Consider the following 57,671-nt stretch of genomic DNA (forward strand, 5'->3'; position numbering starts at 1 on the left):
TAGCAGTAGATTTAGATATGGCCATGCTTGAAGAGGCTATGCCGCCAGAAGCTGCGATCGCCGACGAAGCTGCTCTGATCGCCGACAGCGAGATTAGCCTAGATATGAATGAGTTCTCCTCAGCAGTGCCTTCACCGGCAGTAGATGAGGAAGACTCAAACCTGGCTGCAATGCCGGAGAGTGAGGCAGACAGTGGTCAGGTTGATGATTGGGGCCTAGATGGTGATATTGACAGCGACGATCTCAACGTAGATGCATTCAATACATCAGAGCCAGACACTATCTCTGATCTATCTGAGCTGAATTTTGACGACGCTGCCGAATCTTTCCCAGAACCGACCTCGCCAGGGTTCGCCGCAGGCGAATTTGGCTTAGCTGGCCCCGTAGAGAGTGAACCAGAGAGCGTTCAAATTGACGACTTTGGCCTAGAGCCTGACGTTGACGCTGACAGTCTTGAACTCGGTGCCCTCCTCAACGAACCTGCCTCAGAACCCAGTTCTGAGTTTGCTGTGGATGAGTTTGCTTTTGAGGCAGCACCGGCATCGGATGAAAGCGATTTCGGCCTGGCTGGCCTGCTCGAAGATGAAACATCGAGTAGTCAAGCCAACGCCCTAGGGCCAGATACCGACTTCAACGCCGACAGTCTTGATCTCAATGCCCTGCTCAACGAACCTGCCTCAGAACCCAGTTCTGAGTTTGCTGTGGATGAGTTTGCTTTTGAGGCAGCACCGGCATCGGATGAAAGCGATTTCGGCCTGGCTGGCCTGCTCGAGGATGAAACATCCAGTAGTCAAGCCGATGATCTGGGTCTGGACACCGACTTTAACGCCGACAGTCTTGATCTCAATGCCCTGCTCAACGAACCTGCCTCAGAACCCAGTTCTGAGTTTGCTGTGGACGAGATTGCTCTTGAGGCGGCACCGGCATCGGATGAAAGCGATTTTGGCCTGGCTGGCCTGCTCGAAGATGAAACATCGAGTAGTCAAGCCGACGCTCTGGGGCCAGATACTAACTTCAACGCCGACAGTCTTGATCTCAATGCCTTGCTCAACGAACCTGTCTCAGAACCCAGTTCTGAGTTCGCTGTGGACGAGATTGCTTTTGAGGCAGCACCGGCATCAGATGAAAGCGATTTTGGCCTGGCTGGCCTGCTCGAAGATGAAACATTCAGTGGTCAAGTCGATGATCTGGGTCTAGACACCGATTTCAACGCCGACAGTCTCGATCTCAATGCCCTTCTCAACGAACCTGTCCCAGAACCCAGTTCCGAGTTTGCTGTGGACGAGTTTTCCCCGGAGACGGCTTCATCTGGGTTAGATGACCGGGACTTTGGTTTGGGTGCCTTATTGGAGGGCGAAGCAGACAGCGGTCAAGAGGATGAGTTTAGTCTGGATGCCGACTTTAACGCTGACAGCCTCGACCTCGACACCCTACTCAACACGCCTGCACCAGAACCTACCTCTGACGAACTATTAGACGATCTCGACGACCTTAGCAATCTAAGCTAATTGTCGCTCTATAACCGCCCGACATTCAGCCGTAAAAATCTTGGCTTTGGCCCAGGCGGGCTCTAAAGCACGTTCGGAGTATAGGGCTCAAATTCCTCACAGCTACCCTTTTTGACCGTAATCACTGTTTTGACCCCACCGCGGCGGGTATAATCGCCAATCACCCGCAACCCCTGGGGCTGGAGCTCGTTCCACAGGCGATCGGCAATCTGGTTGGCCACGTTTTCATGGCTGATGCGCTGATCGCGAAAGCTGTTGATGTAGAGCTTGAACGCCTTGAGTTCCACCACCCAAGGCCCTGGGCAATAGTCCACCACAATAGTGCCAAAGTCCGGGTAGCCCGATCGCGGGCACAGCGCCGTAAATTCTGGGTGCTCTAGGTGAATGGTATAGACATTTTCCGAAGGATTTGGCCATTTCTCCAGCGGGTCTACGCTGGCCTGGAGAATGGCGCGATCGCCGTATTGAGAGGTCGAAGCTGAGGCAATAGTCATGGGCAGCAGAAAATGGGGTAGACAGGATCAGTTCAGGCTGATACAGAGCGGTTGAGACCAGCTTTGCCAATGCTTAGCATTCCCAAAGAAAAATGCGGCTGCGGCGTAGATTGCCTCTTTTGGTAATGTAGCCTTTTTCAATGTTTCTTAACTAAAACGGCGATTGATCACCCCTAGATGACTGGGCTGCGGCAAAAGTTCCCGGCTAGAGCCTTGACTAAAGTTATTCCAATCGCTTAATCAAAACTTCATACTTCTTCCTTAACACCTTTGGCTGTGCCCCAAACCCTGTGATAAGTTCACCAAGCGTTGGGAGTAGTTTTTGTAGCACGTTTGTAGCACTGACTCCCCAGTCGCATTGGAAGACGCTTTTTCAGGAGAGACATTATGACGATTTACCGTAAGCTTGCCCTCGCTGCCGGTAGCCTCACCCTCGCTGGCTTTGCCCTAGGCCTGCCTGCCCATGCCGAAGATCCCAAGGCCGAAGCTGTAACCGAAGGCACCGAAGCCATTGCCCCTGAGACCGAAGCCGTCGCCCCCACGGTTGATGTCGAAGCAATTGAAGCTGAACTCGATGCCGAGCGGGAAGCTGGGATCGAAGCCGCCACCCCTGATGCAGCTCCCACGGTTGATGTCGAAGCGATCGAGGCTGAACTCGATGCTGAGCGGGAAGCTGGGATCGAAGCCGCCACCCCTGACATTCGGACTGAAGAAACTGACCCCGAAACGGTGACTGAAGAGACCACCGTTGAAGAAGCCGATTCTGAATCAGTGACCGAAGAAACCACTGGTGAAGAGGCCGATTCTGAATCAGTGACCGAAGAAACCACCGACACCGTTGGCGCTGAAGCAGAAGACCCTGCTGACGTCGAAGCCACCACCGATGAGGTTGACCCTGAGGCCGCCGTTGAAGAGGTTGCTCCCGAAGTAACCGTCGACGAGACCCCCGACGCAGTTGACGCCTCTGAAGCCGAAACCACCGGCGAAGAAGCAGCTAAGCCTGCCGCTGAAGCTACCTCGGGTAGCTAAACGTCTGGGGCTAGAGCTGCCGCTTGACCCACTCCAGGGCTTCTTCGCGGCAGCTCACTAGCCCCTCGGCTTGGGCCAGATGAACGGCCTCTAGCAGCTCACCAATTTGAGGACCTGGTTTGAGAGCAAGCCCTTGCACCAGGTCTTTGCCTGTAACGAGAGGCTGGGGATGGGCAACGGGGTCATTGGGGGTGAGGTATCGCTCCACCAGCGGCAGAATCAAGGCCTCGGGCGTACCGTAGGCCAAACTCAGCAGGGCAACGCCCCCAAAGCCCGCTCCGGCAGTTCTGAACAACTGGTACTGCTGGCCGGGGGGGAGCAATGTAGCGCTTTGGTGTTGATGTAGGTACTGCCAACCCTTAAGAATGCTCAGCACCGCCTGCTGCTCGGCACGGCTGTATTTGAGTTTTGCCAGGGTTGTCTCGGCGCTGGACAGGTCGGGGGGCAGCAGCTGACTGAGCTTGACCGCCTTAAGCCAGCTGCGGTGCAGGCCGGGGGTAGTCTGTTCTTTGACCCAGCTGTGCAGCAGGTAGGAAAAATTGGGCCAGCGCTTATGGTACTGGGCCGCCAGTTGGTCGATGGTGGCCAAACGGTCCAGATGGGGGCGATCGACCTCGGGTAGCCAGGTTTGCAGCAGGCCGTCCTGCCAGGCCAAGCTCAGCAGGGTAGACCCCTCGGGCTGGCTGAGGAGGCAGTCTAGCTCACCGCGCACCCGCTCAGCCGCCATGCGCCCCAGGGCTGGGGCCAGGCCGCGAATGGTTTGTTGAGTGGTGGGGTCGAGGCTAAAGCCCAGCTGGGCGGCCTGGCGGTAGGCCCGCAGCAGCCGCAAGGGGTCGTCTTTGAGGTTTTCAGCGGCGACCATGCAGAGGGTTTTGCGGGCCAGATCGGCGCAGCCATCGAGGGGGTCGAGCAGGGTTTCGCTGTGGGGGCTGTAGGCGATCGCGTTGATCGTAAAGTCGCGCCGGTGAAGGTCGGAGTAAATTGTTGGCCCCACCTGCTGGGCAAAGTCAACGGTGGCGCTAGGAAACACCACCCGCGCGATCTGGTGCTCGGTGTCGAGCACTACAAAGCCTGCGCTGTAGTGCTGGGCAATGGATTGTGCCGTGGCGATCGCCCGCTCAGGTAGCACAAAATCGAGGTCTAGATAGTCGGCCTGGCGATGCAGCAGGGCATCTCTGACACTTCCCCCCACCAAGTAGGCTTGCTGCGGCAGTAGCGACACGCTGAAGGGCCAGGTTTTTGGCGAAAGCGCCGATTTCTCAGTAGCCACTGCGAGGGAGAAGGGTGATAGCGTTGGATTCAATGAACCCTCATTTCTTTCATTACAACAGGGTTTTTTAGTCTTGACACCCTGGCCCCGCAGAGAACAGCCGAAAACCCAAGCTGGGTTTCCATTTTGCAACATCTGGGCTGGGCCGCCCGGGACATTCAAAAAACTTGAGCTAGACTACCAGAAAACGCATCCCCTTTACGGCAAAAGCCCTTTACTGCCTTAAGAATGACGGTCATTTAGCTGAGGGCTGGCTAGACTGGAGATGTCAGCTTTGACCTTGCTGTGTTCCTGCCGAGGGCGTGCTATGTGCATTTGTGTAAACTGCCACTACGTCGATCGCTGCACCACTTACCACGCGGTGGAAGAGCTGCACAGACAACCTCATCTGACCGATTCCCCCAGCTTTGAAGCCGTGAATCCTACGGTCAACGCCAACATTCGTATGCTCGATGACGGGGTTGAACAGGAGTTTGACGTAGTCGGCTGCGACAGCTTTGTTGCAGAACAGGGTAAGTGGGCCAAGCTGCGCCCCGGCGAATTGGTGCCGACTTAAGGAGTGGATGAGTAGTTGGGTAGATGGGTAGGTGGGTTGGTCTCTCCGTATCATTCCTAAGCAGGGTGGGGTTAGTGCTCACCAGCACAAAAATCTCTAACATCGCAGATTGCTGGATAGTGAATCGAGCCATCCTTTGACCACTCTTTGCGTCAACCCTGCTTGTCCACAGCCTGAGAATGAGGAAAGGGCTAGGGTCTGCACAGCCTGCGGTCAGTCGTTGCGGATGGCTGAGCGCTATTGCTGTCAGCAGTTCCTTGGCCAGGGCGGGTTTGGGCGCACGTACCTGGCAGTAGATGAGAGCAAAAACCCATCAGCCGTTTGTGTGGTCAAGCAGATGACCTTGGCAGTAGGAAGCGATCGCGGAGAAAGGCGCGATCGCTTTCACCGCGAGGCCGATCGCCTGGCTACCCTGGGCCAGCACCCTCAAATTCCTGCCCTACTGGATGTGATTGACAACGCTCAAGGGCAGTTTTTGGTGCAGGAATACATCCCTGGTCCCAACCTCGACCAGCTGATTCAACGATCCTCTAACCTGAGTGGTGAAGCCCTAGTGCAGCGAGTGCTCTACGAGCTGCTGCCCGTGTTGGCCTACATTCACGACCACAGCGTTATTCACCGCGACATTAAGCCCGCCAACATTATTGTGCCTCCATCACCGCAACCTCTGGCCCTGGTGGATTTTGGGGCGGCAAAGGCGATCGCAGACCCCGAACAACTCAAGCGTACCGCTACGGTAATCGGCAGTGCGGGGTACGCTGCCCCAGAGCAGGCCCTGGGCAAGGCGGTCTACGCCAGCGACATTTTCAGTCTGGGGGTGACCTGCCTGCACGTGCTTACCGGGCTGCACCCCTTCGACCTGTATTCTGTCAGCGATGATGCCTGGGTGTGGCGGCCCTACGTGACGGCACCCATTAGCCCGGCCCTGGGGCGTGTATTGGATCGCATGGTCAACCGCCGCCTGCAAGAGCGCTACAGCGATGCCCAAAAGGTGCTGGCCGACCTGCGCTGGAGCGGTCTGGCCTTGGATGCCAAAGACTCAAAATTACCTCTGGTCTCAACCAAGTCGCTGAATGCCGCCCCGACCTGGGAGCAGCGGTTTGCCCTCAGTCTGCCGGGGATTGTGGCCAACGGCCTGGCGATGAGTCCCCATGGAAGGGCGATCGCCGCTGCCTGTGCCGACGGCGCTGTGCGCCTGTGGGACTGCACCAACGGAGAGTTGATTCACACCTTTCGCCGATCGCTGGGCCTGCTAGGCGTGGGCCATCGTGGTGCCGTCAACGCGGTGGCGTTTACCCATGCTGGAGATGCGATCGTCAGCGGCGGCGAAGACAGTCAGCTGATCCGGTGGCAGCTGGATGATTACACTGGCCATAAATTGCCAGTGTCGAGCTGGCAGATTTCCTCACTGCTGATTGCTCCACCTGACGACACCCTGGCGGTGGGCAGCGGTGATGGGCGCATTCACCTGTGGGCGCTTGAGCGGGGAGATGGGCCAAAGATGCTGGTGCACCACCAAGACCAGGTGACGGCACTGGCGGTGGATATAGTGGGGAATCTGTTGGTGAGCGGGGGGCGCGATCGCACCCTGCGCCTCTGGTCACTGCCCTCGGGACGGCTAACTCGTACCCTTACGGCCCCCAAAGCCCCAATTATGGCCCTCGCCTGCCACCCCCAGGATGGCCGCATCACCAGCGGCGATGGCGAAGGCCACGTGCAGGTCTGGAGCGCCGAAAATCCTGACCAGGGGCTGGTAATCCACAAAGCTCCTAACCCGATTACGGCGTTAGCGATCAGCCCTAATGGGCATTGGCTGGCGATCGGGGCAGACGATGGTCACCTGACCCTAAAGAACCTGCAAGGGCTGGGCCAAACCATTCAGCTGCGCCACGCCTGGGGCGTACGGGCGATCGCCTTTACCCCCGACAGCCGTATGTTGGTCAGCACCAGCGCCGATCAAACCATTCGCTTTTGGTGCCTTGAGGCCGCCTAGCTGGGGCGATCGGAGTCGTCTTAGGAATTGGGGCAGCCAAACTCAGTTGAGAGACTGGGCGGAGACTACTGTCGTGCCGATGGGGTCTCAGAAAACTGGCGCACGGTGGCGCCGAACCCCGATGCTTTAAACTGCTTGAGTTTGAGGGGCTCGGGCTGGCTGGCGGCCACAGAAATCCGCAGTTCGAAGGGACTCTCGCCGGGGGGAACTTCTGGAATGCCGCCCAATCGCCCTCGGTTTTGCATGACGGGATTGTCGTCGGCGTCAAAAATGCGGCCAAAAATGTCGGCGTCAATTACAGACTTGCCGGTGCGGTTAATTGCTTTGCCGGTGATCAAAAAGCACTTCGCCTCCTGAATTGAGCCGGCGGCCACCATGCCCTCGGCGTAGTCGGGGGGGCAGGGGGCGTAGCTGAGGTCGCTAATTTCAATGGGAGTTAAGGCTTGGGCCGTTAGCCCCGCCCCACTAATCAGCCAAAGGCCTGCGATTAAAAGAGCGGTGAAGATCCCACGTAGTGCCATAGGTCGCCTGCTGGTAAGCAAAATCAAACCTTTATCAGCTTATCGCGATTTGCCCTGGCAGGAGGGCAAGGGTGTTTCGTCCCAGCGCTGGGTAAGGGTCAGCCCCAGCCTAGGGCAGCCGCTCCGCAACATAGGCTTTGGCGTCGCTCAGACTACAGCCGTTGACCTCTCTAACGCGTTTAACGGCATCGATCAGCCTGCCCTGGCCCAGCAGGTCGCGCACCTGGCGATCGAGGTCGGTGGCGGGCGGGTTTTGTAAGGCGGGAGAACTAGCCCCATTTTGCGGCGATCGCCCCTGTAAGCCAGCAGGAGCGTTTTGATCCCCGGCTGGGCGAGGGCGCTGAAGCCGTCGAGTCAGCCAGAACGACAGGCCAAAGGCCAGCAGACCCGCCCCAATAAAGACAACAACGACCATGGCAACGCCCAACGAAGTGCCTCTACTCTAGCCGCTGCATGGGCCAACCTCCCTCCCCTGCCCAGTAAAAAATCCTTCCAACCCCCGCCCCAGCGTGTATCCTTTAGCAGATCGTTTACTGACCTCTGGGTACCGCCATGAATCAGTTTCCTAAGCCGTCTCTGGCCATGCTAGCGCTGCTCAGCGCCCTGGCTGCGCTGCCGATCAATGCGCTCAGGTCTGAGCCTCGGCTGCTGGCTCAGGTGACTGAGAAACCCACACCCACCTTTACCCTGCAACCGAGCGTCCCCGCCGGCACTACCCTCTCGATTGAGGGGTCACCGTCGATGGTGGAGATCAACGAGAGCCTGGGTGAAGGCTTTGAGGCCCGCTACCCTGATACCGATGTGGTGGCGTCGATTAGTGGTGACGATCAGGCGCTCCAGGCACTGCGGGACGGTGACGTAGAGCTGGCGGCTCTGGGGCGATCGCTCAGTGACGCCGAGGAAGATCCGAGCCTGACGTCAATTCCAGTGGCGCGGGAAAAAATTGCCATCATTGTGGGGCGCGACAACCCGTTCCGAGGTGATTTGACCTTTGATGAGTTTGTTGCCATTTTTCGTGGTGAAATCACCAACTGGTCGCAGCTGGGTGGACCCAACGTGCCGCTGCGGTTTGTCGATCGCCCCGCCACCAGCTCTATCCGGTTGGCCCTAGCCGACTACGAAATCTTTCAAGCCCAGCCCTTTGAGACTGGCGACAACGCCGTGCAGGTAGAGGAGGATGACACCGCTGCGGTGGTGCGTGAGCTGGGCAGCGACGGCATTAGCTATGCGATCGCCTCTGAAGTGCTAGGGCAAGACGCCGTGCGCCCGGTGAGCCTAGACGGCACCCTGCCCGACGACCCCCGCTATCCCTACTCTCAACCCCGCAATTACATCTATCAGGGTGAGCCGAGCCTGCCCGTAGAGGCATTTTTGGGTTTTGCCACCAGTGACGAAGGCCAGGCCGCTGTGGCCGAGGCGCAGCAAACCGCCCGCGCCAACGTCACCGTGGGGGCCAGCAAGCTACCCGGCGGTGTGGCTTTGGCCCCGGATGGTCAGTTTATGGTGCGCGGCACTGAAGACGGTCAGCTGCAATGGCTGGATGCTGACGGCAATCTGACGAAAACGGTGGTAGCCGATGCCCATCAAGGGGCCGTATCGACTGTAGTGATTAGCCCCGATGGCCAAACCATCGTTTCTAGCGGAGCCGATGGCACCCTGCGCCGGTGGGATCGCAGCGGTAACCCGATTGGCGAGCCGATCGAAGGGCAGGGTGGCCCAATTTTGGCCCTGGCCGTCAGCCCTGACGGTCAAACCCTGGCCAGTGGCAGCGCTGACGGCACCGTAGAGCGCTGGTCGCTGGCCGATGGCACCCGCGTGGGTGAACCCATTGCCGCCCCCGGTGGGCCAGTGCAGGCGCTCCACTACCCGGTGGGTGGGCAAACGCTGATTACGGGCAGCCGCGACGGCAACTTGGGCGTTTGGAATGCGGATGGCACTGCTGCAGGCCAAAGCGCCAACGCCCACCCCGAGGGCGTGACCACCATTACCAGCAGCCCCGATGGCCAGGTCTTAACTACCACGGGCGGTGACGGCAGCCTGCGCAACTGGGATCGCTCCACTCTCCAACCCAGGGGAAATACCATTCAAGCCCATGGCGACAGGGTTAGCGCTGTGGCCTACAGCCCCGACGGCCGCACTCTGGCTACTGCCGGGGCCGACAGCACCCTCCAGCTGTGGTCGGCGGATGGCAGTAAGCAACTGGCAGAACCGGTGCAGCTCGATGAGCCTGCAGCCTCCCTGGGGTATACCCCCGAGGGACTGCTGGTGGTGGGAGGGAGCGATCGCCAGGTTGAACTGCGCAATGACCGGGGCGAGCTGGTGTCCAACAGTGAATCTGGGGCTGGCTCGGGAGACGCCAACGACCCGATCACGGGTTTGGGTGATTTCTGGCAGCGCCTGCGGGACTTGCCTCCCAGCGCTTGGTGGATGCTGGCCGTGATTCCGGCCCTGCTGCTGCTGTTTGGTATTGCGGGGTCGCTGTTTAGCAAAGACGACGACGATGAGGATGAGCTAGAGGCCGACGGCGATCGCGGCACGGCGGTGGGTCTCATCCCTGGTCCAGATATCGATTTTTCTAAGGTAAGTAGCCAGCCCCCGGCAGATAGGCCAGTGCTTCCCCCAACTCCTCTGCCCGAGGTAGAGGGGTTGCCCCCCGAGGCCGAACTCGTGCCCAGCGGTGAGTATCTAGGAGCAGTGCCGCCAGACAAACTAGAGCAGGCCCGCATTGACCTGGCTGAGGGTCGTCGCCTGATGCGCGAGGGCCGTTACGACAACGCTCTGATCTACTTTAACCAGGCTGTGGAAGCTACCGAAGTGGAGCGCCGCAAGACTGACGCTACCGCGACAGCGGCCGGAGGCATCAACGCCATTGCCGCCCAGGCCCAGGCCGAGCGAGGGAATGCCCTAGCGCTTTTGGGGCAGGCCAACGACGCTATGGATAGCTTTAATGCCGCGCTGCGCCTCGACGCCAGCGTTGTTGACGCCTGGATTGGCAAAGGCCGTTTGCTCAGCACCATGGCCCGCTACGAAGAATCTCTCTTCTGCTTTGACACCGCCCTAGAACTCGACCCCACGTCCGCCGCGGCTCTTTCGGGCAAGGGACAAGCGCTCATAGCGATGGGCCGCCAGAGCGAGGGACAAGCCTGCCTGGATCGGGCCGCTGCCATGGCTAACGGCGATTCTACCTGGGAGCTACCTGCGATCGATGCTCCCCCTGAAGCCGGAGCATCGATCGCAGGGGCTGCAGCGATTGGCAGCGCCTCTGGGTCAGGGGTGGTGCCTGAGTATGCCCCTCCATCGGACTATGGCTACGACCCCGATGTGCCCATGGAGCTACAGCAGATGGTGCAGGGGCTGCCATCCGCCGATGTGGAAATGGTGGGCACCTCCACCCTCAGTTTTGATGTGCCCCCAGACCTGGCGGCAGAGGCGGCTGAGTTGCCCGATCGCGCCGAAGATGCCAGCGCGATTCGCGAAGCGATCCCTACGGGAATCGCCCCTGGCTTACCGCCCGCTGCCCCTGAAGGCGTCCCCAATGGCGATGTTCCAGCGGCGATTCCCCCTGAGATCCCGGTGTCAGAGCCGGTGCCCAGCACTCTGGAAGAAGAACTGCTCAGCCAAGTGCGTCTTGGGAATACCCCTCCCGTTGAGGCCGAGCCTACGGCGCTGCCGATGGAAAGCAACGGTGCTGCTACCTCGGCAACAATGCCGCCCCTACGACCGGCCCCGATGCCTGTACCGCCGCCGGTGCTCCTAGAACCGGGTGACTATGTGCCGCCCCCGGCAGAGGTGTCGGGAAGCGAGGATTTGTCGGGATTGGAGGGACTGCCGCCCGAGGTCATGGCGGCTCTAGCCAGCATTCCGCCCAGTTCGCCCGACAGCTTTGGGGTTGTGCCCACCAGCTCTGAGCCAGTACCAGAAGATACTGACGATGCCGCTGCTGCTAGCTGGATTCGCCTATCCATTGACCAGGATGGGGGGCGATTCTATGCGGTGTGGCAGATCGACGAGGGCGATCGCGCCCAGGCCAAAGCCGACGGCGGTGAAACCATGACCCTGCGCCTCTACGATGTCACCGGTCGGGCCACTCAAGCCGCGCTGCCCCCAGCGGTAGTGGAGCAGCGCTGCCGCGACGACTTTGCCCAAGACTGGTACCTGCCCATTCCCCAGTGGGATCGCATCTATGTCGTAGAAGTGGGTTATCTAAGTGCGGCTGGCGATTGGCTAGCGATCGCGCAATCGATCGAGGTAGCGGCGATTTCTGCTGCTTAAGCAAAAACAGCTAGCGGGTTGGCAAGTTCGAACTTGCTAACCTGCCAACTAAAACTTTGCGCTGCACCAGCTTTGATCAAAAAAGCCCGAGGCGGAGCCCCGGGCACAAGTCAGGAGTGACTTGAAGATCCAGATAGTGACGACTTCAGGAAGTCTGTTGGACAGCACCATCAGGTAATTCACACCTTGAGCACCCACTGCTCGCGGGTAGCGGTGCTGACAAAGGGGGCGGGCACAAAGGGGATCTCGACCCCCAGTGAAATGAAGGCGGCCCGAATGGTGGTAGCGTGAGCTGCCTCAGCGGCGGCGATAGTAGCCCCGGCAGTGATTAGCTCGGGGGTTCTGAGGCGGGCGACCTCGCTAGCGTAGGCAATGGCGGCATCGGTTTCGAGGGCCAGGGCCAGCTTGGCGATGTTGACATCAGAGTCGAGGCCACCGTCGCCCCGCTCCAGGTAGGCCGACAGGTCGTAGCTATCTTCGGCCGTGACGGGAGTGCCGCCCAGGTCGCTCACGACTTGTGTGAGCAGGTCGCGGTGGGCCATGTGGTCGGCCTGGTTAGCCAGGGCGATCGCCAGCACGGCTTTGCCCACATCGGTGTCGCTAAGACCCCCAGCAGCGGCTCCATAGGCCCAGATAGCTTGATGCTCGTAGAAGAGCGCCCCATTGAGAACGGCAGCATCGTTAGCGGCCGCTCTGCCGCGGATTCCACCCATGACGCGGTTCTGCGCGCTACGGCTCTCGGCTTGGGCTGCACTCTTGGTTAGGGCAGAGAAGCCGAGGGTGCCAACTAGACCTGCGATCGTGCCGCCCACCATAACCCGACGACGAGAAACCCCTGCTTTGGGGGAAGCTAGATCGTCAGACATGAAATCATGATTCATTGCAGTATCCTTTGCGCTAATGTCGTGGGCAAGCGTAATTGCTATCAGACCCGCCACAATACGACTAGCCCTGGTCTATGGATGGCAAGTTCTCCCAATTGATGTTTGAGTTCAGCACATCCACTGCGTTCTATATCTGTTTCTCCCCCAGCCATCCACAACGGTGGTCTGAGTCGTATTCCTGATGTGTAGTTAATGCCTCCATTGCCGCCCCCCGACCCTCGGATGTCTTCCCCAGTTAGCGATCGCGATCTGGTTACCCGTCTGTGGGCCGGTGATACCGCTGCCCTCGCTACCCTCTACGATCGCTATTCGTCGATGGTTTATACCCTGGCCCTCAAAATGCTGTCTAACCCCGCCGAAGCCGAAGACCTTACCCAGGAGGTGTTCGTCAATTTTTGGCAGCGGCGACAGTACGACGCCGAGCGGGGCAGCGTGGGCAGCTACCTGGCGACCTTCACCCGCTCCCGTGCCCTCGATCGCCTGCGGATCACCAGCGGGCGGGCGGTGATTTTGCAGCGGTTCCAGCGCATTAGTGAAGCCTCGGCGCGATCGCCCAACCCGGTTGACTATGCCACCCAGCACGAGCAGAACCAGCACCTGCGCGCCGCCCTCGATCAGCTCCCCACCACCGAGCGCGAAGTGTTAGAAATCGCCTACTTTCAAGGGCTCACCCAAGCCGAAATCTCAGCCCAACTCGGCATTCCCCTAGGTACCGTCAAATCCCGCTGCCGCCAAGGCCTCCTACGCCTGCGCACCCTCCTCCAACCTCACAAAGACTAAACCCTCCCCACCCACTCTCCCACCCATCCACCCTCCCACCCTCCCACCCCTCACCCGCCCACCGATGACCTCACCTCCCCTTCCTGACAATTGGCGCTCGCTGCTGGCGGGGTATGTGCTCGACGACCTCACCCCTGAAGAAGCCGCCCAGGTCGAGCAGTGGCTTGATCAATATCCTGAAGTGGCGACTGAACTGGCAGCTCTGCAAGCCACCTGGGGCAGCCTTGCCCTCGGGCCAACCCCAGTAGCGCCGCCGCCCGATCTGCGCGATCGCACCCTGGCTGCTGCCTTAGCCGCTGCTGTACCCGTCGCCGTGCCCGCTGCCGCTGGGCCTGAGTCGGCAATTGCCGGAGAGGTACTCGTGCCGAGTCAGCTCCCCAATGCTGCGCCCACCCCCCGCCGATTTCTCTGGGCGCAGCTGGGGCTGGCCCTGGGCTGGGCCGCTACCGCGCTGGCCCTGGCCTTTGCCCTGCAAGAAAACCAGCGCCTGCGCCTGGCCCTGCGCCAAACCGAGGCTGTGGTGGCCAGCTTTAGCCAGCCCGCCAACCGCCTTTATACCCTGGCGGGCACCGAGGCTGAACCCCAGGCCAACGCCCGCCTGGTGGTCAACCCCGCCGACCAAACCGCGCTGATTGTCACCACCGATCTGCCGCCCCTGGCCGACGATCAGGTCTATCGTCTCTGGGCGCTGACTGACAGCGACCCCGTATATTGCGGAGAATTTAACCCGGCCGCCGCTGAAGACACGAACGAGTGGGTGCTGCCCGACGCCGTCTGTGGCACTGCCCCCGTGCAGATGTTGATCACGGCCGAGCGGGCGGACGATCCACCGGTGCCGGCAGGGGATTTGGTGATGCAGAGTGAGTCGTAGGGGAGTAGATGGGTAGGGGGTGGATGGGTGAGGGGTGAGGACGATCGCTCCACCCTCTAGGGCGTCCTGGGTCACAATAGAGTAAGCAACGTTTATCTCTGCACCTATGGCTTCTTTGGCACCGTCGCGATCGCAACCTGCCGCCGCACCGACTGCGGCTCTGTGGGCGGGGGCGATCGCCCAGCCCGCTACAGAATTCGCCGCCACGACGCTATCCGTATTGGAGGGGCAATTACCTGCGGGACTGCGGGGCACTCTCTACCGCAACGGCCCCGCTCGGTTCGAGCGCGGCGGCACCCGAGCCGGCCACTGGTTTGATGGCGATGGGGCGGTGCTGCGGGTGAAGTTTGATGGCGACAGCGCCTTGGCCACCTACCGCTACGTGCGCTCGGCTGGGTATGTGGAGGAAGAAGAGGCCGAGCAGTGTCTCTATCGAGGCTATGGCACTCTGCCGCCCGTGTCTATCTGGCAGCGGTGGCAGACTCAAATGAAAAATGCCGCCAATACCTCGGTGCTGGCCCTGCCCGATCGCCTGCTGGCCCTATGGGAAGGGGGTCTGCCTCACCGCCTCGATCTAGAGACCCTAGAGACGGTTGGCCTAGACAACCTGACAGAACTCCAGTCTGGCGATACCTTTACCGCTCACCCCAAGCGCCATCCCCGCACCGGGGAAATCTTTAGCTTTGGCACGATTCCGGGGGGCAACGCCACCCTCAAGCTCTACCGCTGTAGTCCTGCCGGGGCCGTCGAGAAGACCGGCACAATTCCCCTAGCGGGGATTCCGCTGCTGCATGACTTTGTGCTGGCCGATCGCTACCTAGTGTTTTGCGTGTCGCCGGTGCGCCTTAGCCCCTTGCCGGCGCTGTTTGCTCTGTCTAGCTTCAGCGATGCGTTGCAGTGGCAGCCTCAGCAGGGCACCCAGATTATCGTGGTGGATGCCGACAGTCTGGAGGCGATCGCCCTCAATGACGCAGACCCCTGGTACCAGTGGCACTTTGGCCACAGCTACCTCGATTTTGACGGCTCCGTTGTGTTCGACGTGGTGCGCTACAACGACTTTGCAACCAACCAGTACCTTAAAGAAGTGGCCTCGGGCCAGACCTCTACGCCCGCCGATGCCCAGCTCTGGCAGTACCGTATCGACCCTAAAACTGGGAAGATTCTCGACCAGCATTGCTTGCTCGATCGCCACTGCGAGTTTCCGATCGCGTTTGGCCACGACGAGACGGCGGTCACTTATTTGAATGTGCATCGCACGGTGCCCACTCCGGCGGATGAGCTGTTTGGGGCGATCGCCCGCCTTGAGCCTAAAGCTGGCCTCACCGTTGCCGATGCCGGAGAGGGCCGCTATCCCTCAGAACCGATCGTCGTTGCGAACCCGGCGAATCCCCAGCAGCCCTGGGTGCTGACTGTGGTCTACGATGGTACCCAGCACCGCAGCGAACTGTGGGTTTATGAGGGGAATGAGCTTGAAAAGGGGCCGATCTGTCGGCTAGGGCTGCCGGAAGTGGTGCCTCACAGTTTTCACGGCACCTGGGTGAGTAAGTAAATATGGTGCTGACCAGTTCGTTTAGGAAGTTGGTAATAAATAACCCATAGCCAAGTTTGGGACAGCGAACGGTGAAGTTGTGGGGCGGCGGATAGCTTTGAAAACCTACCGATACCCTCTACTTCGTCCGCACCAACAGCTGCCAATTTTGGTAACGGCTACACCATGGAAGCCTATGACGCGCACATTCAGACCATGCAAGAAGGGCTGATGGCTTACAACCGCATGCTGTCGATGGTGGATGGTGCCTACAACGACATGCTGATGGCCGAGCGCAAGCTCATGGATTTCTCTGACCACATGCTCTCCGGCTTCGGCGTCCGCTACGGCAAAGACAGCTCCGAATACGAAATGGCCGGAGGCCGCCGCAAATCTGACCGCCAAAAGCGCACTCGCCGCACCGCTAATACTGTGAATGTTGCTTAAGAGTTAAGCGAGTATTCCAAAAGCAATTTGCCGTAGCTTCTAGTCCCCTGCTGATCCCCCTGCCCCTTAAAAAGAGGGGTTAAAAGCTCTCCTCAAAAGGGGGGCTTTTACTTTGGTTACAAGAAACAAGGCCTATCAAAATCCTGACATAACGCTCAAGACCGCCTGTGCGATCGAGGCTGACGCCGCAGCATTACGCCTGAGGCGACTCCTGCAATGCCGCCAAACAGCATTGCACTGAATGCAGCAGCAGTCAGGCCAAACATGACACCAAAGAGCCAGCCAACAGCAGGAACCCCATGGGCCGCTCCCATGCCAGCGATGAAGTTGCCATATATATACCCACCAACGGCTCCCCCGATCGCAGCACTAGCTATGACCCCAAGCGCGCCAAGCAGCAAGCTCAATACCAGCCCCTGCTTGACGCGGGGTGAAGCTTGGGCAGCGTCGAGATTACGCCTCATCCATTTAGTCAGGACTAATGATAGGTCTGAACCCCGCGTGTAGGTCATTTCAGGCCCATGGATACTCCCCAAAATCAGGCCATTCATAATCCCGGCATAAAAGAGCACCGCAACTGCAACACTCCACATAGCCCAGTGCTGTGACGAGCCACAACCCGCAATACCCATACCACAGGCTTCGGTCACGTGAGAGGCTCCGTTTCTTAAAGCGGCGATCGTGCCACCAAACATGACACCCTCTACTCCAGAGGTCACCGATAGAAAGATGTGAAACAAAGCAAGCTGCCAAACTTGTGGGGGCTCGTGTTGCATCATGATCAAGGTCCCTAAATCGGTTGCCTTTGCGCCATCGATGGACCGTGATGGCCTCACGTGCAAAAGCCTCCCCCTTATCGTTCCTCAAACCAGGCCTTTTCAAACGCTGCCGTTAATACTCCAACCTACGCAACATAGACTGGTGCATCCAATATCAGGTTGAGTAAATAAGTAATCTGAGTTCGGGATGAGCCCGGCATTGCAGCGGGAAGCAAGCTACACCCTCAACCCCTCTCCCTCAGGGAGAGGGACTTTGAGCGCTTCCGGCTCCCCTCTCCTACGAGGAGAGGGGCTGGGGGAGAGGGCTGCCGGGGAACATCGCTAACTATGCCTAACCCGAACTAAGGTTGAGTAGGTAGTAGGCGGCTAACGCGGCGGCACCCAAGTCCGCAGGACGCGACCGGGGATCTCTTTCCCCAACCAGGGAGTATTGGCAGATAAAGAGCACAGGGTTGAGGGCGCAACCGTCCAGGTCGTGCTGGGATCAAACAAAATCATTTCGGCAGACTGCTGGGGTTGAATAGTCGGCGGCATCTGGCCCCAGCACGCTGCCGGATTGGTGCTCAGCGCCTGCACCAGCGTCAGCGGCGACCAGTCGCCCTGGGCAACAAAGGTATCCCACAAAATCCCCAGCGCCAGCTCCAGGCCGATCGCACCAGGAGGCGCAGAGGGAAAGCCCACGGTTTTGTCTTCGTAGGTGTGGGGGGTATGGTCGATCGCGATCGCATCCACAACCCCCGCCTTCACTCCCTCAATCAGCGCTGCCTGGTCTTCGGGGTTTCCCAACGGCGGCGACAGGCGCAGGTTGGGGTCGTAGCCGCCCAGATCCTTTGCGCTAAACAGCAGGTGCATCCAGGTGGTGCTGGCGGTGACGGGCAATCCCCGCTCTTTGGCCTGGCGCACCAGTTCCATTCCGCGCCCGGTAGAAATTCGCATCAGGTGAACGGGAGTACCGACCTCGGCCACACATTCCAACAGCGCGGCTAGGGCAGCGGTCTCAGAGCTAGCCGGGTCGCCCACCAGGCCGTAGATCAGCGAAAAAGGCCCCTCGCGGGCCACACCAGTGTCTCGCAGGGTGCGATCGCAGCTCCACAGCGCCACCGGCTTGCCCAAGGGCCGCAGGTACTGCAACAGTCGCTGCACCAGCAGTGGGTTTTGAATCGCTCGACCATCGGCAAAGCCTGCGATCGGAGCCTCAGACAACTCCACCAGCTCCACCATCTGCTGGCCCTGGGCACCCTGGGTTAGCGCACCCCAGAGATGGAGCTGAGGCAAAGAGGGATTGGTTTGGGCGATCGCCTGTCGCCGAGCCAGCAGCTTTTCCACCATCGCCGGATGGTCGATCGCCGGTTCCGTATTCGGCAAAATGCCTAGCCGGGTAAAGCCGCCCGCCTGCCCAGCCGCCAGCAGCGATGCCAGGGTTTCCCTCGGTTCGTGGCCCGGCTCCCCCGAGTGGCTGTAGAGATCGACCAGGCCCGGCAGCAAGACCTTCCCCTGGCCCTGAATCATCTCAGCACTGGCGGGAATGACGGTAAGGGATGGGGCGATTTCTGTCACCACACCGTCCTGCACCAGCACATCGGCGACCTGATCCGTCTGGGTCACCGCATCCAGCACCCGCACCTGCTGAATTAGCTGAATCTCCGTCACAGGGCCCCCGCTGCGGTTTTGTCGAGCACGCTGCCCGAGAGGTGAATGGTGACGTTGGCCGTGGTCAGCACCGGGGCACTGTCGATGCCGTCGGGGTAGTCGATCACGCTCACCGCGCCATTGCCCTGCTTAAACCGCCAAAAAAACTCCGGCCCCATGCCCAGCACGTGGCAGAGCAGCGCCTTGTTCACCGCATCGTGGGCGACGACGAGAATGGTCTGTACGGTGTCACCGCCGCTGTGGGCCGCGACGATTTGCTTCCAGGCGGCGATCGATCGCAGCCACACCTGCTCCAGGTTTTCGCCCCCCGGCATTTGAACGGTTTCAGGGGCGCTCTGCCACTGATCCAGCATCCCTGGATAGTTGGTCTCGATCTCAGCTTCGTAGAGCCCTTCCCATTCCCCGTGGCTAATCTCGCGCAGCTCGTTCACCGAGTGCAGCGTCAGCCCTGGATGGTGCTGGAGAATGATTTCCGCCGTTTCCTTCGGTCGCGCCATAAAGCTGGTGTAGGCGGCATCGATCGCCACGGGTTTGAGAAAGTCTGCCGCCTTAGCGCCCTGGGCGCGGCCGTTGTCGTTGAGGGGCACATCGATCTGGCCTTGAAAGCGGCCCTGGCGGTTCCACTCGGTTTCGCCGTGGCGCACCAGCAGCATGCGGGGGCCTTTGTGGCCGCGACGCATCTCGGGCAGCGGTGCCCCCATGTGGCTGGTCAGGTTCATGGCCTCGACCTGCACTGGGCTGCCCCAGCCAGCGGCAAAGTTCAGCACGCTAATGCTGCAATTGGCCTGGTGCAGGTTGTTGAAATACTCTGGCCCCAGCCCAATGGCGGTGCTAATCAGCGCCCGGTTGATGGCGCTGTGGGCCACCACCAGCAGGGTTTTGCCCTGGTGCTCAGCTAACACCCCCTGCCAAAACCGCGCCGCCTGCTGATACAGCTCGCGAATAGGGTAAAAATCGACCGTTGTGCCGTCGGCCTGGGGCACCGCCATCACCAGGTTGGCTGGGTCGGTGCGCCACTGGTGAAAGGTTTCGGGGTGCTGAGCCTCAGCTTCGCTGAAGGCCACGCCTTCCCACAAGGGCAGGCAAATTTCTTTGAGGTCGTCGGTAAAGGCGGGAGTTAAGCCCGCAATTTCCGTGCGCAGCTCGGCGGCAATAATCTCAGCGGTTTTGCGCGCGCGCTTGAGAGGGCTGGCCCACACCCCATCAAAGGGAATGCCCAACAACGCCTGCCCCACCTGGAGCGCCTGGGCCTCGCCCTCGGGAGTCAGCTCCGACTCGTCGCAGTGACCTTGAATGAGTTTGAGCTGGTTGTAGGTGCTCTGCCCGTGACGAACGATAATAACGCGGGTTTTCAGGGGTCTGTCCTCTCAAGTTGCGCGACCAACGTCAGATTTTACCCTGTTGGGGAACCGCGTCGCAGCTTTGCAAAGTACTTGGGCGGGAGTGCGTTTGAGCTTTGCTGTGCCTACAGAGACAGAAATCCACCGTAGAAGCGGCGGCATAGTGGTAGGCAGTTTTGTGTAGGTGCGATCGCACCCCTGTCCACCGCTAGATACAGGTATGAATCAAAGCTGCAAAGTCTCTTGTAAGGGCAAACGACCATTTGCGCCCACCCAAATTCATGCTTCAACTCAGCAACACCAAGCTTTGTCCGCTGTTCAAGGGCTGTTTGCTCAGCAATTCCCTCATTCGCAGCCAGCGAAGCCTCTTGAGCGCTTAACTACCGCGTTTGGTAGATGTTGAATAGCCGCGCTCTTGCAAAACTGTTGGGCATAGATCCCAGGTTATACCGGCCCGACAAAACCCAGCGCAGAGCTATAAATCCATGGTGAAATTTGCTTATCACTCCTCCCATGAGCAGTTTGCCCCCAGCGCGCTGCTGGGCTGGGCACAGCAGGCCGAACAGGCTGGCTTTACCGCCGTCACCTCCTCCGACCACTTTCATCCCTGGAGCGAGCGCCAGGGAGAATGCGGCTTTGCTTGGTCTTGGCTAGGGGCCGCCATGCAAGCAACCTCACTGCCCTTTGGCGTCGTCTGTGCCCCCGGTCAGCGCTACCACCCCGCTATCATTGCCCAGGCCGCAGCCACCCTAGGGGAGATGTTTCACGATCGCTTTTGGGTTGCCCTGGGCAGCGGCCAGGCGATGAACGAAGCTATCACCGGCCAGCCTTGGCCCATCAAAGCCGAGCGCAATGCGCGGCTCAAAGAATGCGTAGACGTGATCCGCGCTCTTTGGGCTGGCGAAACCGTTACCCACCACGGTCTAGTGCAGGTAGAAGAGGCCAAGCTCTACTCTCGCCCCGCCAATCCACCCCGCATTATGGGGGCGGCCATTACCCCTAAAACTGCCGAGTGGGTAGGGAGTTGGGCCGACGGCTTGATTACCATTTCCCACCCCCACGACAAACTGCGGGAGGTGGTCGAGGCCTTTCGGCGCGGCGGCGGTGAGCACAAACCTATGTACTTAAAGGTGCAGCTCTCCTACGCCCCAGATCAAGAAACCGCTTTGCTAGGAGCCCACGACCAGTGGCGCACCAATATTTTTGAGAGCCAAGTATTATCTGATTTTAGGGTGCCTAGCCAGTTTGATGCTGCTGCCACCTTTGTCAAACCAGACGACATGTACCAGTATGTGCGCGTCTCGGCTGACCCCCAGCAGCATATCGAGTGGTTGCAAAAGGATATGGAGCTGGGCTTTGAGACCATTTCTTTGCACAACGTCAATCGAGAGCAGCAGCAGTTTATTGAGGTCTTTGGCGAAAAGGTATTGCCGTTTCTGAAATAGTTAAAATGGTGGGCGGTGCCCACCCTACAGCAGTTGCAGTCGCCAAATTCAAGCTGGCACCCCTTTCCCCAGAAATCCTCTAGGCCTGTCAGGAATTTTTATTTTCTCTTCTATTTTCGCTCTTTCCTTATACGCTGATTCGCTGGGTTTTTCATGTTAGATCTTTGGTACAAAAATGCGGTTCTCTACTGTCTTGATGTAGAAACCTACATGGATAGCAACGGCGATGGGATAGGCGATTTTGTGGGGCTAACCCAGCGTCTAGACTATATCGCTGGCCTCGGAATTACCTGCGTTTGGCTGATGCCCTTTTACCCATCGCCCAACAAAGACAACGGCTACGACGTGATGGACTATTACACCGTCGATGCTCGACTAGGTACGTTGGGCGATTTTGTTGAATTCACCCGCCAAGCCCGCGAGCGAGGCATTCGCATCCTGATCGATTTGGTGGTCAACCATACCTCTGATCAGCATCCCTGGTTTCAATCGGCGATTAAAGACAAAAACTCGAAATATTTAGACTACTACTTTTGGTCCAAGAAAAAGCCCGAAGATATTGATGAAGGCATTGTTTTTCCGGGTTTGCAGAAGTCAACCTGGACCTACCAGCCTGAGGTGGGCGCCTACTACGCCCATAGATTTTATAGTCACCAGGCAGACCTGAACATAACCAACCCTGAAGTCAGGGACGAAATCAAAAAGACAATGGGCTTTTGGCTGGAATTAGGGGTGTCTGGGTTCCGCATTGATGCTGCCCCTTTCTTGATTGAGCTAACGCAGGCCGACAACGTATTTGAACAGGTCGAAGATCCCTTTATCTATATCAACGAACTGCGCGAGTTCCTATCGTGGCGCCGGGGAGATGCCATTTTGCTGGCCGAGGCCAACGAGTCTCTAGAAGAATTGCCTAAATACTTTGGCAATGGCGATCGCATGCAGATGTTGTTTAACTTCTGGGGCAACCAATATCTGATATTAGCTCTCGCTCGCCAATCAGCCGCGCCCCTGGCCCAGGCGTTTAAGGAGTTGCCCCCGTCACCGCCGGTTGGGCAGTGGGCCAACTTTGTGCGCAACCACGACGAACTGAGTTTAGATAAACTCTCCCCCGACGAGCAGGACGAAATTGCGGCGGCCTTTGCCCCCGATCGCGAGACCATGTGGATCTTCGATCGCGGCATTCGCCGCCGGTTTGCGCCGCTGCTCGACGGCAATCTGCAACGGCTCAAGCTCACCTACAGTCTGCTCTTCACCCTGCCCGGCACGCCCGTGGTCAACTACGGCGAAGAACTGGGCATGGGCGACGACCTATCGCTAGACGAACGCAATCCTGCCCGCACCCCCATGCAGTGGTCAAAGGCTTCGAATGGCGGGTTTTCTACAGCGCCCGCTGACCAGGTGGTGTTGCCGGTGGTTTCTACTGGCGACTACAGTTACAAGCAGCTAAACGTCAATACCCAGCAGCGCACCCCTAACTCGCTGCTGAACTGGATGGAGCGGGCGATTCGCCTACGCAAAGAATGCCCGGAGTTTGGCTGGGGCCAATCGCAACTGTTAGACACTGGCCACGACAGCGTTTTTGCCCACCGCTGCGAGTGGCAGGGCAAGGCGGTGATCGCGGTGCACAATTTCAGCCAATCTGACTGCAAGGCGACACTCATGCTGAAGGATGACGTGGGCAAATGCCTGATCGATCTATTTGAAGACCAGCCAGAGGATGTGATCTCAGATGCTGCTTACGACATTCACCTGCCTGGGTATGGCTACCGCTGGTTTCATGTGGGGCACCCGACTGATTAAACAGCGCGTTTGAAGGCTGGGCTAGGGATCGTTCAGCCTGTAGCGCCCTACCCGATCGCCCCTACCCGATCGCACGAATCCGAGAAACTACAACTGCACCAGCTGGGCGACGGCCCGCGCGATCGCATCGGGCTCGATGGGCTTAGACAAGTGCTGTTGGAAGCCGCTATCTAGCGCTTTTTGGGAGTCTTCTTCGCGCACGTAGGCGGTGAGGGCGATCGCCGGTACCTGCCCCCCTTGTTCGGGCGGCAGGGCGCGAATTTTCCGCAGCAGCTCATAGCCATCCATGCCGGGCATGCCAATGTCGCTGACCAAGACATGGGGTTGAAAACTGGCCAGGGTGTCGAGCACCTCGGCGGCAGACTCGAGACCTATCACCTCTGCCCCATACTCGCCTAGCAGTAAGGTCAGCAAGGCTAGGCCATCGGGGTTGTCATCTACAGCGAGCACGCGTATGCCGGTCAGATCGATCTGACTCGGCAAAACGGGCATGGCTCGTTGGCTGGGGCGGTGACTGAGCAGCGGCAAGCTCACGGTAAACGTGGCCCCTTTGCCCTCGCCGGGGCTGTCGGCGCTGATGGTGCCGCCGTGGGCCTCTGCTAGGTAGCGCACGATCGCCAGACCCAAGCCCAGGCCACCAAATTGACGGGTAATCGAGGCGTCTGCCTGGCGAAAGGATTCAAAAATATGGGGCAAAAATTCCGGCCGAATCCCCTGGCCGGTGTCGGTAACCTTGAGCTGGGCCCAGCGGTCTACCCGGGCTAGCTGAATCGTAATCTGGCCCTGTTCGGGGGTAAATTTAATGGCGTTAGTTAGCAGGTTCCAGACAATCTGCTGAATGCGCGCTCCATCGCCCTGAATTGGCCCAATGTCGGGCAGATCGGTCTGAATGCGAATGGCTTTAGCATCCGCTGCGGCCTGAACGGTTTCGATCGCCGCCTCAATCACAAACACCGGATCAACTGAGGCGGGTTCGATCTTGAGCTTGCCGCGCAAAATCTTGGCGATGTCTAAGAGGTCGTCGATCAGCTGGGTCTGCAACTTGGCATTGCGCTCGATCGTTTCGAGGGCGCGGGCGGTTTTCTCGACATTGAGTTTTTTGGTTTGCAGCAGTTTGGCCCAGCCCAAAATCGGGTTGAGGGGCGACCTCAGCTCGTGGGACAAAATCGCCAAAAACTCATCTTTAATGCGGTTGGCCCGCTCGGCGGCCTCACGGGCGGCCTGCTCTTGGCTCAGCAGCTGTTCGCGGGCGGCTTCGGCCTGTTTTTTCTGGGTAATTTCGAGAATAGTGCCGGTAAAGCGCAGGGGGTTGCCGTCGCCATCAAAATAGGTCTGCCCCTTAGCCCGCACCCAGCGTTCGACTCGATCTTCTAGGCCGATCACCCGGTATTCCACGTCGTAGTTGCCGCCACTCTTCTGGGTGAGTGATTCGGCTATAACCTGTTTCAGTCGATCGCGATCGTCGGGATGCAGCCCTTCGTAGAACCGCTCAGGGCTGCTGTCGGCCTCAGGGGGCAGGCCAAATATGGCTTTGCAACCTGCGTCCCAGACCAGTTGGTTGGTGATTAAGTTCCAGTCCCAAATGCCCATGTTGGCCGACTCGATCGCCATGCGCAGACAGTCTTCGCTTTCTTGCAGGGCAATTGTGGCCTGCTGACGTTCGATGGCAATCTGGATTCTTTCACTGATGTCAACGGCGGCGCAGGTGACGCCAACAATAGTGTTTTGGTCATCGTAAATCGGGTCGATGGTCAGGTCGTAGTAGGAGGTTTGCCCGTTGGCAGTCACCTCAACCTCCTCGCGCAGGCCGACCCCAGTAACGATTACCTGGCGCTTGAGGTAAGTGAGCCGAGCTGCGGTCTCGGGTGAGGCCAAATCTTCGTCGCGCTGGCCAATCACCTGGTCTTTAGCCAGGTCGTGGGTGGGGTTATAAATCCAGGTGTAGCGCAGGTCAAGGTCGTGGTTAAACAGGCTAATCGGCGCACTCTTGAGGGCAACATTCAGCCGTTCGGTGGTCTGTTGCAGGGTCAGTTGGGCCTGTTTGCGATCGGTGATGTCAATATCGATGCCCGTCATGGTGAGTGGAATGCCCGTATCGCTATAGAAAACCCGTCCCAAACTCAAGATCCAGCACACCGTACCATCGGGCCTGATCACCCGCAGCTCGATGTTGTACTCGGCTTGCTTGTAGACCGCATCGTGCAGCGCGCGCTCAACCCGAGGTAGATCGTCGGGATGAACCATGGCCATGACAGTTTCGTAGGAGTCGTCGCGATCGGGATCGAGGCCAAACAGGCGTTTTACGTTGTCAGAAAACTGCACCACATCAAGCTGAATATCCCAGTCCCAGCTGCCCATGCGGGCTGCCGCCAACGCTAGATTCAGGTGTTCCTGGTGGCGTTGGAGAGCAATTTCTGTCTGTTTCAACTCAGTGATGTCTCGCCAGGCGATAATGCCGCCAGTGATCGTGCCCTCCTGGTTGTAAATTGGGCCAGCGTTGCACAACAGCACCAGTCTTTGCCCAGCTGCGGTTTGCAGCAGCCATTCCTCATTGGTGACGACCTCACCCTGTTGAACCGCGCGGGTGAGGGGCAAAGCTTCGGGGGTGGCGAGGCTGCCATCGGCAGCAAAAATCTTCCAGGCTTGCGGATGATCGGTGGCAGGCAGGTCCTCAAGTTCCTCGGGGGGGCGCCCGGTTAGCTCTTGCCCGTAGCGGCTGACCTGGCGAATACGCACGTCGGGCGCATCGGCAATGGTGATGCCTTCGGGAATATAGGCCATCAAGGCATCGAGGGTGCGCTGACTGGCTTCGGCCTCCTGAATTTTTTGCTCCAGGGCAATTTCGATGCGTTTGCGATCGCTGATGTCGGCCAGCGCACCGGGAAAGATCACGGCATTGCCCTCGCTGTCGTATTCGGCCTGCCCGCGCGCAATGACCCAGCGCTCCTCACCCTGGGGATTGCAGATGCGAAACTCGGCGGTGCAGCTGTCTCTAGTGGCGATCGCCTGGTCAATAGCTGCCGCCACCCGCGCCCGGTCGTCGGGGTGAATGATGTTGATAAATTTCTCCAGGCGGACCCCGGCGGCGACTTTTTCGGGGTCAAGGCCAAACAGCTGGGCAAAACTGCGGTTGGCCACCACCCGATTTTTGCGAATACTCCAGCACCAGGTGTAGACCGATCCGGCAGAGAGAGCCGCTTCAAGCTGAATTAGGGCCTTTCGCAGCTTCAGTTCGGCCCGGTTGCGATCGCGCAGAGCCGCCTGCTGCTGGCTGATGTCGACCGTGGAACCCACCACGCGAGTCACCTGCCCCTGTTCGTCGCGCACCAGGCAGCCCCGTTCCCAAACATCGACCCAGCGACCATCCTCGTGGCGAATCCGATAGTCTGACTCGTAGCGCTGGCTAGAGCTGGCGAAGAGCTCCTCCATGCGGTGGCGCAGTCGCGCCCGATCGTCGGGATGAATGCGATCCTCCCACCACCGCGATGTGGGTGGGGCCTCGGTAGCGGACACCCCAATTAAATCAAACAGTTGCTCAGAGCGGTAAACGCGATCGTCCCCGTCCAGGCTCACCTTACTGACGTCAAACACCAGCCCGTTCACCGCCTGCACAATCAGCTGAAAGCGCTCTTCTAAGTGCTTTTGGGCATCAATGTCGACCAGGGTACCCACCCAGCCGGTGACCTGTCCGTCAGGGTCACGCATCGGCACGCCCCGATTCATAAACCAGCGGTAAACGCCATCGTAGCGGCGCAGGCGGTGCTCGAGGGCAAAGGGCTTACCGGCGGCGATTGCTTCGCTCCATGTGTCCAGGGTGAGGTCATGCTCGTGGGGGTGCATGCAGCTGGCCCCAGCCCACCCCATCGACTCGGCTGCGCTGAGGCCGGTGTACTCATACCAGCGCTGATTCCAATGGGTGATCGCTCCGGTGCGATCGGCTGTCCACACAATTTGCGGCAGGGCTGCGGCCAGCTCTGGGTAGGGCAGTTGGGGGGTAGCAACTGCGGCTTCGAGCGCGGTGGTGATGGGCCGATCGGTTAAGCCTGCCGGGACGATTTGCGCAGCATTCGGGAGCTGACTTGGAACGAACGCTCCTTCGGGAATCGCCGCTCGCAGTGCTAAACCTAGCGCCTCTGGGGTGAGCTGATCTCTCACCAAATAGTCAGCGACTCCAGCTTTGAGGGTTGCCACCGCCGTCTTAATGTCGTTCTCGCCTACAACGACTATGGGGGCAGCTTTTCCCCACGATTGTTGCAGCTGCTTGAGCTGGTCGACGCCGTCCCCATCCAAAGGGTAAAGATCGAGCAAAATGCCATCAACCTGTAGGGGCTGGTCTTGGCTTACCTGTCCACCGGGGGCCTCAACCACCCGGTAGGAGATAGCCGCTTGGTGCTGCAACATCTGCCGCAAGCGATCGGCCTGCCCAGGCGAGCTACTGACCAATAAAACTGTCCGCTCTGGGGGTGTCATGGCAAGACTGATGGTGCAAACCTTGAATTGGCCCCGCTGCAACGGGCGATCGTCTATACAACCGCTGACTATTGGGCGAAGCACAGCTCTAATAAAGCTGTAAACCTCGAAAGCAGGGCGAATGAGTGCCAATTGTTGAAAAAATTTTATATTGTCTACTCTGACAACAGGAATATGTCTAAGGGAAGAACTACTTAGGGCAGTGCTACGACAGCTCTACTGGACCCAGCTATAGGCCACGCCCAGCGGCGGTAGGCCGCAGGCTAGCTCGTTTGCCGCCTCAATTGCCTGTAGGGGCGATTTCGTTAGTGGCAATCTCCCCACCCGAAATCGCGATCACGAGTACGTCGTCATACTGCACCCCCGACCACACTAGGCTGTTGGGTAGCAATGAGCTCAACTCGATTGCTTTACACTCGCTGACGCTAGAGTGCACCTGGTAGCCTAGGCTCTCAAGCCAATCCCTTAAGGTCTGTATCAACGATGGATCGTTTAAGGTTGATTGGCTTTGCCAAATTGTTGCGTATTTTGCCTTTCCAGTTTGGTCTTTGGCAAAGGAAGGGTTGGTCTCTAGGCCGCAATAATGGCGCATCACGGCGCCACGAATACGTTTCTTGCTGACTTTTTCGCCTAGGGCGATCGACAGCTTTTTCCAAAGCTTATAGCCTACGGATTTCTCAACATACTCAGGGTTGAGGGGATGAATCTCCTCATAGGTTTTTCCTTCCCAAGAGCCGAGAAATATGCGGCTTTCTAAATCGTTGAGGCGTCGTCCTTCAGCGTTGTAAAGAGCATCGTCGACGAATAGGAGTGCAGCTTGAGGTGTAATTTCTTCTAGATCGAGTGCTTTTGATTTACTTGGCATTACGAATACCCCTTGGACTGCATGAAAAGGAATTTGCTCCTTTTTGGCTGGTAGAAAAGCGGTCAGAGCTAGATTTACGCATTATCTTAGGTCTGACAAGCAGGGCCAAAGCTGATCTAGATCACAACCAAGGGTGATAATACGGGTTTATAACATCATAAAAATCACACTCAGGCTCTATGTATTTGGCTAAGCTTTATCCAGCTTTGAAAAAGCCCTCAGCCTGCTGCTGGGAAATTAGGGGAAACTCTGAGTTTTTAAGAGGTCTGTGGCAAATATTCGTTTTTTGTGGAAGCCTTTGAGGCGAATCTATTGCTGAAAATCCCCGCTTTGCTAATGAGCTTTTATGGTTGATAAAATTGCTCAAATCAGGAACATTATGGTTATGTTCTCTCCCCCTTAGGGTGCTAATTTGACTCGGTTAACTATGCATTGAACGAATGGAGGGAAACCATGTCACAAAATCTCTTTAAGTCTATAGAAGGCCGGCTTTGGGAGAGCTATAACACCATGTTTGGCTATACCGCGCTGAGCTATTGGCAGTCGTTCGCAACCCTAGCCCACGAGATTATCCCCTACCTGCAAGGCACTGATGCTCCCTACCACAACGCCGATCACACCCTGCAAGTGATGCTGGTGGGGCAAACGATTTTAGAAGGGCGCTATTTACAACACCATGACCTAACTCCCCAAGACTGGCTCAATGCTATGGTGGCCCTGCTGTGCCATGACATTGGCTATGTAAAAGGTATTTGCCCTGGCGACGATGGTGCTATCAACCAGTTTGTTACCGGGCAGGGAGACGACTGGGTAGCGCTGTCATCCCGCTCAACGGATGCCAGTTTGACCCCCTACCACGTGAGCCGAGGGCAGAGATTTGTCCGCCATCGTCTGGCAGTACAGCCCCTAGTCGATGTTGACGTTGTTGTAGATTGCATTGAGCACACCCGGTTTCCTGTACCACCTGAGTCTAAATATCAAACCACCAACGATTTGCCAGGGCTGTGCCGAGCCGCCGATCTGCTAGGACAACTGAGCGACTCAGACTACTTAAAGAAGCTCTCTTCTCTATTCTGCGAGTTTGCAGAAACGGGAACTAATGCTGCGCTGGGATATGAGTCTGTGGCCGATTTGCGGGCTAACTATCCCCACTTTTATTGGTACGTGGTGTATCCGTTTATTCAGGCGGCGCTGAGGTATTTAGCTGTGACGGTTCAGGGGCGCGAGGTCATTGCTCGCCTCTTTACCAACGTGTATCTGGTGGAGCTAGAGCAGTCGTTGTCTGAGACGGCCTCAGCGGGTTTCAAACAGCAGGCCGCCGCCCAAAAGGTTTTGCCCTTTTGCCTCACCGACAATCTCGGCTATAGCTTGTAGTCCTAAGATTATTTTCCGTTCGCCTCCGCAATTGCCTAAGGCGAACCTGCGCTAGTGACATTAGCCCGGCAAGAAAACACGCATTTGTGCCGAATTTGAATGTAGCGCTTTGCTACCTGTTATCTACCTCAAACACATTACAACTATGCCTTGAGCAGAGCAAAATCTATCCATAGAACCATACCGCTCGGACGGTTGTTTTGAGACAGTATTAGCGACTTGATCGGGGCGATCGCAACTACATGGCTCAAATATGGCTTTGGATTGGAGTAGGTTCCATGGCGCTGGGCGCTGCTTTTTTTGGCTTTGGTGCCCACAGCGCTAAAACCGAAGGCTGGAGAAAGCTATATACCCTCAGCTTTTTCATCTGTTTGATTGCCAGTGCTTTATATCTAGCCATGGCGTTGGGCCAGGGGCAGAGCGTGGTCAACGATCGTCCCACGGTTTGGGTCCGCTACATTACCTGGTCACTGTCTACACCGCTGCTGCTGCTGATCTTTGCCTTTTTGGGCCACACCAGCCTAACGCTGACCGGCAGTTTGCTGGGGGTCAACGCCTTTATGATTGCGACAGGGCTGGCGGGAGCTCTCTCCCCAGATCCCATCAACTACATTTGGTATGTTGTCAGCTGTGCGGCGTATTTAGCGGCCGTCTACCTCCTGCTGGTACCCTTTAGACACGAAGCCGAGCGCAACCGCCCCCGCACCAAGAAGGCCTTTGGCCAGCTAGTTGCTATTCATCTAATTCTTTGGACGGCCTACCCAATTGTTTGGATTCTAGCCCCTACTGGTATTGATGCCATTAGCCAAGATTTTGAAACCATGTTCTACACGATCTTAGACATATCATCTAAGGTTGGCTTTGGCCTGCTCTCGCTTAGCACCTACAGCAAGATTGAGCATATTGGTGCGGCTACGAGCGATTTAGAGCCCACGCCTTCGCTGCGGTAACGGACGAAATTTCAATCAACGGCGCAGGCGAATCCTTGGGATAGGCCTTGCCTAAAACCAAGCTGACGGGTTTTAGAAAATACTGCTTCAAAGTAATAGCTACCTATTTAGGCCCACTGTGCTTTTTGCGGGGTGTAATTTTTAGCGATGAGCGCGATCGCAGATCACAATCTTGCTAAAGGATGACGTTGGCCAGATTGTGATCTGCTCCTAATGACAGTCCTGGGCTTTATGACAGCCACGTTAACATCTCTTTAGAAATGTCGCAGTTGTTTAGATCGAGCGATCGCAGCTAATCATGACAGGTCTTTGCCCTGCGACGGCTGTAATCATCACTTAAATATTATGACTGACAAAAATACCCGTCCCGACCAAGTCGGCAATCCCAAAGAAGCCGAACCAGGCCGTGGGGCTCCTGGCAATCAGTGGGCTGTGCAAACGGCTCAGTCAACCAACGTTAACCCCGCTGATGAAAAAATTCCGTCTAATGTCGATGTGGAAAAAAATCGGCAGCAAATAGCAGATTACGCTGCCCAAGAAGAAGGGACTCTACCCACTTCCCATGGCTTTGTAATTGATGAGTCTGGCAGGATTGATAACTTCCCTGTTGAGCCCCCCATGTACGTCGAAGAATAGCACTCAGTCTGTATAGGTAGCCGTGCTACCCAATAGACTTTTACGTTCACTAAAGGCACTAAGGAGGCATTATGCCAATTTCTATTCGAGACGATGTGGTGTTTATCATCCTCGACAAAATCAACCAGTTCAATCAAGAAAATCAGCAGGGAGACATTGATTTTTCTTCCACTGATTTCACCGGTCTAGGATTGACCGAGTCTGATCTATTAGGTCATCTGGACTATCTAAACCAGAGGCAATACATCCAAGCCGAATTTAGCGGCAATGCCTATGGCAATCAGGAAGACGTGCCTAGCGTCGTAGACTCAGACGAGGTAGGCTTTCGCGTAGCCAACACCTATGGCGCTGCAGACGGTCCTCTACCTCACCTGATTGAGTTTAAGCGAGCTACGCTGACTGAGAAGGGCCAGCGCATGCTCGAAGATATGGAGCAAAACCCACCCAAAGACATGGATAAAGGGCCAGCGGTGCCGTTGCTCAATGAGCACACGCCCTTCTTAGAGAAGGTCAAAGTTAAGGGTGGTCTGCCTGATATCTACGACGCTCGCGACATTACCGAGACGGTCTTTCGGGTAATGCGGGACGTAATGACTACCGCCGAGGCCGATCGCATTGCGGATGAGCTGCACAACGATGCGCTGCCCACTGACGAAAAAGCCTTGCAAATGGAAGTGGCTGAGCTTTGGAAGGACAGAAACCCCATCGTCGGTTTTTTGAGCCGCATTCGTCCGCCGCTCAAGGGGCCAGCACCTATCGGCATCGACTCCAAGCTGTTTTTGACGCGGGTGGATAACGAAGCGGGCGTACCGAAGACGGTGAATGCGGAAATCGTTGTCTCCGCCGTCTTTTCAGCCACCAAAGATGAGCTATCCCAGGAGCGCATTGAGGCAGTTGCCGAGTGGTTACCAGAAGGTAAAGTGCGCGAAATCTGGCAAGCCGCCTAGCACCGTGGTTGTAAGTGGTGCGCGATCGCTCAACGTGACGCACTGCTTACGATCAAAAGCCCTCCTCAGTAGGGCAGTGCGCTGAGGCTAAGAATGACTGGCCATAGTCAACTGTCTAAAAGCTGTCAGCGCCCACGCCCCTCTCCTAAGGGGCATTTTTTTTGCCTATAGCAGGTGAAGCCTAGGACGGCCCAAAACGCCAACAACTCAAGCCCATTGAGTATTTTTCACTTTTCACTCTTCTCTTTTTATTTTTTGCTATAAGCTGCTGCTCAAGCACCACCCCTGCCGTGGCCTTCCGTCCCCCAACTCGTTTTCGCTCATCCTGTAACCGATTTTGTAACCACGCTTCGCAGCTCTAAATGGCTGGCTATGGTAATGGAGCAAAGCAAAACAGTGTTGAGACTATGGCTCCCTTACCTCTTCAAACTAAAACCCTATTTGCGCTGCTGGCCATGGGTACGATCGCAATCCAAGGCATGGCAGTGGCCTGTATTGACCCTAGCTCAGGGGTCAGTGGGCTTCCAGGGCAGAGTGAACCCCGCCCCGCCCGACCAGAGCCCCGCCCCGCCCTAGAGCCAGAGCCTCGCCCAGGAAACTGGGAAGTAGCGACGGTTGAGGACCTGGTTACCCGAGCGGTAAGCCGCCGCATCCTGCGAACCGTCGCCGCCGAGGTCGATCGCCCCGCTTCTGAGCTGCGCATCGCCGCCGCCGAAGCCGCTACCTGGGACGGCTGCATGGGCATTTATGAACCCGACCAGTTCTGCACCATGATTGCTATTTCGGGTCTGCGCCTCGTCGTTACCGATGGCGATCAAAGCTGGGTCTACCACGCCCGCCAAGATGGCCGAGAAATGGTGCAAAACCCCACGGCCATCAGCCGCAACGGTCTCATTCCCGACTTTATTCCCCCGGTGATGGCAGAGCCGACAGAACCCGAAGCGCACATCTTTCGCTCAGTCGAATCGGGGAGCTTGGTCGGCACCCAATTTGAGACCGTGTTGCTAACCGACGGCCGACTTTTGCGGAAAGAGAACGGCAAGGTTGTGTCAGAACGGCAACTCCCGGCAGAGCAAGTAGCCGCCTTTGAACAGGTTTTAGAAGACCAGCGCTTCCCTAACCTCAATCGCCTGCGGTACATCACCGATGCTGCTTTTGCCGATTACCCTACGGTGCAGCTGTCGGCCATGCAGTACGAAACCACCTATATTGACCTAGCCATCGACGATGCCCCACCCGCACTCCAAGCTGTAGTGCAGGCTTGGAGCGAGCTGACGGCCGAGGCCCAATAACCTGCTGAGTCGAGAACGGCGGCAGATCGTCTGGTTGCGAAGACTCTTGAGGGCGTAGCGTGCTGCGTCCTCAAGAGTTTCCTATTTGACCCCGCAGTCGGGAGCCGGCATTGATGCGATCGCTCTACTCCCCAACGCGGTGGTATTCGAGTGGAAGCAACTACCCCAAGCATTCGTTTTATGATCGGGTGAGTTGGTCATGTAATGGCTGCCTAGAGGGTGAAATGGGAACGTGGTCAGTGGACGCCTTTGGCAACGATGACGCCGCCGATTGGGCTTTTGAGCTAGCAGAATCCAACGATCTGTCGCTGGTTGAAGCGGCCATCGACGGGGCGTTAGCGGAGAGCGATTATCTAGAGGCGCCGGATGCGGCGATCGCATTAGCAGCCATTGAGGTGATTGCACGGCTCAACGGTAACTGGGGCGATCGCAACGCCTACAGCGAACCAGCTGACGCTTGGATCGCGCAGGTTAATGTGCAGCTAAATCCTGAACTACTGGTGCGGGCACGGGCAGCCATTAATCGCATTTTGAGCGAAGACTCGGAGATGTTAGAACTGTGGCAAGATAGCGGCGATCACGAGGCCTGGTTAGGGTCGGTAGAAAATCTGCGATCGCGCCTCGGTGCATAAGTAATTGATTCGGCTGTCGGAATTGTCCAACAATATAGGCACTAGCACTGATTATGGAGATATGGGTCGATGCCGACGCCTGCCCCAATGTGATTAAAGAAATCCTGTTTCGGGCTGCCAAACGGGTCGAGATTAAGACTACCCTAGTCGCCAATCAAGAACTACAAATTCCAGGTTCTCCCTACATTGATGCCGTACTGGTGCGATCGGGTTTAGATGTGGCCGATAGCTACATTGTGCAGCACTTACAATCTGGCGATTTGGTGATCACAGCCGATATTCCCCTAGCGGCTGAAGCTATCGAGAAAGGCGCCTATGCCCTCAACCCCCGAGGCGAATTTTACGATCGCGGCAATATTCGAGAGCGCCTGTCCATGCGAAATTTCTTGAACGAGCTTCGCAGCGGTGGGGTAGAAACCGGCGGACCTCCTCCATTTAGCCAACGAGATACGGCAGCTTTTGCCAACCAGCTCGATCGCTTTTTAACCAAGCACAGAAAGTAAACATTAACTGCCCGATCGCTGTCGGCCTTTGTGAACTTCATCTTCTCTAAAGAAGGAAAGACTATGGGGTGAACCATGGGTGAGCCCAACTCGCGCGGGGTACGTAATTCCTATCCTAGGATTGAACAGGTGTTTGACTTCAGCACCGCTCAGCAGCAAGCTGGCCATGTCTTAATCGGCGAAATTGCAAGCCAGGCAGTGCAGGTGATCTTGCTGTACCCAACCGTAATAGCAGCTGCCCATTGGTCAGCAACCAAAACTGTTCTTAATAGCTTGACCTTTAGCCTAGCCTGCTGCCTATAGAAGCCTCGCTAGAGGGCAACGCCCAATCAGAGGGTGCGTTTCACGACGAAGACTCCGCCACTATGTGCAATTCCCAAAAACAATCATGCTAGTAAATAACCGTAAATTCAATGCGATGATCGCCTGAGTAAAACTGGCTAAAGAGCCATTAAATCTCGCTCCAACCCGCCATATAGCGGTTCCTTTAGGTATAAAAATGTGCTAAATCACCCATATATCACATTAAAGGTCCATTCACCAACACTAGGATCTTGACAAACTCGCAATTGTCCTATGACTACTTTGGGAGGGCCTGTGATGTTCCAGTTTCCTATCGTTCTAGCCAACAAAACGGCTGGATTTGAGCGTTCTGAGCTGACTATTTTCCCTACAATCATTAACTTGTCTACAAGACTTAACCACAGGACACAGAACTTTACTTGGTCAATAGAGATGCTATAAGAGTCTGAGGGGCAGAATTACGTATGAGGAGTAATGTAAGGTGCAATACGTTACCTCTTATAGAGCTGCTCCCAATAGTGCAAGCAGTCTCTCGGGCTACTAACAACACAAGCCATCATCTAGCTATAACTCTGGTAAGTCCTGATCTTTGACACTATGTTCCACAGCAAGTTTTGGGCTCTCTTAAATCGGTTGGCAAAATTAATTGCTAATTTGGCTTGCCGAGTTGGTCATATCCCAACTATTGATCAGCTAGAGGCTCAGCTACAGGATAAGTGCTATCAACTCGAAACTATTGATGCTCAGGAAAAAGCGCTTTACCGAGTAATCAGCAAAATCCGAGCATCCTTGGATGTGGACATGATTTTCCGCACTACTACCCAAGAAACCTGTAAGTTACTGCGAATTGAACGCATGGCCGTTTATCGTTTTTTCGACGACTGGGGGGGAGAATTTGTTGAAGACTTTGAATTTGCTGAACCAGGCTGGAATTTTGGCAAACTAGGGCAGAATACTGTTTGGAATGATTCGTATCTGCAAGAGCATCAGGGAGGTCGATATCGCTCCAATGAGTGCTTAGTAGTTGCTGATATTTACACCGAAGATCTGTCGCAATGTCACATAGACGTTTTAGAACAGTTTCACATTCGGGCCTATGCCACAGCGCCTATTTTTATCGGGCAAAAATTGTGGGGGGTACTAGCTGCTTATCAACATTCGCAACCCTATCAATGGCAACATCAAGAAATTCAGTTTTTGTCGCAAGTTGCGAATCAACTCGGATTCGCGGTGAAACAAGCTGAATTAATGGCGAAAACCGAGCGCGAGGCTGAGGATCTGCGACTGCTCAATCAGCAACAAGAGATTTTATTTAAACTGATTGCTGATATTCGTGAGTCGCTTGACCTAAACACGTTGTTTAAAACGACAGCCCGCGAGGTTCGCAAAGCTTTACTCACCGATCGAGTTGCTATTTTTCAGTTCGATGTCGATTCTCAGTACAATTCTGGAGAGTTTGTTGCTGAGAATGTATTGCCAGAATATGACTCGGCGATCGCGATTAAAGTGAGCGATCACTGTTTTGGCAGTCAATATGCGGCCCGATATCGACAGGGGCAGATGCAGGTCATTTCAGATCTCTCCGAGGCTGGACTAAATCAATGTCATGTAGAACTGCTGGAAAGCTTTCAGGTCAAGGCACAAGTTGTTGTGCCCGTCATGAAAGGCGGTGACCTGTGGGGATTGCTTTGCGTTCATCAGTGCGATCGCCCCCGCGTTTGGAACTCCGCTGAGATTACCTTTATTAAACAATTGGCGGCTCAATTTAGCGTTGCCTTACGCCATGCCGATCTGCTCGCCCAAGCTGACTCTAAAGCTGAACAACTAGACCAGGCACTTCAAGCCCTGAAGCAGGCCAACGAAAAGCTAGAAGAGTTAAGTAATCTCGATTCATTAACGCAAATTTCGAACCGCCGCTTTTTTGATAAGTCTCTAAGAAGCGAATGGAAGCGATTGCTGCGAACTGAGAAGTACTTATCTCTAATTTTATTTGATATTGACTATTTCAAAATCTATAACGATTGCTATGGGCATCTAGCAGGTGACCAATGCCTGATCGACATTACGCGAGCGGCTCAGCTTGTCCTCAAGCGTTCCTCAGACGTTCTAGCTCGCTATGGTGGAGAAGAGTTTGCTGTAGTTTTGCCAGACACAGATCGAGTGGGGGCTGTCAAAATTGCCGAAGAAATTCGAGAAACCGTCAAAAGTTTGCAGATTCCTAATAAGTGTATGCAAACCGATCATCCCTACGTCACGATTAGCCTGGGCATTGCTAGTCAGGTCCCAAAGGCTGGTCAATCAGTTCGAGATATTATTCGTCAAGCTGATCAAGCGTTGTACCAAGCAAAGGCAAAAGGGCGCGATACGGTGGTCTGTGCAACTCTCGCTCAATGATCGCGATCGCTATTGTCCGGATACCAATTATTGTTATCAAAAACCTCAAGAAGCGGGTGATCGGACTCGAACCGACGACATTCAGCTTGGGAAGCTGACGTTCTACCACTGAACTACACCCGCAAGGATGCCGCTGAGCAAGCAATCTGGCTAGCAGAATCTCATTATACGATTATTTGCTCAAGGTACATTCCTTTGTCGAAGTTTCTGGTCCATTGACCGACCGCCAATAGAAGGGTTAACCGCTGAAACGGCTCAAGAATTTCGCGATCGCCCTATCCCTCCAAGCAATGTATGTTAGACAGCCCTAGCACCACCAGGGTCAATAGGGTTAGGCTAGGTAAAGCCACCTAGCACTGCGATCGCCGTGTAGATGCGAGTGTCTCTCATGGCTCCTAGGTCCTGGGCAATTGCCACCATCCCGGCGGTAGAAGCAATCGAGGTTACTTAGAATGAGGCGCGATCGCTTCACCTCGCTCGACCAATGAACCAGCCGTAGTCTCCAGAGAGGCAGAGGAATGGAGATTTTGCACAATCACGCTCTTGGATAGTGGCTGTATAGGTTACGAAATATTGATTTTCCCATTGTGGCTTTAAGCCTCATGGCCTTGGGATCGCTTGATTTATCAAGGAAATTGTCTCCTCAACCAGTTTCAAGGGGCCAAGCTCATGATTTTTACTGATTCGAATCACACACCCGAATGGGGAAGGTTTGGTCTAATAGCATAGATATGTACTGCGTGAGCTTTGTTCACCCCCGTCGTCACTGCTCTCTCACGCCAACGGCTCGACTCTTAAAAAGGCAGGTCTTGGGAATGTTTAACGCCACCGAAATCCTCATCAGTGACTTTGTCGACAAGCTGCGGGTGGGTTACCACCGCACCTACGGCGGCCAAAATCCCGATTACGAAGATATTATTGCCTGGGCGGGCAGCATGGCGCTTGAAAACATCGCCAACAGTGACGCGCTCTACCACAACGTTGAGCACACCGTTTTAGTCGCCCTAGTCGGTCAAGAGATTCTGCGGGGCAAGCACATTCGCGAAGGCGGTGTCACCTGCAAGGACTGGATGCATTTCATCATTTCCCTTGTCTGCCATGACATTGGCTATGTGAAAGGAGTTTGCCGCAGCGACCAAGACCGCAATCACCTCTACGCCACAGGCCAGGGCGACGAAATGGTCATGCTCCAGCCCGGGGCCTCCGATGCCTCCCTCACCCCTTACCATGTCGATCGGGGCAAGCGGTTCATTGAAGAACGCTTTGGCGGCAACCCGGTGATTGAAGCCGACGCTATCAAGCGCAACATCGAGCTGACCCGTTTTCCGGTACCCAAAGAAGAAGACCACCAAGATACCCAACACTTTCCTGGCCTGGTGCGGGCGGCCGACCTAATTGGCCAGCTCAGCGACCCCCGCTATCTGAAGAAGATTGGGGCGCTGTACTACGAGTTTGAGGAAACGGGTCAGAACAAGTACCTGAGCTACGATCATCCCGGCGACCTGCGGGCCAACTACCCCAAGTTTTACTGGAATGTGGTGCATCCCTACATCCAAGATGGGCTGCGTTATCTGTCGCTCACCCAAGAAGGTAAGCAAATAATTGCTAACCTCTATTCAAATGTGTTTATGGTGGAGAACGAGCAAACCGTAATCCACACCTAGTACCGTCTATGACCTGGTGGCGCAAGCTTAGAACGAATCGTCTGGCCCAGCTCGGGGCGATCTTGCTGATCGCCCTGTATGCCGTGGCCTTGGGGGCCGACTTTTTTGCTCCCTACAGCCCTTATGAGTCTCAGCTCAATGGGTCGCTGCTGCCACCCACTCACGTGTACTGGCGCGATGCCGCAACGGGGCGGTTCTTTCCCCACGTTTATCCCACCACCCAGGGGCCGGTAGACATCAACACTGGGGAACGCAAAATCGTTGTCGATCGCACCCAGCCCTCTGCCCTGCGCATCTTCCACCGCGATGATAAAGGGCGGCTGACCCTGTTTGATACCGCTGGTCCCGCCCGCATCAACCTGCTGGGTACTGATGAGCAGGCCCGTGACCAGTTCAGTCGGCTGATCCACGGCAGCCGAGTTAGCCTCAGCGTGGGGCTAATTGGTATCGCTATTTCTTTCCCGCTGGGCATGCTGGTGGGCGGTATGGCCGGGTACTTTGGCGGCGCGGTCGATGCCGTGCTGATGCGCCTGGTGGAAGTGTTAATGACCATCCCCAGCATTTATTTGCTGGTGGCCCTGGCGGCGGTGTTGCCGGCGGGCATCTCCAGCACTCAGCGGTTTTTGCTGATCGTGCTGATCACGTCGCTGGTGGGCTGGGCTGGGTTGGCGCGGGTGATTCGCGGCCAGGTGCTGTCGATAAAAGAGCAGGAGTTTGTGCAGGCCAGCCGGGTCATGGGGGGGCGATCGCTCTACATCATCACCCGACACATTCTGCCCCAAACCGCTACCTACGGTATTATTGCCGCCACCCTGGCGATTCCTGGCTTCATTTTGGCAGAGGCGGTATTGAGCTTCATTGGGTTGGGTATTCAGCAGCCCGACGCCTCTTGGGGTAACATGCTCACCCTGGCTACCAACGCGTCCATCCTCGTTCTCCAGCCCTGGTTGGTGTGGCCCCCAGCCATCCTAATTGTAGTGACGTCTTTAGCATTCAACCTGCTCGGTGATGGCCTCCGCGATGCTCTAGATCCGCGAACGTTGAAGCAGTAGTTAGGCTAAGGCGCAAGGTCGCTAGCGTCTTTGCCACAAGATTTTATAGCAGCTATGTCTTGTGCTAGGTGCCGCTTGGCTAGCTCACAACTATGCTGCTGATTGTTGAGGCTGGAGGTGGCTTGTGGGACTAATTGAGCTGCTGGTCTTATTAATTGTTGCGGCTATCTGTGGTGGCATTGGCCAATCGTTGGCAGGCTATACGGCGGGAGGATGCCTAACCTCGATTGTGGTGGGTTTTATTGGGTCGTACTTGGGCGTGTTGATCGCTCGCAATCTAGGCTTGCCGGAGCTATTTGCTCTGCAGATTGGTGGGCAGTCTTTTCCAATCATCTGGTCGATCATCGGGGCCACCATTTTCACCCTCATTCTGGCGCTGCTGAATCGGCTTTTGGTGGGACGTCCTAGAATCTAGGGGCAAAGACAACACAGTGAACGGTTAGCCTCTGCATGGTAGTTCTGTGGCAACTGGTCGATTGGACGATCGCAGCGCTGGCGGCGATCGCCCTGTTTCTAAGTCTCTGGATTGTCATTCCCGCACCAACCTTTTTTCTCTTGCCCTTGGGCGTGGGGGCTCCAGAAGTCAGCTCATTTTTGCTGCTGGGCCAGGGGATGGTGCTGGCGTTCGCGGTGGTGCGACGAGGGGCGAAGGTAGAAAAACGGGGGCGATCGCGCAGTTTTGTGTGGTTCCTAACTCTAGGATTCAGCGCTACCGGTCTGGTGCTGAGCAGCCTGCCCCTGCTGCAACTTCCTGCCACAGTGCGGCGGGCCGAAGCCCAGATGCAAAGGGCCTTGGGCGCAAACTACAGCAGCCAAATTCCGGCTCAGGTGCGGCCTTTGCTGCGATCGCGCCCCTTTATCCTAGGGGACTTGATTTGGGGTCTACCAGAGCCTGCGACCGCGCCACAGCGCCAGACTGTCTTAACCCCAGACGGTGCCACGCTGGCTTTGGATATCTACCAGCCACCCAAATCTCCCACCCAGCAGACCCCGCACCCTGCCATCGTCACCATCTACGGCGGTGCTTGGCAACGTGGAGAACCTGCCGCAACGACCCGGTTTAGCGCTTATATGGCGGCCCAGGGCTATACGGTCGTGGCCATCGACTATCGCCATGCGCCTGCGTACCGCTTCCCGACCCAGCTTGAGGACGTGCAGACGGCTCTGAAATGGGTGGGCGATCGTGCCCCAGACTACAGCATTGACCTCAACCGCATAGCCCTAGTGGGATGGTCTGCCGGAGCCCATCTGGCCATGCTGGCCGCCTATGAACCTAGGGGATTGCCTGTACAAGCGGTGGTCAACTACTACGGCCCGATCAATCTGTCGGCCGGCTACTACGACCCACCCGTACCCGACCCCATTGATACCCGTGCTGTATTAGAAACCTTGTTGGGCGGTAGCCCCGAGCAGTTGCCCGAGCTTTATCAGCAGGCCTCACCGATTTTCTCGGTGAGGTCGGGGTTGCCGCCAACGCTATTGATCTACGGGCAACGCGACCATGTCGTGAAACCCAGCTACGGACAGCAGCTGTACGAACAACTCCAGGCTAGCGGTAATGTGGCAGCGTGGATTGCCCTGCCCTGGGCTGAACATGCCTTCGATGCTGTGTTTCGTGGCCCCAGCAATCAAATTGCCCTGTATTATACCGAGCGGTTTTTGGCTTGGGCGCTGCGTCCCAACCCCTAGCCTTTCATCCCCAACCCATTTCTTCCGGGCACGTAAGGCAGTAGCCTGAAGATAACGGCTTTAAAGGAGGGATGCTCGATGGGGATAACGGCATCGATGCGGTCAATCCGGTGGGTTTTAATGGGTATGCTTTGCCTATCGCTGCTAGGGTGCGGGCTAATCAATCCCAGGCCGCCTAGGGCAGTAGTTGAGGGGGCGATCGCCCAAAAACTTGCTCAGACCCAAACCGTTCTCTATCGGCAGTTTTCCTCTGCTCCCACCGACCGAGCTGCGGTGGGTCGTATCCGGATTACCGATCACCACTGGTCTGAGATTGCTAGGCAGCCCACCGTAGAAGTAGCTGGTACCTATCATCTCAAAGGGGGCAACTTAACCAACGCCCAGCGCAGCCAGACCCGAGATTTTGATATCTATCTGCAGCGGGGCGCGACCAAAGATCAGTGGCTGCTGCTAGAGCCGATTAGCGCCCAAAGCGAAGATGCCCTACAGTGGCAAGCAACTCCGCTCTTGATAGCAGGCGAGGATAAGCCAGAAAACCCAGGCTAGCCTTTAGACAACGGCATTAGTGTCGGCATTAACCGACGCGTCTGCCCGCCTATAGGCTTCTCCAGTAAAGAGTTGGTAGAGTTTCTCAACCTCTGTCAGAGCGTTAAACTCTTGCTCGACCTTGGTTGTAGCCGCAGCGCCCAAACGATTGCGGGTGTCAGCATCCTTCATCAGAAAACTAATGCAATCTGACAGGGCTTGGCGATCGCCCGGCGGCACCACGTAGCCGTTCACCCCTGAATGCACCAGTTCACTCACTCCCGCAACCTGGGTGGCAACAACCGCAACGCCCGCCGCCATCGCTTCCATTAGCACGACGGGGATGCCCTCAGCAAAGCTGGGCAGGACAAATATGTCAGTATTTTTGAGATGTTCTCTCACCGCCGACTGAGATTGGTAGCCCAAAAAGCGCACGTGGTTTTGTAACCCCAAGTCGCTCACCTGCTGCTCCAATAGCGCCCGGTCGGCGCCGTCACCAACGACAGTTAAAATTACGTCAGGTTCGATGCTGATCAGCTCTGTCAACCCTTCTAACAAAACCGGCAACCCTTTCTCAGCCGCTAATCTACCCACATAGAGCAGACGCTTGCCCACCCCCTGATGGGTCACCGTCTCAAACAAACTGGGGTCAACCCCGCAATGCACAATTTGTAGTTTGTTCCACTGGTCAGGCCGCGAAAAAATCATGCCTTGACTACGGCAGAAGTGACTAATACAGGCTACAAACTTAGCGTGCTTAATCTTTTCATCTACCCGCCATCGGTAGGGCTCAAAAAAGATGTGAGGACCATGCATCGTAAAGCTAAAGGTAAACCCACCCAATTCGGCCGCTAACATCGCTACCGTACAGCTGGAGCTGGCGATATGGTTGTGCAGATGGGTAATATTCTGGCTGGTAATGAGGTGGGCTAGAATGCCCGCCTCTAAAAAGTAAATTAGCTGGTATAGGAAGCCTTTTAGCCCAGGCTGGCTCGTGGTCCAAGCCAGCTTAGCGCTGTTAAAGTATCGGCTCGGATGACCCAACAGCAATGTCAGATGGGCCTTAACGAGCAGCCCCAGATTGAAAGGCAGCAGGTAGTTGGTTTGCGATCGCTCCGCAGCCTGCTCAGGGCCTACAATATTTTCATCCCCAGGGCGGCGTACTGCAAACGTGAAGACCTCTAACCCCAGGTCTCTAAGACCCACAACCTCGCGCTGAATAAACGTGTCTGTGGCTCTAGGATAGGTGCCGGTAAAGTAGGCAATGCGCATAGGGCTTCTCGCCATTACTAATGATAAAACTGAAAGAAAACCGAAGAAATAACGGCTTTAAGGCTCTTTCTAGGATCCTGACCCTGTCATGGGAACAGGCTTATACTCAATCAGCGTAGCTGGCTTGTTGCGCCAGCGATTAATCCAGTATCGACCTTGCCCAAGCACTTGAGGAAGTTTTGAGACTGTACAGAAAAACGCATACAACTGAGCGTTTCTAGCCTCGTCGCCCTGACTGTGGCGATATTTGTAAATCTTCCATCCTAAAACTGGGTAGCCTAGCAGCAGCAAGAGACTTAGCCCGTGGGTAGGCCAGGCCAGGCCAACGGCTAGAGCCGGAACTGTTGCCCCCCACAGCCAGCCGCTTTTGTCTTCCTTAACCATGTATGACTCAGGTGGTTGGCCATACATTGCTTTTCCTTCTGCAACGGCCCAACCCCCTCGAATCGAGCGCTTCCACCACTGACCAAAGCGAGTCATAGCTGCATCGTGCAGGGTCATATCGGCGTCAATCCGCTCTATTCTCCAGCCTTTCTGCCTGAGGCGAATACACATCTCCGGCTCTTCCCCGCAGATCATCTTAGGGTTGTAGCCGTCCACCGCTTTGATTGCCTCTGCGCGAGCCAGCATGTCGCCGCCACAGGCTCGGGTTTCACCCACGGGTGTGTTCCACTCCATGTCAGCCAAGCGGTTGTAGGGAGAGGCGTCAGGAAATCGCTCGCGTCGTCGCCCACAGACAATGGCGAGGGTAGTGTTGCTCTCTAGAGCCCTCACAGCCGCGTCTATCCATCCCGGCAGGATCTCGCAGTCTCCATCGATAAACTGCACGTAGGTAAGCTGGGGGAAATTCTCGATTAAGTACTGAAAGCCCGTGTTGCGGCCCCGCGCCATAGTAAACGGCACAGACATATCAAGCTCAACAACGTGAATACCCATGTCGCGGGCTTTAGCAACGCTGCCGTCAGTAGAGCCTGAGTCTACATAGACAATGGGACTGCCCAAGGGCACGTTGTCCTGCAGAGACCTGAGACAGCGAACTAGACGCTCACCTTCATTGCGGCCAATGGTCACGACGCCAATCTGATGCATGTCTAACGAGAGAATTAACGACTAAAGCTCAAATTAAAAAATACAGGTTTATATATAAAATGCCGAGATCAATACTGGAAAATTTACTAAGACTTCATTAAGACTGCTAATTAAAGCTAAAGCTTCAACTTGCTTTAGAAGCAGATTATTTGACGCTTTGAAATAGAAATTTACGACGAAAGAAGAGAAATAAAAAATCGTGCGTTTTAGTTGGAGCGCACTGCCGGAATTAAATACTGCTTGGAAAAGCAAAATATTGCTTTTGTATAGTATCTTTTAGGGCTCCTTTACCTTGCGCCTATCTTCTCAATTCCAAATGGTAAAACTGAAGGCCTATTATTATCTAGCAGTAAAAAATTTAAATGACTAATTAAAGAGTTCACAAGGAACTCATTCATAGCAAAACTTCAGTAAACTCTCGGCAGAATTTAGGCTCTCCTAAAATGTTCAAACCAATAGTCACTAAACTCTATTATTAAAACTAGGGCTTTCCTAGGTGTAGTTTTCCCAAAAAGCCCTAACCATGTATGCACCGACGTGTTTTCCCAGCCATACATGATTAGGGGTGAGTTAACTCAAGGATGAGCCGCTTGGTATAGTTCTAGTTTTCTACTGCTACGCCTACTGGGCAAGCCACACTGGTGCCCCCCAAACCGCAATAGCCACCCGGGTTTTTAGCCAGATACTGCTGGTGGTAGTCCTCGGCGTAGTAATACTCTGGAGCCTCCAAAATCTCGGTAGTAATGGGTCCATAGCCAGCGGCCTTAAGCGCGACTTGATACGCTTGTTTAGAGGTTTCTGCTAGCTGGCGCTGGGCCTCAGAGTACACATAGATGCCTGAGCGATACTGAGTGCCTGCATCGTTACCCTGGCGCATGCCCTGGGTGGGGTTGTGACTTTCCCAAAAGGTCTTAAGAAGTTGCTCGTAGCTGACTACCTTTGGGTCAAATACGACCTGCACCACCTCGTTGTGGCCAGTTAGCCCAGAGCACACCTCTTGGTAGGTGGGGTTAGGGGTGTAGCCAGCGGCATAACCCACTGATGTAGAGTAAACACCTTCGAGCTGCCAAAACTTGCGCTCAGCTCCCCAAAAGCAGCCCATGCCAAAAAGAGCCAGCTCCATACCTGCCGGAAAAGGAGGGGCTAGGCGGTTGCCGTTGACGTAGTGCTTTTCCGGCACGGGCATGACTGTGGCCCGACCCGGCAGCGCCTCGTTAGGAGCGGGCATTTCTGACTTTTTGCCTTTGCCTAAACCAAAGAAAACCATAGGAATTATTGCAGTTTGTGTAGAAGAACTAACTCAACTATAGCGTCAACACCTTGGTGTTTCCTGAGAGAGGCTGTGCCTCTGGCCCAGAGGAAGCGGGGTTAGATGAGCGATCGCAATCCAATCCAAAAAGCCTAGAACCGAAAGGGCCAGGCACTAATAATTTTTGCTGATTAGACAAACCGCTAGTCTTAAAAATTTGGCTTCACCAAACGTCTCTTGGGACTTAGCGATAGTGGCGATCCAGCCGCAGCACCGTTTCTAACAGCACATTAGCTCCGTTGATGCACTCTTCGGGGGTGGTGTACTCCACCTCGGAGTGGCTGAAACCACCTGCGCTGGGCACAAAAATCATCCCCATGTCGGTAAAGCGACCCATTTCGAGGGCATCGTGTCCGGCACGGCTGGGCATCGGCATATGGCTCAAGCCTAGGTTGTTGCTTACCTCAGCAATAACAGCTTGAATATGCTCGGCCGCTGGGCTGGGGGCCACATTGAGCTGGGGCACAATCTCGATTTGAGTGCCGGTATTTTGGGCAATCAGCCGCAATTCTTCTTTCAGATCGTCAATCAGATCATTGATGACGTACTGATTTAGGTCGCGCACGTCGATACTGCACTGTACCTGTCCTGGCACGATGTTGTCAGCGTTGGGCCACACTTGCAGCGCCCCAACCGTCGCTACCTGCTGCTTCGGGGGGCGATTGCCCAAACGATTTACCACTAGCACGATCTGTGCAGCGGCTACCAAAGCATCCTGGCGCTGATCCATTGGGGTGGTGCCAGCGTGGTTGGGCCGCCCAGTGACGTGGATTTGGTAGCGCTGCATACCTACTATGCCCTGCACCACGCCAATCTGTTTTTGAGCTGTTTCTAATACCCCGCCCTGTTCAACATGGAGTTCGACAAAGGCACAGATATCATTACGAGTGCGCTTAGAGAGAGAGAGTTGGTCCCAATTGCCTCCGGCTGCGTTGACGCACTCGTCAATGGGGCGACCATCCTTGCGGTGGTAGTCGGCAGCATCGAGCGAGGCGGTGCCGGCCATGGCACGCCCTCCAACCATGGTGTCTTCTTCGTCAGCAAATACAATCACCTCGAAGGGGTGGTTGAGGGTGATGTTGTTTTCCTGAAGGGTGCGGGCCACTTCAATTCCTGCTAGCACACCCAGGTTGCCGTCAAATCTGCCGCCACAAGGCACTGTGTCGATGTGAGACCCGGTGGCGATCGCCGGAGCATTAGCGTAACCACTGCGGCGACCAATCAGGTTGCCAGCGGTATCAATACAGGTACTCAAACCCGCTTCTACCATCCATCGTCGCACCAGTTCACGTCCCTGAAAATCTTCTTGGCTGAAGGCCAGCCGACAAATGCCACCGTTGGTGAGCTGCCCAATTTGAGCCAGGTCGTCGATACTTTGATTCAGTCGTTTGCCGTTAATGCTAAGGGTTTGTAGACGAGTCATAGGTATTCAGTTAAGAGGAGTTTAGTGAAGAGATGAAACGTTTAACTCCAGAAAACGTTACAGACCATCATAAACCGTGACGTTTCTGTATACAGTCCATTGTATACAGAGTTTTAGCAGGGTTCTGTTTGGAGAGAACTTTCTGCAAAGCGATCGCAAAAGGGTGCGGAGCCGCGACAGCGGTGCGGAGTTTTAGCTCACCGCTCTATCGCGTCAGAACGCGTGAGCCGCTATTAAGGCAGTCAAATCTCTAAGCCGAAGGCACTTCAGCTGTTTAAGAATTTGACTTAGCTAACCTTAGACTGCCCTTAAACAACGCTAGGGTTAGCAGCCATCTAGAACTGCCGTAAAAACCGCAGGTCGCTGGTGTAAAGCCGGCGAATGTCATCAATTTGATGCTGAACCATGGCTAGGCGCTCTACCCCTAGGCCTGCTGCGAAGCCACTGTAAACTTCAGGATCGTAACCGACAGATTTCAGCACGTTAGGGTCGATTATGCCGCAGCCTAGCACCTCTAGCCACTTGCCTTGCCACTCTACATCTACCTCGGCGGAGGGCTCAGTGAACGGGAAGAAGCTGGGCCGAAACCGTACAGGAATCTCGCCGTAGAGTGCTTCTAGAAACACCTTGATGGTGCCTCGCAGGTCGGTGAAGGTAATGTCAGTATCCACCGCGAAGAACTCAATCTGGTGAAACACGGCGGCGTGAGTGGCATCTACCGTGTCGCGGCGATAGCAGCGACCAATAGCAACGGCCCGCAGAGGCGGCTCATTGGCCTGCATATAGCGAATTTGGGTGTTGGAGGTGTGGGTGCGCATGAGATGACCGTTGGGCAGGTACAGCGTGTCCTGCATATCGCGGGCCGGGTGGTCGGGCAGAAAATTGAGGGCTTCGAAGTTATAGTAGTCAGTCTCAATTTCGGGGCCGTCGGCGACGGTATAGCCCAAGCCCACAAAAATATCGACGATGCGATCGATGATGCTGTTGATAGGGTGAATGCGGCCTTGGGGTTGAAAGATGCCTGGCATGGTGACATCCAGGGTTTCGGTGGCTAGCTGGGCTTCAATGCGAGCGGCTTCTAGAGCACTCTTCCCCTGATCGAGCCGGGTTTGAATGAGTTCTTTGACTTCGTTAGCCAACGCACCAATGCGGGGACGCTCTTCAGCGGAGAGCTTGCCCATGCCTCCCAGCACCTTGGAGAGCTGGCCCTTTTTCCCCAGATAGCCAATGCGCAGCTGCTCTAGTTCGTCTAGGGTGGCGGCGGCGGCGATCGCGCTCTGGGCGGCCTCCTTCATGGCCATTAGGTCGGTTTCGAGCGAGGTGGGTGGGGCGGTCATTCTGCGTGTATGGTGCAACAACAATATTAGGGAGGCTAGCCCGGCCAGCTTTGGGCGATACCTTGGCGCTCTAGGCTAGCTTGGGCTTTGATTATTTTAGTGTGGCAGGGGAACAGTCATGAATATTCTCATTAGCAACGACGACGGCATTTTTGCCCTAGGTATGCGCACCCTAGCCTCTACCCTGGCGGCGGCGGGTCACCGGGTTACCGTGGTGTGCCCCGATCGCGAGCGTTCTGCTACGGGCCATGGGCTCACGATGCACAAGCCAATTCGTGCTGAGATGATCGAGTCGGTGTTTAAGGATGACGTCGAGGCCTGGAGCTGCTCTGGCACCCCCGCCGACTGCGTCAAGCTGGCCCTGGGGGCGCTGATGGCAACGCCCCCAGAGGTTGTAGTCTCGGGCATCAACCACGGCGCCAACCTAGGCACTGACGTGGTCTATTCGGGCACGGTGTCGGCGGCGATGGAGGGGGTCATGGAGGGCATTCCGGCGATCGCCGTTAGTCTGACCAGCTTCACCCAAGGTAGCTTTGTCCCCGCTGCCGATTTCATCTGTAGCCTGCTGGCCGATCGCGATCGCTTCCCCCTAGGGCGCCCCATGCTGCTCAACGTCAACGTGCCAGCGGTACCAGCAACGGAGATCAAAGGTGCCCAGATTACTCGCCAAGGCATTCGCCGCTATTTTGACCAGTTTGAAAAACGCCTCGACCCTCGGGGTAAAACCTACTACTGGCTAGCGGGGGAAGCCGTCGAAGATATCGAGGATCCCTTACCTAATCAAGGCTGGCCTCCTGACTTGACTCAGGCTATGGTAGCTATTCCGACCGATGTGCAAGCTATTCGCGATCGATACATCTCGGTTACACCGCTGCAATATAACCTGACTGCCGTAGGCGATCTGTTAGATTTAGCCCAGGGTCAGCGGCCGCTGTTGCCGGAGCAAGTAGAGTAAAATTATGATCTACGGCGCAATTTCATGGCGCTTCCGGGCAAACTAAGGCAAGGCATCTAACAGCACTCTGAGGTCTTCTCGGTAAGGGGCCCTCTACCCTAATCATTTTGATTAGATTTCATTACTATTAAAGAAATCTCAGGTTGTGCTCTACCTTAAGGCGCATTTGTATTTTTAGCCTGATATTCCATGCTTTCCCATCTCCGAGAGATTCATGGCTGAGCTTACTGAGCAGTTTTTAGTGCGGTTTTGGGGTGTGCGTGGAAGCATTGCTTGCCCAGGGCCGTCTACGGTGCGCTACGGCGGTAACACGTCCTGCGTCGAGATGTTGGTAGGGGGACATCGCCTAATTTTTGACGGGGGTACTGGTTTACGCGAGCTGGGTCTGTCATTGCTGGCCGAAATGCCCGTCGAGGCCAACATGTTTTTTACCCACTCCCACTGGGATCACATCCAGGGCTTTCCTTTCTTTGTGCCGGCCTTTGTGCGGGGCAATCGGTTTAATATCTACGGTGCGATCGCTCCCAACGGCTCCACCATTGAGCAGCGCCTCAACGACCAGATGTTGCACCCTAACTTTCCGGTGCCTCTCCAGGTGATGGGGGCTGACTTGAAATTTTGCGATATCGAAGTGGGGGAAACCCTCCACATGGGCGACATCACCATCGAAAATGCCCTGCTCAACCACCCTGGCGAAGCGGTAGGTTACCGGGTGACCTGGCAAAATCAGGTGGCTGCCTACATTACCGATACCGAGCACTACCCCGACCGTCTGGATGACAATGCTGTGTGGCTGGCCCGCGATGCCGACGTCATGATCTACGACGCCACCTATACCGACGACGAGTACCACGACCCCAAATCGAGCAAGGTCAGCTGGGGCCACTCCACTTGGCAGGAGGCGGTGAAGGTCGCCAAAGCAGCTGGGGTCAAGACCCTAGTCATCTTCCACCATGACCCTGCCCACGACGACGACTTTATGGATCAGATAGCGGTTCAAACCAAAGCAGTGTTCCCTGGCGCAGTGGTGGCCAAAGAAGGCATGGTGATTGATCTGACTGCCGCCCGCGCTACTCTGACGTCGAAAGCCATTGGCACCAAGGCCTTAGGGAATTACCCCTGATCCTTGAACCTGACATATTTCAAACCTTGCATCCGCTGAATTACTTCTCAGCCAGGTTGAGCCCAACAGACTGTGTAAAAATGTAAAGCGTGTGGATCACGTCTTCGCTTACAACGGCTATTACTCCAACGGCGATCGCCTTGGGGAACTTTGATGGTGTCCATTTAGGGCATCAGGCCGTCATTCGCTCAGTGGTGCCCCCAGGGACTCAGGGGCAAGGCGTGCCCCATGCCAATCTACCGCAGCTGCCTGAAGTGTCACTGCGAGGGTTGAGCCATCGCCAGAGAACTCACATCGGTTTGCCAACCTCAAGCTCTCAGCCGGCAGCGACCCCTATTCCTACCGTGATGACGTTTTTTCCGCATCCGCAGGAGTTCTTCTCGGGGCAAGCTCGTTCGCTGCTGACGCCTCTACCTGAAAAAGCTGCTCAGATTAGCCGTTTGGGCATTGGTCAACTGGTGCTATTGCCCTTTGATCAATCCTTGGCTAACCTGTCGCCTGAAGACTTTGTGGAAACGTTGCTAGTCAAGTATTTGCGGGTACAGCATATCAGTGTGGGCAAAGACTTTTGCTTTGGCAAGAAACGTCAGGGCACTGTAGACGACCTGAAAGCGTTAGCTGCCCGCTACGGTGTTCAGGTGCACATTGCTCCCGTTGTTGATTTAGGTGCCGATCGCATTAGCAGCTCTCGCATTCGCCAGGCCTTGGAAAAAACCGACCTCGATACGGTCAAGGCACTGCTGGGTCGGCCCTACAGTTTGGTTGGTCGAGTGGTAAAAGGGCAGCAGCTGGGGCGAACCATTGGGTTTCCTACCGCGAATCTACACCTGCCCGCCGAGAAATTTTTGCCTCAAACGGGGGTTTATAGCGTTTGGGTGCATGGGGCAACCCAAACTCCTTATCCCCTCGTACCGGGGGTAATGAACCTGGGCACCCGCCCCACGGTGAAGGGAGCTGCGCTCACCATCGAAGTACACCTGCTCAACTGGGAGGGCAACCTCTACGACAAAACTTTGGAGGTTTCTCTACATAGTTTTCTACGGCCCGAGCAAAAATTTGCCAGTCTTGATGATCTCAAGACCCAAATTCAGCGCGACTGCCAACAGGCGCTGAGAGAACTAGCGCGATAGCTGGTAGGCAGTTGAGGGGCGATCGGGGCATCATAGGCCTAAACACATTTAAGTCACGTCCAGGGGTAAAGGTTTTCCTTCGGGTAAACCGCAGTTGCCAAGCTGGACTTGGTATAGCAGGGGTCACCAGCATGCGTGAGCGGATCGAAACGCTAGTTCAAAATTTAGACAAAACCATCGTCGGTAAATCAGACTCCATTCGACTGGTGCTAGTGGCGTTGTTCTCAGGAGGGCATGCTCTGCTTGAGGATGTGCCAGGGGTCGGCAAGACTCTGCTGGCCAAATCGCTGGCCCGTTGTATCGATGGTCGATTTCAGCGCATTCAGTGCACTCCCGACCTCTTACCTACCGACGTGACTGGCACCAACATCTGGAATCCTAACAGCGGTGAGTTTCAGTTCATGCCGGGGCCGGTGTTTGCCAACATTTTGCTGGCTGACGAAATCAACCGAGCGACCCCCCGCACCCAGTCAGCACTACTGGAGGTGATGGAAGAGCACCAGGTGACTCTAGACGGCCTGTCGCGTCCAGTGCCGGCCCCATTCTTTGTGATCGCAACCCAAAACCCAGTGGAATATCAGGGCACTTTTCCTCTCCCCGAAGCCCAGATGGATCGGTTTGCTCTCTCCTTTAGCCTTGGCTATCCCACCGAGAGTGAAGAGCTGAGCATGCTCCAGCGCCTCGGGGGTGGGGTCTCTCCCCACGATATTCAACCCTGCATCTCGCTAGATGAGGTCATGGCTCTGCGGGCAGAATGTGCCCGGGTGACGGTGGAAGAGTCGCTGCAGCACTACATCCTCGACCTTGTACGGGCCACCCGCACCCACAGCGACATTACCCTTGGGGTCAGTCCTCGGGGCTCGGTGGCGTTCTATAAGGCGGTTCAGGCCTTGGCTTACTTAGAAGGACGCAGCTATGCTATCCCTGATGATGCTAAGCAGTTAGCTCCTCACGTTTTGGCCCATCGCCTGATCCCTGCCGGTCACCATCGGTCTCAGCGGCTAGTAGCTGACCTGCTCGAAACTACGCCAATTCCTTAAAACGGTGCTCACTTAGAGCGACGTGCAGCTTTTGCATTGACAGGGCAAACAAAATTCCCCTGGAGAGAATGGTAGTTTTTATGGCCAAACAGCCCATAATAGGGGCGGTGAACTGAAGGATCGCAATTTCCTATGCCAAGAACGCCCAGTGAGTACATCATTCACATGCTGTTGGATGGCGGCCACCACGAAGAGGTACGCTTCTCTTCCATTCAAGATTTTCAAAAGTGGTATAGCGGCGAATTGATGCCCAAGGCCACCTCCGATGAGTTCATCACAGTGCCCCTACCTAAAGTCAATCCTGGCGAATATATGGTCATTCGCCCATCCCGCGTCAGTGCGATTCGGGTGGAGCCGGTGTTTAGCTCTAGCGTTGAGCGGTATTAATGGTTGGTTGGGTGAGAGCAAGCACAAAGACTCAGTTGCTGACAGTAGGTGTGGCAACGGTAGCCTGTCTAGCTGGGCAAAGCGGCGGACTGTTCGCGCTGGCTGCTGAGAGGAGTGAAGCTCAGGGTCTTGTCGTTTCAGATCTTCCCGCTGACGCTCAGCCCTCAGCCGCCCTGCCCCTGACGCCATTGATGAGGGATAGGGAAAGCTCTCTATGGGCCGAACTTGTGCTGCCCGATGACCGCCAAGCGTTGATTCAGGCAATTAATCATAGTCTTACCTACCTGGCTACACCTAAGGCGGCAGCAGATTATCAAGCTTATGTGGTACCGGGCATTACGCGCGATCGCGTCTGGCGGAGTCTGCAACGACTGCGGCAGCTAGTTGCTACTAGCCCCAGCAATCAGGCTTTTCAAGCTGCTTTAAGGCAAGAATTTGTCGTTTATGAATCGGTTGGAGCTGACGGTAGGGGCACCGTCGCCTACACGGGCTACTTTGAGCCGCAGTATCGAGCCAGCGCGGTTCCCAATGCCGAGTATCGCTATCCTCTTTATCGTCGCCCCCCTACCCTAGATGCTTGGCCTCAGCCCCACCCCACCCGCCTAGAGCTGGAGGGTGCGGATGGCTTAGCGGGTGGGCAAGGTGCCCTCGCGGGTTTAGAACTGGTGTGGTTAGCCAATCGCCTGGAGGCGTTTTTAGTACAGGTGCAGGGGTCGGCCAAACTGCAACTCACTGGTGGTCAAGTTATGTCAGTGGGCTATGCGGGTCGTACTGAATATCCCTACACCAGCATTGGCCGTGCCCTGGTCGACGATGGCAAAATCGACCCAAACGAGCTGTCACTGCCAAATCTGCTGGCCTATTTTGAAGAGCATCCCGAAGATCTGAATCACTATTTGCCTCAAAATGAGCGGTTTATCTTCTTTCGTGAAGGCAGCGATGGGCCACCTTCGGGTAGCCTGAGTGTGCCGGTGACAGCTGGCTACTCGATCGCTACCGATAAGTCATTAATGCCACCGGGGGCGATCGCGGCTATTCAGCTGTCATTACCTCGGCAAACACCTCAGGGCGACTGGGTTAGCCAACCCACTACCCGCCTAGTACTCGATCAAGATACAGGCGGTGCCATTCAAGGTCCTGGGCGAGTCGATTTGTATGTCGGCTCGGGCAGCCAAGCCGGCGAGCTAGCTGGACGCATCAACACGTCAGGGCACTTATATTACCTGCTGCTCCGTCCCTGAGAGGGCAGTGCTTCTAGCGCTGTTTCCTCGAGTTAGCCACAGTCGGGGTGTTACCCTATAGGCCTATGGATACTTCCTTTGCCCTCACCCTACAGATTGTACTCACGGTGCTGGCCGGAGTGACTGCGCAGGTCATTGGAGAGATCGCTAGGGTTCCTAGCATTATTTTTTTGCTGCTGTTTGGTATTGGCTTGGGTCCGGATGGCATTGGGCTCCTCCATCCTCAAGACTTAGGAATTGGGCTAGAGGTAATCGTGGCCCTCAGCGTGGCGCTGATTCTCTTCGAGGGAGGCTTAAGCCTAGAGCTCAGTGAACTAGGTCAGGTGTCGAATAGTCTGCGCAACTTGGTTACTATCGGTATCTTCGTCACTCTAATTGGCGGCGGTATGGCAGCTCACTGGCTGGGGGAGTTTCCCTGGTCGCTGGCATTTCTTTACGCTTCGCTAATAGTGGTGACTGGCCCTACCGTAATCGGTCCTCTGCTGCGCCAGGTGGCGGTCGATCGTAAGGTGGCAACCCTGTTGGAGGGTGAAGGAGTACTCATTGACCCCATTGGGGCCATCCTAGCGGTGGTAGTGCTCGATATTATTCTCAATGGGGATGCCGACCCTACTACGGTTGTTGGCGGCTTGATTTTACGGCTGAGCATTGGCACGCTGATTGGCGTAGTAGGCGGTGGCCTGATGGGTCTTTTGCTGAAGCAGGCCAGCTTTTTGGGGGAAGATCTGCGCAACTTGATTGTGCTGGCAGGGCTGTGGGGGCTGTTTGGGCTGGCCCAGAGCATTCGTAGCGAAGCGGGCCTGATGACCACCGTCGTAGCGGGCATGATGGTGCGCTGGCTGTCGGTGCCTGATGAACGGCTGCTACGTCGATTTAAGGGACAGCTAACCGTGCTGGCGGTGTCGGTACTGTTTATTTTACTGGCGGCAGACCTGTCAATTGCTAGTGTGTTTGCCCTGGGCCCAGGAGCGGTTTTGACGGTGCTAGTGCTGATGGTGGTGGTGCGTCCAGTAAACATCTGGCTATGTACCCAATCCAGCGATTTGAACTGGCGCCAAAAACTGTTTCTAGGCTGGGTTGCTCCCCGCGGCATCGTGTCGGCCTCGGTAGCCTCTCTGTTTGCTATTTTGCTGACCGAGCGGGGTATTAGCGGGGGAGAGGCGATCAAGGCCCTTGTGTTTCTCACCATTATCATGACGGTCATGGTGCAGGGGCTTACCGCTCGGTTTGTAGCCGGCTGGCTAGGTATTACCAAAGCTGCGGCGGTGGGAGCCGTAATTGTTGGATGCAGCCCTCTCAGTTTGTTAGTGGCCCGCTTAATCAAGGAATACGGCGACCCAGTGGTCATCATTGACACTAACGATTCCGCCTGCGAGGCTGCTGAAAAGGAAGGCATTGAGCTTTTGATTAGCAGCGCTCTTGATCGCGATGTCTTAGAACGGGCGGGTTTAGATAAAGCGGGTACCTTTTTGGCCATGACAAAAAATGGCGAAGTTAATGCTGTCGTAGCGCAGCGGGCGCTGGAAGAGTTTCAGCCAGCACGGGTAGTAGCGGTAGTGCCTCAGGAGAAAAGCTTAGGCGAGTTGCCCAATCAAGGACAGCTGAAGGGGGCACAGACGCCTCGCCTCGCCCTTAGACAGTGGAATACTTACCTCAGCGACGGGGAGGTGCGCTTGGGTGAGACTTTGCTGCGGCAGGAGAACAGCGAGCTTCAACAGGCTCACCTGGCTACGCTGGTGCGCAGCGGCGCCATAGTGCCCCTGTTGGTGGAGCGCGATGATGCGCTCAAAGTTAGCCTAGGGCAAGACCGATGGGAAGTGGGCGATCGCATGATTTATCTCTGGCATGACTCCAAACCCAAACTACTCAAACAGCTTGCCGGCGGTATCCAGCCCACTCGGCTCACCCTAGAAACATTGCCTGTGGTCGAGGCAGTACCCCTAGCGCCAAAGGATCCTATAGCAGAAACCGCCATAGCAACACTTGTTTCTGAGGGGCCAAGCTCTTAGGCCAAGCGAAGGTTACTGTCACCGTTGGGAGATGTCCGTTTCTAGATAAGCTGAATTTTCCTGACGAGATGGCGCTTCAGCTTTCACCTGCATCAACTTTATGGCTTCTAACCTACTTCACGTTTCAGCACTGGGTACGCTCACTGGCATAGGTGTTGGCCCCGGAGACCCCGACTTAATTACGCTCAAAGCGCTCAAGTATCTTCAGTCAGCTGATGTTGTAGCCTTCCCCCAGGGGCGAAACGGTCGACCCGGTTTGGCCCAAACAATCATTGCACCACACCTAAGTCAGCAACAGCTACTGCCGCTGGATTTTCCCTACATTTTCGACCCGGACCAACTCACCAGCGCTTGGCAGCAGGCAGGCGATCGCGTTTGGCAGTGCCTCAGCCAAGGACAGAACGTAGTGTTTGCCTGTGAAGGCGATCTCAGCTTTTACGGCACCTTCAACTACCTGGCTTTGAGTCTTGAGCGTCGGTACCCAACCGCACAAATCAATCGCATTCCTGGCATTTGCTCACCGATGGCAGCGGTCAGCGTCCTTGGATTACCGCTGACGGTGCAGTCAGACAAGTTGGTGGTACTGCCTGCTCTTTATACTGTGGATGAGCTTGACGCTATTTTGGCCTGGGCTGATGTCGTAGTGCTGCTCAAGGTAGGGTCGGTGTACAACCAGATTTGGCAGTTGCTACATCAGCGGCTTCTCCTGGAGCACAGTTGGGTCATAGTGAACGCCACTCAGCCGACTCAGGTGATCTATCGTCCTCTGACGAATTACCCTTCTCTAGAGCTGCCGTACTTTTCACTTATGGTCATAAGGTCGGGGGCAAATCCGCTACCCTAGAGATGACTAGGAACCCAGGTTTATAGGGTGAAGTCAATACATCGTAGCG

Annotated in this window: 47 protein-coding genes and 1 tRNA gene (1 of these 48 running past the window's edge); 32 read left to right on the forward strand and 16 right to left on the reverse strand. The window is 55.9% G+C overall.

The window, feature by feature from the left end; all coding sequences use genetic code 11:
• A protein-coding gene (locus tag H6F75_RS03590) for a hypothetical protein (RefSeq protein WP_190749304.1) crosses the window boundary here: on the forward strand, positions 1-1,508 show its 3' portion. It extends 973 nt beyond the left edge of the window; 1,508 of the gene's 2,481 nt are visible here — the last part of the coding sequence; its start codon lies beyond the left edge, outside the window; its stop codon occupies positions 1,506-1,508.
• Between the two features lie 62 nt (positions 1,509-1,570).
• Here the strand turns inward: H6F75_RS03590 and queF are convergent, their stop codons facing one another.
• Positions 1,571-2,002, reverse strand: a complete 432-nt coding sequence (gene queF, locus H6F75_RS03595; RefSeq protein ID WP_190749306.1) for a preQ(1) synthase — start codon at positions 2,000-2,002, stop codon at positions 1,571-1,573.
• Between the two features lie 387 nt (positions 2,003-2,389).
• Between queF and H6F75_RS03600 the strand changes: the two genes are divergently transcribed.
• Positions 2,390-3,031, forward strand: a complete 642-nt coding sequence (locus tag H6F75_RS03600; protein WP_190749308.1) for a hypothetical protein — start codon at positions 2,390-2,392, stop codon at positions 3,029-3,031.
• Between the two features lie 10 nt (positions 3,032-3,041).
• Here the strand turns inward: H6F75_RS03600 and H6F75_RS03605 are convergent, their stop codons facing one another.
• A complete protein-coding gene (locus H6F75_RS03605; RefSeq protein ID WP_347710603.1) occupies positions 3,042-4,301 on the reverse strand; it encodes a CCA tRNA nucleotidyltransferase in 1,260 nt (419 codons plus the stop codon).
• Between the two features lie 307 nt (positions 4,302-4,608).
• Here H6F75_RS03605 and H6F75_RS03610 point away from each other — a divergent pair, with 307 nt between their 5' ends.
• Complete coding sequence (locus tag H6F75_RS03610; protein ID WP_190706116.1) at positions 4,609-4,857, forward strand: Ycf34 family protein; 249 nt, start codon at positions 4,609-4,611, stop codon at positions 4,855-4,857.
• Positions 4,858-5,083: 226 nt separating this feature from the next.
• Entirely contained in the window at positions 5,084-6,850 is a 1,767-nt protein-coding gene (locus tag H6F75_RS03615; protein ID WP_190749312.1) for a serine/threonine-protein kinase, read from the forward strand.
• Between the two features lie 65 nt (positions 6,851-6,915).
• Here the strand turns inward: H6F75_RS03615 and H6F75_RS03620 are convergent, their stop codons facing one another.
• Both H6F75_RS03620 and H6F75_RS03625 read right to left on the reverse strand, forming a co-directional pair.
• On the reverse strand, positions 6,916-7,371 hold the full coding sequence (locus tag H6F75_RS03620) for a hypothetical protein (RefSeq protein WP_190749314.1): 456 nt from the start codon (positions 7,369-7,371) through the stop codon (positions 6,916-6,918).
• A 109-nt stretch (positions 7,372-7,480) separates the two neighbouring features.
• Complete coding sequence (locus H6F75_RS03625) at positions 7,481-7,786, reverse strand: hypothetical protein (protein ID WP_190749316.1); 306 nt, start codon at positions 7,784-7,786, stop codon at positions 7,481-7,483.
• 137 nt (positions 7,787-7,923) lie between these two features.
• On the opposite strand from H6F75_RS03625, the gene H6F75_RS03630 reads away from it, so the two are divergent.
• Complete coding sequence (locus H6F75_RS03630; RefSeq protein ID WP_190749318.1) at positions 7,924-11,643, forward strand: substrate-binding domain-containing protein; 3,720 nt, start codon at positions 7,924-7,926, stop codon at positions 11,641-11,643.
• Between the two features lie 179 nt (positions 11,644-11,822).
• Here H6F75_RS03630 and H6F75_RS03635 read toward each other — a convergent pair whose 3' ends face one another.
• Positions 11,823-12,524, reverse strand: coding sequence for a ferritin-like domain-containing protein (locus H6F75_RS03635; RefSeq protein WP_190749320.1), 702 nt, complete (start codon positions 12,522-12,524; stop codon positions 11,823-11,825).
• A 225-nt stretch (positions 12,525-12,749) separates the two neighbouring features.
• Between H6F75_RS03635 and H6F75_RS03640 the strand changes: the two genes are divergently transcribed.
• The 4 genes from H6F75_RS03640 to H6F75_RS03655 all read left to right on the forward strand — a co-directional run bounded on the left by H6F75_RS03640 (position 12,750) and on the right by H6F75_RS03655 (position 16,153).
• Positions 12,750-13,307 (forward strand): sigma-70 family RNA polymerase sigma factor, encoded by a 558-nt coding sequence (locus H6F75_RS03640; RefSeq protein WP_242019638.1) that lies wholly within the window; start codon positions 12,750-12,752, stop codon positions 13,305-13,307.
• A 64-nt stretch (positions 13,308-13,371) separates the two neighbouring features.
• Positions 13,372-14,178, forward strand: a complete 807-nt coding sequence (locus H6F75_RS03645; protein WP_190749324.1) for an anti-sigma factor — start codon at positions 13,372-13,374, stop codon at positions 14,176-14,178.
• 106 nt (positions 14,179-14,284) lie between these two features.
• Positions 14,285-15,727, forward strand: coding sequence for a carotenoid oxygenase family protein (locus tag H6F75_RS03650; RefSeq protein WP_190749326.1), 1,443 nt, complete (start codon positions 14,285-14,287; stop codon positions 15,725-15,727).
• A 165-nt stretch (positions 15,728-15,892) separates the two neighbouring features.
• Positions 15,893-16,153 (forward strand): hypothetical protein, encoded by a 261-nt coding sequence (locus H6F75_RS03655; RefSeq protein ID WP_190749329.1) that lies wholly within the window; start codon positions 15,893-15,895, stop codon positions 16,151-16,153.
• 155 nt (positions 16,154-16,308) lie between these two features.
• On the opposite strand, the gene H6F75_RS03660 is transcribed toward H6F75_RS03655, so the two are convergent.
• The 3 genes from H6F75_RS03660 to H6F75_RS03670 all read right to left on the reverse strand — a co-directional run bounded on the left by H6F75_RS03660 (position 16,309) and on the right by H6F75_RS03670 (position 19,937).
• Positions 16,309-16,872, reverse strand: coding sequence for a hypothetical protein (locus H6F75_RS03660; RefSeq protein ID WP_206754666.1), 564 nt, complete (start codon positions 16,870-16,872; stop codon positions 16,309-16,311).
• Positions 16,873-17,298: 426 nt separating this feature from the next.
• The gene (locus H6F75_RS03665) at positions 17,299-18,582 is read right to left on the reverse strand and encodes a dihydroorotase (protein WP_190749333.1); all 1,284 of its coding nucleotides are present in this window, start codon (positions 18,580-18,582) and stop codon (positions 17,299-17,301) included.
• Positions 18,579-19,937, reverse strand: coding sequence for a histidine phosphatase family protein (locus tag H6F75_RS03670; RefSeq protein WP_190749697.1), 1,359 nt, complete (start codon positions 19,935-19,937; stop codon positions 18,579-18,581). Before H6F75_RS03670 ends, H6F75_RS03665 begins: the two co-directional genes overlap by 4 nt.
• Before the next feature lie 470 nt (positions 19,938-20,407).
• Between H6F75_RS03670 and H6F75_RS03675 the strand changes: the two genes are divergently transcribed.
• Together H6F75_RS03675 and H6F75_RS03680 are read left to right on the forward strand one after the other, a co-directional pair.
• Entirely contained in the window at positions 20,408-21,367 is a 960-nt protein-coding gene (locus H6F75_RS03675; RefSeq protein WP_190749335.1) for a TIGR03885 family FMN-dependent LLM class oxidoreductase, read from the forward strand.
• Positions 21,368-21,520: 153 nt separating this feature from the next.
• The gene (locus H6F75_RS03680; RefSeq protein WP_190749337.1) at positions 21,521-23,167 is read left to right on the forward strand and encodes an alpha-amylase family protein; all 1,647 of its coding nucleotides are present in this window, start codon (positions 21,521-21,523) and stop codon (positions 23,165-23,167) included.
• 87 nt (positions 23,168-23,254) lie between these two features.
• Here the strand turns inward: H6F75_RS03680 and H6F75_RS03685 are convergent, their stop codons facing one another.
• Complete coding sequence (locus H6F75_RS03685; protein ID WP_206754667.1) at positions 23,255-27,637, reverse strand: PAS domain-containing protein; 4,383 nt, start codon at positions 27,635-27,637, stop codon at positions 23,255-23,257.
• 280 nt (positions 27,638-27,917) lie between these two features.
• Positions 27,918-28,502 (reverse strand): hypothetical protein, encoded by a 585-nt coding sequence (locus H6F75_RS03690; RefSeq protein ID WP_190749341.1) that lies wholly within the window; start codon positions 28,500-28,502, stop codon positions 27,918-27,920.
• Positions 28,503-28,955: 453 nt separating this feature from the next.
• Between H6F75_RS03690 and H6F75_RS03695 the strand changes: the two genes are divergently transcribed.
• From H6F75_RS03695 to H6F75_RS03730, 8 genes are all read left to right on the forward strand, one after another.
• On the forward strand, positions 28,956-29,876 hold the full coding sequence (locus H6F75_RS03695; RefSeq protein ID WP_190749343.1) for a metal-dependent phosphohydrolase: 921 nt from the start codon (positions 28,956-28,958) through the stop codon (positions 29,874-29,876).
• 242 nt (positions 29,877-30,118) lie between these two features.
• Positions 30,119-30,826, forward strand: coding sequence for a microbial rhodopsin family protein (locus H6F75_RS03700; RefSeq protein WP_190749346.1), 708 nt, complete (start codon positions 30,119-30,121; stop codon positions 30,824-30,826).
• Between the two features lie 345 nt (positions 30,827-31,171).
• Positions 31,172-31,462, forward strand: coding sequence for a hypothetical protein (locus tag H6F75_RS03705; RefSeq protein ID WP_190749348.1), 291 nt, complete (start codon positions 31,172-31,174; stop codon positions 31,460-31,462).
• Positions 31,463-31,533: 71 nt separating this feature from the next.
• Positions 31,534-32,409 carry a DUF2267 domain-containing protein gene (locus H6F75_RS03710; RefSeq protein ID WP_190749350.1) on the forward strand — a complete coding sequence of 292 codons (876 nt, stop codon included), beginning with the start codon at positions 31,534-31,536 and terminating at the stop codon, positions 32,407-32,409.
• Positions 32,410-32,816: 407 nt separating this feature from the next.
• Positions 32,817-33,701: a hypothetical protein gene (locus H6F75_RS03715; RefSeq protein ID WP_190749353.1), complete on the forward strand. Its 885-nt coding sequence runs from the start codon at positions 32,817-32,819 to the stop codon at positions 33,699-33,701.
• A 224-nt stretch (positions 33,702-33,925) separates the two neighbouring features.
• Positions 33,926-34,333, forward strand: a complete 408-nt coding sequence (locus H6F75_RS03720; protein WP_190749355.1) for a DUF4259 domain-containing protein — start codon at positions 33,926-33,928, stop codon at positions 34,331-34,333.
• A gap of 53 nt (positions 34,334-34,386) precedes the next feature.
• Positions 34,387-34,836 (forward strand): YaiI/YqxD family protein, encoded by a 450-nt coding sequence (locus H6F75_RS03725; RefSeq protein WP_190749357.1) that lies wholly within the window; start codon positions 34,387-34,389, stop codon positions 34,834-34,836.
• Between the two features lie 900 nt (positions 34,837-35,736).
• Entirely contained in the window at positions 35,737-37,533 is a 1,797-nt protein-coding gene (locus H6F75_RS03730) for a diguanylate cyclase (protein WP_190749359.1), read from the forward strand.
• A 51-nt stretch (positions 37,534-37,584) separates the two neighbouring features.
• Here H6F75_RS03730 and H6F75_RS03735 read toward each other — a convergent pair.
• A tRNA-Gly gene (locus H6F75_RS03735) sits at positions 37,585-37,656 on the reverse strand.
• A gap of 692 nt (positions 37,657-38,348) precedes the next feature.
• Here H6F75_RS03735 and H6F75_RS03740 point away from each other — a divergent pair.
• The 5 genes from H6F75_RS03740 to H6F75_RS03760 all read left to right on the forward strand — a co-directional run bounded on the left by H6F75_RS03740 (position 38,349) and on the right by H6F75_RS03760 (position 42,484).
• Complete coding sequence (locus tag H6F75_RS03740) at positions 38,349-39,197, forward strand: Npun_R2479 family HD domain-containing metalloprotein (RefSeq protein WP_073607346.1); 849 nt, start codon at positions 38,349-38,351, stop codon at positions 39,195-39,197.
• 8 nt (positions 39,198-39,205) lie between these two features.
• Entirely contained in the window at positions 39,206-40,249 is a 1,044-nt protein-coding gene (locus tag H6F75_RS03745; protein ID WP_190749361.1) for an ABC transporter permease, read from the forward strand.
• Between the two features lie 124 nt (positions 40,250-40,373).
• Positions 40,374-40,664 (forward strand): hypothetical protein, encoded by a 291-nt coding sequence (locus H6F75_RS03750; RefSeq protein WP_190749363.1) that lies wholly within the window; start codon positions 40,374-40,376, stop codon positions 40,662-40,664.
• A gap of 35 nt (positions 40,665-40,699) precedes the next feature.
• Entirely contained in the window at positions 40,700-41,938 is a 1,239-nt protein-coding gene (locus H6F75_RS03755; RefSeq protein WP_190749365.1) for an alpha/beta hydrolase, read from the forward strand.
• A gap of 126 nt (positions 41,939-42,064) precedes the next feature.
• Complete coding sequence (locus H6F75_RS03760) at positions 42,065-42,484, forward strand: hypothetical protein (RefSeq protein WP_190749367.1); 420 nt, start codon at positions 42,065-42,067, stop codon at positions 42,482-42,484.
• A gap of 3 nt (positions 42,485-42,487) precedes the next feature.
• Here H6F75_RS03760 and H6F75_RS03765 read toward each other — a convergent pair whose 3' ends face one another.
• The 5 genes from H6F75_RS03765 to pheS form a co-directional block, all read right to left on the reverse strand.
• Positions 42,488-43,735, reverse strand: a complete 1,248-nt coding sequence (locus H6F75_RS03765) for a glycosyltransferase family 4 protein (protein WP_190749369.1) — start codon at positions 43,733-43,735, stop codon at positions 42,488-42,490.
• Positions 43,736-43,804: 69 nt separating this feature from the next.
• Positions 43,805-44,824 (reverse strand): glycosyltransferase, encoded by a 1,020-nt coding sequence (locus H6F75_RS03770; RefSeq protein ID WP_190749370.1) that lies wholly within the window; start codon positions 44,822-44,824, stop codon positions 43,805-43,807.
• A 601-nt stretch (positions 44,825-45,425) separates the two neighbouring features.
• Positions 45,426-46,091, reverse strand: a complete 666-nt coding sequence (gene msrA, locus H6F75_RS03775) for a peptide-methionine (S)-S-oxide reductase MsrA (RefSeq protein WP_190749372.1) — start codon at positions 46,089-46,091, stop codon at positions 45,426-45,428.
• A gap of 226 nt (positions 46,092-46,317) precedes the next feature.
• A complete protein-coding gene (locus H6F75_RS03780; RefSeq protein WP_190749374.1) occupies positions 46,318-47,556 on the reverse strand; it encodes a Zn-dependent hydrolase in 1,239 nt (412 codons plus the stop codon).
• Between the two features lie 335 nt (positions 47,557-47,891).
• Positions 47,892-48,893, reverse strand: a complete 1,002-nt coding sequence (gene pheS / locus H6F75_RS03785) for a phenylalanine--tRNA ligase subunit alpha (RefSeq protein WP_190749376.1) — start codon at positions 48,891-48,893, stop codon at positions 47,892-47,894.
• Positions 48,894-49,011: 118 nt separating this feature from the next.
• Here pheS and surE point away from each other — a divergent pair, with 118 nt between their 5' ends.
• From surE to H6F75_RS03825, 8 genes are all read left to right on the forward strand, one after another.
• Positions 49,012-49,848: a 5'/3'-nucleotidase SurE gene (gene surE / locus H6F75_RS03790; RefSeq protein ID WP_190749378.1), complete on the forward strand. Its 837-nt coding sequence runs from the start codon at positions 49,012-49,014 to the stop codon at positions 49,846-49,848.
• A 214-nt stretch (positions 49,849-50,062) separates the two neighbouring features.
• A complete protein-coding gene (locus H6F75_RS03795; protein ID WP_190749380.1) occupies positions 50,063-50,971 on the forward strand; it encodes an MBL fold metallo-hydrolase in 909 nt (302 codons plus the stop codon).
• An 89-nt stretch (positions 50,972-51,060) separates the two neighbouring features.
• Positions 51,061-52,101 carry a bifunctional riboflavin kinase/FAD synthetase gene (locus tag H6F75_RS03800; protein WP_190749382.1) on the forward strand — a complete coding sequence of 347 codons (1,041 nt, stop codon included), beginning with the start codon at positions 51,061-51,063 and terminating at the stop codon, positions 52,099-52,101.
• A gap of 131 nt (positions 52,102-52,232) precedes the next feature.
• Positions 52,233-53,141, forward strand: coding sequence for a MoxR family ATPase (locus H6F75_RS03805; protein ID WP_190749384.1), 909 nt, complete (start codon positions 52,233-52,235; stop codon positions 53,139-53,141).
• A gap of 132 nt (positions 53,142-53,273) precedes the next feature.
• Complete coding sequence (locus tag H6F75_RS03810) at positions 53,274-53,528, forward strand: hypothetical protein (RefSeq protein WP_073607332.1); 255 nt, start codon at positions 53,274-53,276, stop codon at positions 53,526-53,528.
• 50 nt (positions 53,529-53,578) lie between these two features.
• The gene (locus tag H6F75_RS03815; protein WP_347710604.1) at positions 53,579-54,769 is read left to right on the forward strand and encodes an MltA domain-containing protein; all 1,191 of its coding nucleotides are present in this window, start codon (positions 53,579-53,581) and stop codon (positions 54,767-54,769) included.
• 65 nt (positions 54,770-54,834) lie between these two features.
• Positions 54,835-56,778 (forward strand): sodium:proton antiporter, encoded by a 1,944-nt coding sequence (locus H6F75_RS03820; protein ID WP_190749386.1) that lies wholly within the window; start codon positions 54,835-54,837, stop codon positions 56,776-56,778.
• Positions 56,779-56,878: 100 nt separating this feature from the next.
• Positions 56,879-57,622 carry a precorrin-2 C(20)-methyltransferase gene (locus H6F75_RS03825; protein ID WP_190749388.1) on the forward strand — a complete coding sequence of 248 codons (744 nt, stop codon included), beginning with the start codon at positions 56,879-56,881 and terminating at the stop codon, positions 57,620-57,622.
• Positions 57,623-57,671: the final 49 nt, after the last annotated feature.

The sequence above is a fragment of the Nodosilinea sp. FACHB-131 genome (assembly GCF_014695395.1).
Classification (GTDB): Bacteria; Cyanobacteriota; Cyanobacteriia; order Phormidesmidales; family Phormidesmidaceae; genus Nodosilinea.

Excerpts from the sequence above, each read along its gene's own strand:
- queF (WP_190749306.1), bottom strand. The coding sequence starts at position 2,002 with ATGACTATTGCCTCAGCTTCGACCTCTCAATACGGCGATCGCGCCATT.
- H6F75_RS03600 (WP_190749308.1), top strand. The coding sequence starts at position 2,390 with ATGACGATTTACCGTAAGCTTGCCCTCGCTGCCGGTAGCCTCACCCTC.
- H6F75_RS03610 (WP_190706116.1), top strand. The coding sequence starts at position 4,609 with ATGTGCATTTGTGTAAACTGCCACTACGTCGATCGCTGCACCACTTAC.
- H6F75_RS03615 (WP_190749312.1), top strand. The coding sequence starts at position 5,084 with ATGGCTGAGCGCTATTGCTGTCAGCAGTTCCTTGGCCAGGGCGGGTTT.
- H6F75_RS03620 (WP_190749314.1), bottom strand. The coding sequence starts at position 7,371 with ATGGCACTACGTGGGATCTTCACCGCTCTTTTAATCGCAGGCCTTTGG.
- H6F75_RS03625 (WP_190749316.1), bottom strand. The coding sequence starts at position 7,786 with ATGGTCGTTGTTGTCTTTATTGGGGCGGGTCTGCTGGCCTTTGGCCTG.
- H6F75_RS03630 (WP_190749318.1), top strand. The coding sequence starts at position 7,924 with ATGAATCAGTTTCCTAAGCCGTCTCTGGCCATGCTAGCGCTGCTCAGC.
- H6F75_RS03635 (WP_190749320.1), bottom strand. The coding sequence starts at position 12,524 with ATGAATCATGATTTCATGTCTGACGATCTAGCTTCCCCCAAAGCAGGG.
- H6F75_RS03640 (WP_242019638.1), top strand. The coding sequence starts at position 12,750 with ATGTCTTCCCCAGTTAGCGATCGCGATCTGGTTACCCGTCTGTGGGCC.
- H6F75_RS03645 (WP_190749324.1), top strand. The coding sequence starts at position 13,372 with ATGACCTCACCTCCCCTTCCTGACAATTGGCGCTCGCTGCTGGCGGGG.
- H6F75_RS03650 (WP_190749326.1), top strand. The coding sequence starts at position 14,285 with ATGGCTTCTTTGGCACCGTCGCGATCGCAACCTGCCGCCGCACCGACT.
- H6F75_RS03655 (WP_190749329.1), top strand. The coding sequence starts at position 15,893 with ATGGAAGCCTATGACGCGCACATTCAGACCATGCAAGAAGGGCTGATG.
- H6F75_RS03675 (WP_190749335.1), top strand. The coding sequence starts at position 20,408 with ATGGTGAAATTTGCTTATCACTCCTCCCATGAGCAGTTTGCCCCCAGC.
- H6F75_RS03680 (WP_190749337.1), top strand. The coding sequence starts at position 21,521 with ATGTTAGATCTTTGGTACAAAAATGCGGTTCTCTACTGTCTTGATGTA.
- H6F75_RS03685 (WP_206754667.1), bottom strand. The coding sequence starts at position 27,637 with ATGACACCCCCAGAGCGGACAGTTTTATTGGTCAGTAGCTCGCCTGGG.
- H6F75_RS03690 (WP_190749341.1), bottom strand. The coding sequence starts at position 28,502 with ATGCCAAGTAAATCAAAAGCACTCGATCTAGAAGAAATTACACCTCAA.
- H6F75_RS03695 (WP_190749343.1), top strand. The coding sequence starts at position 28,956 with ATGTCACAAAATCTCTTTAAGTCTATAGAAGGCCGGCTTTGGGAGAGC.
- H6F75_RS03700 (WP_190749346.1), top strand. The coding sequence starts at position 30,119 with ATGGCTCAAATATGGCTTTGGATTGGAGTAGGTTCCATGGCGCTGGGC.
- H6F75_RS03705 (WP_190749348.1), top strand. The coding sequence starts at position 31,172 with ATGACTGACAAAAATACCCGTCCCGACCAAGTCGGCAATCCCAAAGAA.
- H6F75_RS03710 (WP_190749350.1), top strand. The coding sequence starts at position 31,534 with ATGCCAATTTCTATTCGAGACGATGTGGTGTTTATCATCCTCGACAAA.
- H6F75_RS03715 (WP_190749353.1), top strand. The coding sequence starts at position 32,817 with ATGGCTCCCTTACCTCTTCAAACTAAAACCCTATTTGCGCTGCTGGCC.
- H6F75_RS03720 (WP_190749355.1), top strand. The coding sequence starts at position 33,926 with ATGGGAACGTGGTCAGTGGACGCCTTTGGCAACGATGACGCCGCCGAT.
- H6F75_RS03725 (WP_190749357.1), top strand. The coding sequence starts at position 34,387 with ATGGAGATATGGGTCGATGCCGACGCCTGCCCCAATGTGATTAAAGAA.
- H6F75_RS03730 (WP_190749359.1), top strand. The coding sequence starts at position 35,737 with ATGTTCCACAGCAAGTTTTGGGCTCTCTTAAATCGGTTGGCAAAATTA.
- H6F75_RS03740 (WP_073607346.1), top strand. The coding sequence starts at position 38,349 with ATGTTTAACGCCACCGAAATCCTCATCAGTGACTTTGTCGACAAGCTG.
- H6F75_RS03745 (WP_190749361.1), top strand. The coding sequence starts at position 39,206 with ATGACCTGGTGGCGCAAGCTTAGAACGAATCGTCTGGCCCAGCTCGGG.
- H6F75_RS03755 (WP_190749365.1), top strand. The coding sequence starts at position 40,700 with ATGGTAGTTCTGTGGCAACTGGTCGATTGGACGATCGCAGCGCTGGCG.
- H6F75_RS03760 (WP_190749367.1), top strand. The coding sequence starts at position 42,065 with ATGCTTTGCCTATCGCTGCTAGGGTGCGGGCTAATCAATCCCAGGCCG.
- H6F75_RS03765 (WP_190749369.1), bottom strand. The coding sequence starts at position 43,735 with ATGCGCATTGCCTACTTTACCGGCACCTATCCTAGAGCCACAGACACG.
- H6F75_RS03770 (WP_190749370.1), bottom strand. The coding sequence starts at position 44,824 with ATGCATCAGATTGGCGTCGTGACCATTGGCCGCAATGAAGGTGAGCGT.
- msrA (WP_190749372.1), bottom strand. The coding sequence starts at position 46,091 with ATGGTTTTCTTTGGTTTAGGCAAAGGCAAAAAGTCAGAAATGCCCGCT.
- H6F75_RS03780 (WP_190749374.1), bottom strand. The coding sequence starts at position 47,556 with ATGACTCGTCTACAAACCCTTAGCATTAACGGCAAACGACTGAATCAA.
- pheS (WP_190749376.1), bottom strand. The coding sequence starts at position 48,893 with ATGACCGCCCCACCCACCTCGCTCGAAACCGACCTAATGGCCATGAAG.
- surE (WP_190749378.1), top strand. The coding sequence starts at position 49,012 with ATGAATATTCTCATTAGCAACGACGACGGCATTTTTGCCCTAGGTATG.
- H6F75_RS03795 (WP_190749380.1), top strand. The coding sequence starts at position 50,063 with ATGGCTGAGCTTACTGAGCAGTTTTTAGTGCGGTTTTGGGGTGTGCGT.
- H6F75_RS03805 (WP_190749384.1), top strand. The coding sequence starts at position 52,233 with ATGCGTGAGCGGATCGAAACGCTAGTTCAAAATTTAGACAAAACCATC.
- H6F75_RS03810 (WP_073607332.1), top strand. The coding sequence starts at position 53,274 with ATGCCAAGAACGCCCAGTGAGTACATCATTCACATGCTGTTGGATGGC.
- H6F75_RS03820 (WP_190749386.1), top strand. The coding sequence starts at position 54,835 with ATGGATACTTCCTTTGCCCTCACCCTACAGATTGTACTCACGGTGCTG.
- H6F75_RS03825 (WP_190749388.1), top strand. The coding sequence starts at position 56,879 with ATGGCTTCTAACCTACTTCACGTTTCAGCACTGGGTACGCTCACTGGC.